This is a genomic window from Streptodolium elevatio (assembly GCF_053592165.1).
Genome location: NZ_JBSFVE010000003.1, coordinates 99,669 through 155,059, shown reverse-complemented (window position 1 = coordinate 155,059; position 55,391 = coordinate 99,669). Strand labels below are relative to the sequence as shown.

General features: G+C 71.1%; 56 protein-coding genes (2 of these 56 cut by a window edge). 27 read left to right on the top strand and 29 right to left on the bottom strand.

Annotation, left to right across the window (positions count from 1 at the left end):
- Both ACWD12_RS08265 and ACWD12_RS08260 read left to right on the top strand, forming a co-directional pair.
- Positions 1-72 carry the final stretch of an acyl-CoA dehydrogenase family protein gene (locus ACWD12_RS08265; RefSeq protein ID WP_450098867.1) on the top strand. Its footprint begins 927 nt before the window's first position, so the window shows 72 of its 999 coding nt (coding positions 928-999); the start codon falls outside the window, past its left edge; it ends in the stop codon at positions 70-72.
- A gap of 643 nt (positions 73-715) precedes the next feature.
- Positions 716-2,947: an outer membrane protein assembly factor BamB family protein gene (locus ACWD12_RS08260; RefSeq protein WP_450098866.1), complete on the top strand. Its 2,232-nt coding sequence runs from the start codon at positions 716-718 to the stop codon at positions 2,945-2,947.
- A gap of 64 nt (positions 2,948-3,011) precedes the next feature.
- On the opposite strand, the gene ACWD12_RS08255 is transcribed toward ACWD12_RS08260, so the two are convergent.
- The 6 genes from ACWD12_RS08255 to ACWD12_RS08230 form a co-directional block, all read right to left on the bottom strand.
- Positions 3,012-4,139, bottom strand: coding sequence for an acyl-CoA dehydrogenase family protein (locus ACWD12_RS08255; protein ID WP_358361507.1), 1,128 nt, complete (start codon positions 4,137-4,139; stop codon positions 3,012-3,014).
- Positions 4,140-4,163: 24 nt separating this feature from the next.
- On the bottom strand, positions 4,164-4,649 hold the full coding sequence (locus ACWD12_RS08250) for a hypothetical protein (protein WP_450098865.1): 486 nt from the start codon (positions 4,647-4,649) through the stop codon (positions 4,164-4,166).
- Positions 4,646-5,185: an FAS1-like dehydratase domain-containing protein gene (locus ACWD12_RS08245; RefSeq protein ID WP_450098864.1), complete on the bottom strand. Its 540-nt coding sequence runs from the start codon at positions 5,183-5,185 to the stop codon at positions 4,646-4,648. Before ACWD12_RS08245 ends, ACWD12_RS08250 begins: the two co-directional genes overlap by 4 nt.
- Positions 5,182-6,345 (bottom strand): CaiB/BaiF CoA transferase family protein, encoded by a 1,164-nt coding sequence (locus ACWD12_RS08240; RefSeq protein WP_358361516.1) that lies wholly within the window; start codon positions 6,343-6,345, stop codon positions 5,182-5,184. Before ACWD12_RS08240 ends, ACWD12_RS08245 begins: the two co-directional genes overlap by 4 nt.
- A gap of 8 nt (positions 6,346-6,353) precedes the next feature.
- Entirely contained in the window at positions 6,354-7,535 is a 1,182-nt protein-coding gene (locus ACWD12_RS08235; protein ID WP_358361519.1) for an acyl-CoA dehydrogenase family protein, read from the bottom strand.
- Between the two features lie 422 nt (positions 7,536-7,957).
- A complete protein-coding gene (locus tag ACWD12_RS08230; RefSeq protein WP_450098863.1) occupies positions 7,958-8,884 on the bottom strand; it encodes a cyclase family protein in 927 nt (308 codons plus the stop codon).
- A gap of 282 nt (positions 8,885-9,166) precedes the next feature.
- Here ACWD12_RS08230 and ACWD12_RS08225 point away from each other — a divergent pair, with 282 nt between their 5' ends.
- From ACWD12_RS08225 to ACWD12_RS08205, 5 genes are all read left to right on the top strand, one after another.
- Complete coding sequence (locus ACWD12_RS08225) at positions 9,167-10,087, top strand: SDR family oxidoreductase (protein WP_358365229.1); 921 nt, start codon at positions 9,167-9,169, stop codon at positions 10,085-10,087.
- 90 nt (positions 10,088-10,177) lie between these two features.
- Positions 10,178-11,362, top strand: coding sequence for an acyl-CoA dehydrogenase family protein (locus tag ACWD12_RS08220; protein ID WP_450098862.1), 1,185 nt, complete (start codon positions 10,178-10,180; stop codon positions 11,360-11,362).
- On the top strand, positions 11,359-12,150 hold the full coding sequence (locus tag ACWD12_RS08215; RefSeq protein WP_450098861.1) for an SDR family oxidoreductase: 792 nt from the start codon (positions 11,359-11,361) through the stop codon (positions 12,148-12,150). Before ACWD12_RS08220 ends, ACWD12_RS08215 begins: the two co-directional genes overlap by 4 nt.
- A 115-nt stretch (positions 12,151-12,265) precedes the next feature.
- A complete protein-coding gene (locus ACWD12_RS08210; RefSeq protein WP_450098860.1) occupies positions 12,266-12,739 on the top strand; it encodes a hypothetical protein in 474 nt (157 codons plus the stop codon).
- Between the two features lie 162 nt (positions 12,740-12,901).
- Positions 12,902-13,969 carry a Zn-dependent alcohol dehydrogenase gene (locus tag ACWD12_RS08205; protein WP_358357820.1) on the top strand — a complete coding sequence of 356 codons (1,068 nt, stop codon included), beginning with the start codon at positions 12,902-12,904 and terminating at the stop codon, positions 13,967-13,969.
- A 316-nt stretch (positions 13,970-14,285) separates the two neighbouring features.
- Here ACWD12_RS08205 and ACWD12_RS08200 read toward each other — a convergent pair whose 3' ends face one another.
- The 4 genes from ACWD12_RS08200 to ACWD12_RS08185 form a co-directional block, all read right to left on the bottom strand.
- The gene (locus ACWD12_RS08200) at positions 14,286-14,792 is read right to left on the bottom strand and encodes a flavin reductase family protein (RefSeq protein ID WP_358357822.1); all 507 of its coding nucleotides are present in this window, start codon (positions 14,790-14,792) and stop codon (positions 14,286-14,288) included.
- Between the two features lie 246 nt (positions 14,793-15,038).
- Complete coding sequence (locus ACWD12_RS08195; protein WP_358357824.1) at positions 15,039-15,899, bottom strand: enoyl-CoA hydratase/isomerase family protein; 861 nt, start codon at positions 15,897-15,899, stop codon at positions 15,039-15,041.
- 168 nt (positions 15,900-16,067) lie between these two features.
- Positions 16,068-18,269, bottom strand: a complete 2,202-nt coding sequence (locus ACWD12_RS08190) for an acetate--CoA ligase family protein (protein WP_450098859.1) — start codon at positions 18,267-18,269, stop codon at positions 16,068-16,070.
- A 253-nt stretch (positions 18,270-18,522) separates the two neighbouring features.
- The gene (locus tag ACWD12_RS08185; protein ID WP_450098858.1) at positions 18,523-20,076 is read right to left on the bottom strand and encodes a class I adenylate-forming enzyme family protein; all 1,554 of its coding nucleotides are present in this window, start codon (positions 20,074-20,076) and stop codon (positions 18,523-18,525) included.
- A 189-nt stretch (positions 20,077-20,265) separates the two neighbouring features.
- On the opposite strand from ACWD12_RS08185, the gene ACWD12_RS08180 reads away from it, so the two are divergent.
- Positions 20,266-21,423 carry an acyl-CoA dehydrogenase family protein gene (locus tag ACWD12_RS08180; protein ID WP_450098857.1) on the top strand — a complete coding sequence of 386 codons (1,158 nt, stop codon included), beginning with the start codon at positions 20,266-20,268 and terminating at the stop codon, positions 21,421-21,423.
- Between the two features lie 8 nt (positions 21,424-21,431).
- On the opposite strand, the gene ACWD12_RS08175 is transcribed toward ACWD12_RS08180, so the two are convergent.
- The gene (locus ACWD12_RS08175) at positions 21,432-22,037 is read right to left on the bottom strand and encodes a Uma2 family endonuclease (RefSeq protein ID WP_450098856.1); all 606 of its coding nucleotides are present in this window, start codon (positions 22,035-22,037) and stop codon (positions 21,432-21,434) included.
- 301 nt (positions 22,038-22,338) lie between these two features.
- Between ACWD12_RS08175 and ACWD12_RS08170 the strand changes: the two genes are divergently transcribed.
- The 3 genes from ACWD12_RS08170 (at position 22,339) to ACWD12_RS08160 (ending at position 26,526) form a co-directional block, all read left to right on the top strand.
- Entirely contained in the window at positions 22,339-23,262 is a 924-nt protein-coding gene (locus ACWD12_RS08170; protein ID WP_450098855.1) for a CAP domain-containing protein, read from the top strand.
- Between the two features lie 141 nt (positions 23,263-23,403).
- Positions 23,404-25,029: a sigma-70 family RNA polymerase sigma factor gene (locus ACWD12_RS08165; protein WP_450098854.1), complete on the top strand. Its 1,626-nt coding sequence runs from the start codon at positions 23,404-23,406 to the stop codon at positions 25,027-25,029.
- A gap of 279 nt (positions 25,030-25,308) precedes the next feature.
- Positions 25,309-26,526 (top strand): hypothetical protein, encoded by a 1,218-nt coding sequence (locus tag ACWD12_RS08160; RefSeq protein WP_450098853.1) that lies wholly within the window; start codon positions 25,309-25,311, stop codon positions 26,524-26,526.
- Between the two features lie 200 nt (positions 26,527-26,726).
- Here ACWD12_RS08160 and ACWD12_RS08155 read toward each other — a convergent pair whose 3' ends face one another.
- Both ACWD12_RS08155 and ACWD12_RS08150 read right to left on the bottom strand, forming a co-directional pair.
- Positions 26,727-27,374 (bottom strand): TetR/AcrR family transcriptional regulator, encoded by a 648-nt coding sequence (locus ACWD12_RS08155; RefSeq protein ID WP_358357842.1) that lies wholly within the window; start codon positions 27,372-27,374, stop codon positions 26,727-26,729.
- Between the two features lie 4 nt (positions 27,375-27,378).
- Positions 27,379-28,200 (bottom strand): SDR family oxidoreductase, encoded by an 822-nt coding sequence (locus ACWD12_RS08150; RefSeq protein ID WP_450098852.1) that lies wholly within the window; start codon positions 28,198-28,200, stop codon positions 27,379-27,381.
- Between the two features lie 267 nt (positions 28,201-28,467).
- Here ACWD12_RS08150 and ACWD12_RS08145 point away from each other — a divergent pair, with 267 nt between their 5' ends.
- From ACWD12_RS08145 to ACWD12_RS08130, 4 genes are read left to right on the top strand one after another with little or no spacing between them, the layout of a single operon-like run.
- On the top strand, positions 28,468-29,226 hold the full coding sequence (locus tag ACWD12_RS08145; protein WP_358357848.1) for an enoyl-CoA hydratase family protein: 759 nt from the start codon (positions 28,468-28,470) through the stop codon (positions 29,224-29,226).
- 17 nt (positions 29,227-29,243) lie between these two features.
- On the top strand, positions 29,244-30,134 hold the full coding sequence (locus ACWD12_RS08140; RefSeq protein ID WP_358357851.1) for a CoA transferase subunit A: 891 nt from the start codon (positions 29,244-29,246) through the stop codon (positions 30,132-30,134).
- A complete protein-coding gene (locus ACWD12_RS08135) occupies positions 30,131-30,910 on the top strand; it encodes a CoA-transferase subunit beta (RefSeq protein ID WP_450098851.1) in 780 nt (259 codons plus the stop codon). The genes ACWD12_RS08140 and ACWD12_RS08135 overlap by 4 nt, the downstream gene beginning before the upstream one ends.
- Entirely contained in the window at positions 30,907-31,980 is a 1,074-nt protein-coding gene (locus ACWD12_RS08130) for an NAD(P)H-dependent flavin oxidoreductase (protein WP_358357856.1), read from the top strand. The genes ACWD12_RS08135 and ACWD12_RS08130 overlap by 4 nt, the downstream gene beginning before the upstream one ends.
- Positions 31,981-32,055: 75 nt before the next feature.
- Here the strand turns inward: ACWD12_RS08130 and ACWD12_RS08125 are convergent, their stop codons facing one another.
- Complete coding sequence (locus ACWD12_RS08125) at positions 32,056-32,784, bottom strand: HhH-GPD-type base excision DNA repair protein (RefSeq protein WP_435839114.1); 729 nt, start codon at positions 32,782-32,784, stop codon at positions 32,056-32,058.
- Between the two features lie 299 nt (positions 32,785-33,083).
- On the opposite strand from ACWD12_RS08125, the gene ACWD12_RS08120 reads away from it, so the two are divergent.
- Entirely contained in the window at positions 33,084-33,491 is a 408-nt protein-coding gene (locus ACWD12_RS08120) for a RidA family protein (RefSeq protein ID WP_450098850.1), read from the top strand.
- 16 nt (positions 33,492-33,507) lie between these two features.
- Here ACWD12_RS08120 and ACWD12_RS08115 read toward each other — a convergent pair whose 3' ends face one another.
- The 4 genes from ACWD12_RS08115 to ACWD12_RS08100 all read right to left on the bottom strand — a co-directional run bounded on the left by ACWD12_RS08115 (position 33,508) and on the right by ACWD12_RS08100 (position 36,139).
- The gene (locus ACWD12_RS08115; protein WP_358357860.1) at positions 33,508-33,906 is read right to left on the bottom strand and encodes a RidA family protein; all 399 of its coding nucleotides are present in this window, start codon (positions 33,904-33,906) and stop codon (positions 33,508-33,510) included.
- 148 nt (positions 33,907-34,054) lie between these two features.
- Positions 34,055-34,945: a hypothetical protein gene (locus tag ACWD12_RS08110; protein ID WP_450098849.1), complete on the bottom strand. Its 891-nt coding sequence runs from the start codon at positions 34,943-34,945 to the stop codon at positions 34,055-34,057.
- Between the two features lie 79 nt (positions 34,946-35,024).
- The gene (locus tag ACWD12_RS08105; RefSeq protein WP_450098848.1) at positions 35,025-35,651 is read right to left on the bottom strand and encodes a hypothetical protein; all 627 of its coding nucleotides are present in this window, start codon (positions 35,649-35,651) and stop codon (positions 35,025-35,027) included.
- A gap of 74 nt (positions 35,652-35,725) precedes the next feature.
- Positions 35,726-36,139, bottom strand: coding sequence for an ATP-binding protein (locus tag ACWD12_RS08100; protein WP_450098847.1), 414 nt, complete (start codon positions 36,137-36,139; stop codon positions 35,726-35,728).
- Between the two features lie 121 nt (positions 36,140-36,260).
- Between ACWD12_RS08100 and ACWD12_RS08095 the strand changes: the two genes are divergently transcribed.
- From ACWD12_RS08095 to ACWD12_RS08075, 5 genes are all read left to right on the top strand, one after another.
- Positions 36,261-37,079, top strand: a complete 819-nt coding sequence (locus tag ACWD12_RS08095; RefSeq protein WP_450098846.1) for a helix-turn-helix domain-containing protein — start codon at positions 36,261-36,263, stop codon at positions 37,077-37,079.
- A complete protein-coding gene (locus ACWD12_RS08090; protein ID WP_450098845.1) occupies positions 36,989-37,309 on the top strand; it encodes a DUF397 domain-containing protein in 321 nt (106 codons plus the stop codon). Before ACWD12_RS08095 ends, ACWD12_RS08090 begins: the two co-directional genes overlap by 91 nt.
- Positions 37,306-38,070: an SDR family oxidoreductase gene (locus ACWD12_RS08085; RefSeq protein ID WP_450098844.1), complete on the top strand. Its 765-nt coding sequence runs from the start codon at positions 37,306-37,308 to the stop codon at positions 38,068-38,070. Before ACWD12_RS08090 ends, ACWD12_RS08085 begins: the two co-directional genes overlap by 4 nt.
- Before the next feature lie 147 nt (positions 38,071-38,217).
- Positions 38,218-38,901: a hypothetical protein gene (locus tag ACWD12_RS08080; RefSeq protein WP_450098843.1), complete on the top strand. Its 684-nt coding sequence runs from the start codon at positions 38,218-38,220 to the stop codon at positions 38,899-38,901.
- Positions 38,902-38,974: 73 nt separating this feature from the next.
- Positions 38,975-39,724, top strand: a complete 750-nt coding sequence (locus tag ACWD12_RS08075; protein WP_450098842.1) for a hypothetical protein — start codon at positions 38,975-38,977, stop codon at positions 39,722-39,724.
- Positions 39,725-39,802: 78 nt separating this feature from the next.
- Here the strand turns inward: ACWD12_RS08075 and ACWD12_RS08070 are convergent, their stop codons facing one another.
- The 3 genes from ACWD12_RS08070 to ACWD12_RS08060 all read right to left on the bottom strand — a co-directional run bounded on the left by ACWD12_RS08070 (position 39,803) and on the right by ACWD12_RS08060 (position 42,528).
- The gene (locus tag ACWD12_RS08070) at positions 39,803-40,861 is read right to left on the bottom strand and encodes a Gfo/Idh/MocA family protein (RefSeq protein ID WP_450098841.1); all 1,059 of its coding nucleotides are present in this window, start codon (positions 40,859-40,861) and stop codon (positions 39,803-39,805) included.
- 43 nt (positions 40,862-40,904) lie between these two features.
- Positions 40,905-41,744, bottom strand: a complete 840-nt coding sequence (locus ACWD12_RS08065; RefSeq protein WP_450098840.1) for a restriction endonuclease — start codon at positions 41,742-41,744, stop codon at positions 40,905-40,907.
- Between the two features lie 154 nt (positions 41,745-41,898).
- On the bottom strand, positions 41,899-42,528 hold the full coding sequence (locus ACWD12_RS08060) for a TetR family transcriptional regulator (protein ID WP_358357886.1): 630 nt from the start codon (positions 42,526-42,528) through the stop codon (positions 41,899-41,901).
- A gap of 56 nt (positions 42,529-42,584) precedes the next feature.
- On the opposite strand from ACWD12_RS08060, the gene ACWD12_RS08055 reads away from it, so the two are divergent.
- Positions 42,585-43,526, top strand: coding sequence for an oxidoreductase (locus ACWD12_RS08055; RefSeq protein WP_450098839.1), 942 nt, complete (start codon positions 42,585-42,587; stop codon positions 43,524-43,526).
- A 429-nt stretch (positions 43,527-43,955) separates the two neighbouring features.
- On the opposite strand, the gene ACWD12_RS08050 is transcribed toward ACWD12_RS08055, so the two are convergent.
- From ACWD12_RS08050 to ACWD12_RS08035, 4 genes are all read right to left on the bottom strand, one after another.
- The gene (locus ACWD12_RS08050) at positions 43,956-44,339 is read right to left on the bottom strand and encodes a hypothetical protein (RefSeq protein ID WP_358357897.1); all 384 of its coding nucleotides are present in this window, start codon (positions 44,337-44,339) and stop codon (positions 43,956-43,958) included.
- A gap of 107 nt (positions 44,340-44,446) precedes the next feature.
- Entirely contained in the window at positions 44,447-44,845 is a 399-nt protein-coding gene (locus tag ACWD12_RS08045) for a roadblock/LC7 domain-containing protein (protein WP_435839115.1), read from the bottom strand.
- Between the two features lie 67 nt (positions 44,846-44,912).
- Positions 44,913-45,731, bottom strand: a complete 819-nt coding sequence (locus ACWD12_RS08040) for a transcriptional regulator (RefSeq protein ID WP_450098838.1) — start codon at positions 45,729-45,731, stop codon at positions 44,913-44,915.
- Entirely contained in the window at positions 45,728-46,123 is a 396-nt protein-coding gene (locus tag ACWD12_RS08035; protein ID WP_358357905.1) for a hypothetical protein, read from the bottom strand. Before ACWD12_RS08035 ends, ACWD12_RS08040 begins: the two co-directional genes overlap by 4 nt.
- A gap of 382 nt (positions 46,124-46,505) precedes the next feature.
- On the opposite strand from ACWD12_RS08035, the gene ACWD12_RS08030 reads away from it, so the two are divergent.
- On the top strand, positions 46,506-47,420 hold the full coding sequence (locus ACWD12_RS08030; protein ID WP_450098837.1) for a hypothetical protein: 915 nt from the start codon (positions 46,506-46,508) through the stop codon (positions 47,418-47,420).
- Positions 47,421-47,876: 456 nt separating this feature from the next.
- Here the strand turns inward: ACWD12_RS08030 and ACWD12_RS08025 are convergent, their stop codons facing one another.
- Positions 47,877-49,043 (bottom strand): acetyl-CoA C-acetyltransferase, encoded by a 1,167-nt coding sequence (locus ACWD12_RS08025; RefSeq protein WP_358357913.1) that lies wholly within the window; start codon positions 49,041-49,043, stop codon positions 47,877-47,879.
- 143 nt (positions 49,044-49,186) lie between these two features.
- On the opposite strand from ACWD12_RS08025, the gene ACWD12_RS08020 reads away from it, so the two are divergent.
- The 3 genes from ACWD12_RS08020 to ACWD12_RS08010 all read left to right on the top strand — a co-directional run bounded on the left by ACWD12_RS08020 (position 49,187) and on the right by ACWD12_RS08010 (position 53,031).
- Positions 49,187-50,353, top strand: coding sequence for an acyl-CoA dehydrogenase family protein (locus ACWD12_RS08020; protein WP_358357916.1), 1,167 nt, complete (start codon positions 49,187-49,189; stop codon positions 50,351-50,353).
- A gap of 35 nt (positions 50,354-50,388) precedes the next feature.
- A complete protein-coding gene (locus ACWD12_RS08015; protein WP_450098836.1) occupies positions 50,389-51,435 on the top strand; it encodes an acyl-CoA dehydrogenase family protein in 1,047 nt (348 codons plus the stop codon).
- 381 nt (positions 51,436-51,816) lie between these two features.
- The gene (locus tag ACWD12_RS08010) at positions 51,817-53,031 is read left to right on the top strand and encodes an FAS1-like dehydratase domain-containing protein (RefSeq protein ID WP_450098835.1); all 1,215 of its coding nucleotides are present in this window, start codon (positions 51,817-51,819) and stop codon (positions 53,029-53,031) included.
- Between the two features lie 43 nt (positions 53,032-53,074).
- Here the strand turns inward: ACWD12_RS08010 and ACWD12_RS08005 are convergent, their stop codons facing one another.
- Positions 53,075-53,512 carry a nuclear transport factor 2 family protein gene (locus ACWD12_RS08005; RefSeq protein ID WP_450098834.1) on the bottom strand — a complete coding sequence of 146 codons (438 nt, stop codon included), beginning with the start codon at positions 53,510-53,512 and terminating at the stop codon, positions 53,075-53,077.
- Between the two features lie 191 nt (positions 53,513-53,703).
- On the opposite strand from ACWD12_RS08005, the gene ACWD12_RS08000 reads away from it, so the two are divergent.
- Positions 53,704-54,108: a hypothetical protein gene (locus ACWD12_RS08000; protein ID WP_450098833.1), complete on the top strand. Its 405-nt coding sequence runs from the start codon at positions 53,704-53,706 to the stop codon at positions 54,106-54,108.
- A 15-nt stretch (positions 54,109-54,123) separates the two neighbouring features.
- Here the strand turns inward: ACWD12_RS08000 and ACWD12_RS07995 are convergent, their stop codons facing one another.
- Positions 54,124-54,357, bottom strand: a complete 234-nt coding sequence (locus tag ACWD12_RS07995) for a hypothetical protein (RefSeq protein ID WP_450098832.1) — start codon at positions 54,355-54,357, stop codon at positions 54,124-54,126.
- 10 nt (positions 54,358-54,367) lie between these two features.
- Positions 54,368-55,391, bottom strand: the 3' portion of a protein-coding gene (locus ACWD12_RS07990; RefSeq protein ID WP_450098831.1) for an FtsX-like permease family protein. 836 nt of this gene lie beyond the right edge of the window; only the last 1,024 of its 1,860 coding nucleotides appear in the window; its start codon lies off the right edge, out of view — the gene reads right to left on this strand; its stop codon occupies positions 54,368-54,370.

Here is a 55,391-nt window from a genome sequence, read left to right as displayed (position 1 = left end):
CGGGCCTGGGTCCACGCCACCCAGTTCGGCTCCGCCGAGGACAACGAAGAGGCGCTGGCGCTCACGCTGTAGTCGGCCGCGCTTCGCGATCGTGCGGGCAGGGGTCGACGGACGATCGTCCGTCGACCCCTGTCGGCGTCTGCCCCCGTGCCGCGTCGCCAGGGGCGTTTTCCGGCCGCGCGACGCGGCGCCGGTGACGCGTTCTTGACGGTTGGTCAGGTCGGCCGCCAAGATCACCGCGGAGATCGTCGACAATGGAGGAATCGTGGCGCGTGGGAGGTCGGTGAGAGCGGGCATAGCCGCTCTCGTGGGTGTGGGAGCGGTGCTCGCGACCACAGGCTGTTCGAGGGCCGCCAAGGCGAAGAAGCCGCCGCAGGACCTGTGCGCGCTGGCGACCAGTCCCCCGCCGACGTCGTACGCTCCTACGCCGACCAGGTCCTCGCGGGCCTTGCGGCCAAGAAGTGACAAGGCCGCCGGGCACTCCGTGGACGCGCGCCCGGGCCGGGTTCGGCGAACCCGACCGAGGCCGGTCCGTGGAACCCGCGTACGGACGAGGCGTGCCGGCGCGAACCCCTGATGTGTCCGATCTTGTCCGGTGTTCGACGCCGGATCCGAGCATGAGCATCCAAACTCCGGGGTTTCCTGAGAGAATCCGGCCGTCCCGAACCACGGTGCGGCACAAGGCCGACCGTTCACAGACGGGGGCTCCACCGCCATGGATCCGCTAGCGCCCACCGATCCCGAACGCGTCGGGTCCTACGTGCTGTTGGGCCGCCTGGGCGGCGGCGGCATGGGGCAGGTGTACCTGGGCCGCTCACCCGGCGGACGCCCCGTCGCGGTCAAGCTCGTGCACAGCGCCCTCGCCGCCGACCGCGACTTCCGGCGCCGCTTCGCCCAGGAGGTCGAGGCCGCCCGCTCGGTCGGCGGCTTCTACACCGCGCCCGTCGTCGACGCCGACCCCGACGGCGATCCGCCGTGGCTGGTCACCGCGTACGTTCCCGGCCCGTCGCTGCACGACGCCGTCGTGTCCGCCGGCCCGCTGCCGCCCGGCACGGTGCGCAGCCTCGGCGCCGGACTCGCCGAGGGACTGGGCGCGATCCACGCGTGCGGGCTCGTACACCGCGACCTCAAGCCGGCCAACGTGATCCTCGCCGACGACGGGCCGCGCGTCATCGACTTCGGCATCGCGCGCGCGATGGGCGGCTCCGAGCTGACCGTCACCGGAACCATGGTGGGCACCCCCGGCTTCATGTCGCCGGAACAGGCCATGGGGGAGACGGACATCGGTCCGGCGAGCGACGTGTTCTCGCTGGGGTCGGTGCTGGCCTTCGCGGCGACCGGCGAAGGCCCGTTCGGCGGCGGGTCGATCGCCGGGATCGTCTACCGCATCGTCTCCGGGCAGCCCGACCTCACCCGTCTCCCGGACGAGTTGCGCGACGTCGTGACCGCGTGCCTGGTCCAGGAACCGTCCGGGCGCCCGAGCCTGGACCAGGTGACGGACGCGCTGGCGTACGGGCGCGAGGCCACCGAGATGTTCACGCCCGGCTGGCTGCCCGCGACCGTCCCGCACATCGCGTCCGACGCCGTACGCGCCGCGACCGTGGTGGTGCCGCCGTCGGATCCGACACGCGCCGTACCGCCGCCCCCGACGCCCGGCTCGGTCCCCGGCCCGCCGCCGACCGCGGAGACCGTCGCCGTACCGGGGCGGCTCGCCCCGCCGCGGGACGCGACCACTGGGGACGGGACCGGGGCCACCGGGTCCACCGCCGAGACGGTGGTCGGGACCGGCGGTGTCGGCGCCACACTCGCCGCTCCGGAGTCGGACGACAAGGCACCCGGGCGGTCCGGCCCGTCCCGCCGCCGCTTCATCATCGGCGCGGCGGGCGTGGCCACCGCCGCGATAGCCGGGGCGGGCGCCTGGGCCGCGCTGCGCGACGACGACAAGCCCAAGGGCGAGACCGGCGCTTCGCCGCCTCCCCAGGACGACGCGTCCCCCTCCGCCGCCAAGTCCGGCGAGCCGGTGTGGCAGTTCGCCACGTCCGGAACCGTCCTGTCCTATCCGCGCGTCGCCGGCGACACCGTCTACGGCGCGAGCAACGACGGGACGCTGTACGCCGTCAACACGGCCGACGGCAGCGAGCGCTGGAACTTCCGTACCGGCGCGGCGATCGGCTCGTCCCCGTCCGTCGTCGGGGGAGTCGTCTACCTGGGTAGCGACGACGGCAAGTTGTACGCGGTCGACGCGGTGTCCGGCACCGAACGCTGGTCGTTCCCGACCGGCGGCATCGTGCACTCGCCGGTCTTCAGCGGCGGGGTCGTCTACGTCGGCAGCGCGGACGGCTTCCTGTACGCGGTCAACGCCGACGGCAAGGAGCGCTGGCGCTTCCAGACGGGCAACGACACCCACTCCGCGACCATCGCGGGCGATGTCGTCTACGTCGGGTGCAGCGACAGCAACCTCTACGCCGTGGACGCCGTTTCGGCCGCGAAGAAGTGGACCGCCCCGACCGGCGGAGCCGTCTCCGGGTTCCCCGTCGTCGACGGCGGCGTCGTCTACTTCGGCAGCACCGACGGCAAGCTGTACGCCGTCAACACCGCCGACGGCCGCCAGCGCTGGGTCTTCGCCGGCACCGCCGCCCAGGCGGGACCGGCCGTCACCGGAGGCACCGCCTACATGGGCGGCGGCCCCAACGTCTACGCGGTCGACACCAACACCGGCAAGGAGACCGGCAGATACACCGCGGGCGGCGACGTAGGCCGCCCCACCGTCGCCGCCGGCGTCCTGTACGTCGGCAGCACGGACCAGAACCTCCACGCCGTGGACGTCCGTACGATGCAGCCGCTCTGGAAGCTCGCCGCCCCCGGCGCCGTCCAGACCCCCACCGTCGCCGGCGACCGCGTCTACGTAGGCGTCGACGACAACACCCTCCACGCCATAGCCATCTGACCGCACGCGCGAAAACGCGAACGGCGCGGTGCCCGGGTGGGGCCGCGCCGTTCGGGTGGGGTGGTTATGCGTCGAGGATTTGGGCGGCGATCAGGTTCTCCAGGTAGCGGTCGTCCCACCAGTTGAGCTGGAGGGACTTGGCGCGGCGGAAGAAGAGCTGGACGTCGCACTCGACGGTGAAGCCCATGCCGCCGTGGACGTGCACGGCGAGGTCGCTGACCTCGCGGTACGTCTTGCAGGCGAACAACTTGGCCATGGGGGCCAGCTTTTCGACGCCGCGGCCGTTGTCGCGGGCCCAGGCCGCTTCCCAGACCAGGGTCTCCGCGCCGTCGACGGCGGTGACCGCGTCGGAGAGGTCGTGGGCGATGGCCTGGAACGCGCCTAGGGGCTTGTCGAACTGCTTGCGGGTCTTGGCGTATTCGACGGTGATCTCCAGGACCCGGCGGGCGCCGCCGACCGCGAGGGCGGCCAGCAGGATGATGCCGTCGTGGAGCACCTCGGACCACACCGGCCACGCGCCGTTGACGTTGCCGACGACCGCGTCCGCGCCGACCCGGACCGAGGTGAGGTCGAGGCGGTGCTGCGTGTCGGAGGCGACGGTGGGCTGCGCGGTGCGGGTGACCCCTTCCGCGGACGGGTCGACGAGGAAGAGGGTGATGTCTTCCGCGGCCGTGCCGGTGCGGGCGAGGACGAGGACGCGGTCGGCCGAATTGGCGTACGGGACGTGCCGCTTGACGCCGGTCAGCAGCCAGTCGTCGCCGTCGCGGGTGGCGGCCAGGGCGACGCCCTTGGGGCCGTAGCCGCGGTCCGGTTCGACCCACGCGGTGGTGACGACCGCGTCGCCGGAAGCGATCTTCGGCAGCCACTCCTGGCGCTGCTCGTCGGTGCCGGCCGCGGTCAGCACGCCGCCCGCGACGACCGAGCTGACGAAGTGCGGGGAGGGGGAGAGCGCGCGGCCGAGTTCGTCGTAGACGACGACCGCGTCCAGCATCGACATCTGCGACCCGCCCCACTTCTCGGGGATGGTCAGGCCGGTCAGACCGCTCTCGCCGAGCTTGGCCCAGAAGGCGGGCGGGTAGCCCTTCTCGTCCTCCTCCATCGCGCGCACCACGCCGAGGTCGGCGTGCCGGGCGGCGAGCCCGCGCACGGTCTCGCGGAGGACTTCCTGCTCATCGCTGAATGTCAGGTCCATCGGAGCTCCTTCCGTGTCACGGGGTCACGGGGTCCAGCGCTCGGCGCGCCGGTCCCAGGGGTTGTCGTCGTCGGAGACCGGGAGTGCCACGCGCGCCTCGCAGGTGGTCTTCGGCTTGCCGTCGACGGTGAGGGAGACGTCGAGTGTGACCCAGCCGCAGCCGGTGTCGTCGGTCGAGACGTCCTTCACGGTCGCGTTGTAGACCATCGTGTCGCCCGGGAAGACCGGCGAGGTCATCCGGAACACGACCCGGCCGATGCGGCCCTTGGGGCCCGTCCAGTCGGTCAGGTAGCGCTCGAACCACGCGCCCTGGTTGGGGGTGTTCAGGAAGATGTCCTGCACGCCCTGCCGCTCCACGGCGAACTTGTAGTCGTGGTGCATCGGCCGCCAGTCACGCGACGCCATCGCGCCGAGGATCACCGTCGTCGCGGTGACCTCGTGGGACAGCTCCGGCAGCGTGTCGCCGGGCTTGACCCGGTCGAGGGTCAGCTGTGCGGTGGTGTTCGTCATGCCGAAGCCTCCCGGCGGTAGCCGTAGCCGGTGTACGACTCGGTGCCCAGCAGGTCGCCGTTCTGGTTGTGGTACTCGACGTCGATCACCCAGAAGCGCCCGATGCCGAGCTTGGTGCGCTTCTCGCCGCTGACCGACTTCAGGACCTGACGCGACGTCACGAAGTCGCCGGGGCGCAGCGGTTCGTAGAAGACGTTGGTGTTGTCGGTCATGATCGCCTCGGGCAGGCCGAAGCGCTTCTTGAGGTCGAAGTGCACCTGGAGCGACAGTTGCTCGCCCTCGGCGCCGGGCGCCCAGTAGTGCGGGCGGGCGTACGCCGAGATCAGGCTCGGGGGCGAGATCGGCCCGCCGGTGACCTCCTCAGCGACCTTCGGGTCCCAGTAGAGCGGGTTGCCGTTGAACACCGAGGCGCAGGAGGTCCACACGTACCCCTGCTCGACCGGGAAGTCCGCGGTCTTCTCGTACTGCGTGGCACCGATCAGCGCGGCGACGTCCTCGGGGAGGGTGTCGTCCAACGGTGTGGGGTTGTTGCTCACGCCACCACTCCTTCGTCGCGTAGTGCGGTGATCTTGTCGGCGGACAGGCCCGCCGCGGCGAGCAGTTCGTCGGTGTCGGTGACGTCCGACTCGCGGACCAGGTACGGGTCCTCGGACGGCACCATGCCCGCCAGCACCGCCCCGATCTGCCGGAACGTGCCGTGCTTGGGGTGCTTGGCGGTGGCGAACGCGCCCCGTGCCGCGAACTGCTCGTCCTCGACCAGTTCGGGGACCGACAGCACCGCCGACACGCAGGTGTCGGCCGGGGCCAGTTCGGCGACCCACGCGTCGCGCGACTTGGTGCGCAGCACCTCGGCGATGTCGCGGCGGATCTCGTCCTGGACCGCGTCGTCGTTCTGGTGCGCCGTCCACTTGTCGAGGCCGAGGAGGCGGCACAGGTTGCCCCAGAAGCGCGGTTCGATGGCCGCGACCGAGAGCCACTTGCCGTCGCCGGCCTGGTAGGTGTCGTAGCAGGCGTAGCGGCCGAGCAGCAGGTTGGAGCCGACCTCGACGTTCTCGCCGGTCGCGAGGTACTCGTCGACCGACAGGGCCATCAGGGCCAGGACACCGTCCGCGACGGACACGTCCAGGTGCCGCCCCTGCCCGGTCGAGGCGCGGTTCAGCAGCGCCGCGAGGATCGCGATGACGGCGTGCATGCCGCCGCCCGCGCTGTCCGCGACGGTCGCCCCCGGGATCGGCGGCCTGCCGTCCGCGTCCTTGCCGGTCAGGTGCAGGAAGCCGCCGGTGCCCAGATAGTTCAGGTCGTGCCCGGCCTGCTGGGACTTCGGTCCGGACTGCCCGAACCCGGATGTCGAGCAGTAGACGATGCCCGGGTTGAGTGCGGACACCGCCGCGTGCCCGATGCCGAGGCGGTCCACGACGCCGGGGCGGAAGCTCTCGATGACGACGTCGGCCTTGGCCGCCAGCGCGAGGAACGCGTCGCGGCCTTCCGGCGCCTTGATGTCGAGCAGGACCCGCTTCATGCGCCGGTGCGCGCTGTACGAGAAGAAGGGAGGGGCGATCTGCACGCCGCTCTTGGCGGGGACGGGGCCGACCTTGACCACGTCCGCGCCGTAGTCGGCGAGCCAGCGCGAGGCGCGGGCCGCGGGGCCCACGCTCGCGAGATCCAGTACGGTGACGCCTTCCAGGAGCTCGGTCATGTCGCCCGTCAGAAGTTCTTGGGGAGACCGAGCTTGCGCCGGGAGAGGATGTTCTTCTGCACCTCGGAGGTGCCGCCGCCGATGGTGTCGAGCACGGTGTAGCGGTACGTCGACTCGGCGCGGCCCTTCATCGGGGCCTCCTCCGTGCCGACCTTGAGCTGCGTGCCCGGCCCGCCGAGGTCCATCGTCGCGTTGGCGAGGCGCTTGGACAGCTCGGTGGCGTACAGCTTGTACTCGGACGCCTCGGTGGTGGGCGGCGCGCCGCCCTTCTCCGCGGCGGCGACCACGCGCAGCCCGAGCAGGCGCGCGACCTCGGCCTCGGTGGCGAGGGTGGCCATCTTCTGGCGTACGACCGGGTCCGCGCTCAGCGGCTCGTCGTCGACCGTCGCGGTCCTGACGTAGTCGGTGAGCAGGTCGAGCCGCTGCGAGATCGGCGCGAACGAGAACATGGTGAAGCGTTCGAGGTCGAGCGCCTGGGATATGTACTGGAAGCCCTTGTTGACCTCGCCCACCACGTAGTCGTCGGGCACGAACACGTCGTCGAAGAAGACGTCGTTGGTGCGCTCGTCGCCCATCGTCCAGATGCCGCGGACGGTGATCTGCGGGTGGTCGAGCGGGACCAGGAACAGCGTGATCCCGTGGTGCTTGGGCTCGGCGGTACGCGCGCCGACCCAGTACCACTCCGCGAAGTGCGCGGAGGTGGTCCAGGTCTTCTGCCCGTTGAGGACCCAACCGCCGCGGACGTCGTCGCGGATCGCGCGCAGCTTCATGGACGCGGCGTCGGAGCCCGCCTCCGGCTCGCTGTAGCCGACCGCGAACTCGACCTCGTTGCGCAGGATCTTGGGCAGGAACTCGGCCTTGAGCTTCTCGCTGCCCACCGCGAGGAGCGTCTTGCCGATGATGCCGACGCCCTTGCCGATCTGCGGCCCGCCGCGGCCGGCCAGCGCCTCGTTGAGGATGTACTCGTAGATGCCGTCGCCGTCCTGGCCACCCCACTCCTCGGGCCAGGTGATACCCAGCCAGCCCTGGTCGGCGATCTTGCGCATGAACGCGCGGCGCGCGGGAGTGTCGACGATCTGGGCCATGTTCTCCCGGGTGACGTCGAAGACCTCGGGATCGTCGTTCTCGTTGAGGAAGCGCTCCACAGTTTCGGCGAAAGAGCGCTGGTCGGGGGTCAGTTCAAAGTCCACGGCACCTCCTGGGGGCGCGCGTGCAGAGACCGACGGGAGGTACAAGACGCCGGTCACCACGGAAACCTGACGGACAGTCAGATCAACGTAGCACCGGCCCAAGATCAAAAACAGCGGCAACTCCGCGATCTTGGTGGAAGATCACCCGGGCCGAGGTGTTGACCAGCGGTGAAACGGTGATCACCCTGGGTGTGGCGGCCTCCGAGCGAGGGGACGACGAGGCGCCCCGGACGCTCGGAGGGTCCGGGGGCACCTCGACGAAACGAGGCCGCCCGAACGCCGGACGCCGGCGTCTCGGCCGGGCCGGGGCCCGCCCGGACGCCGCCGTCCGGCGCTTGTGCCTCGCACTGAACCGCTCAACGGCGCTACCGGCGAACCGGACCGCGGCGCAGCCGTTCGCGCGGCCCGGGCGGCGCGTACCGCTACTTGATCGCCACCGGGTTCACCGGCGTGCCGACGCCGCCGACGAACGGCTGCGGCGACGCGTCGAGCAGGAACTCGTACACCCCGTCCGCCGCGCAGTCCGCGGCCAACTCCTCCAGGAACCAGTTCTGGCCCTGCAGCATGCCCATCTCGACCAGGTGCAGCGCGTGCACCGCCATGAAGCCGTCCTCCAGCTCCGGCGGGAAGACCTCGAAGACCACGGTGTCGTTGGCGACCGCGGCCACGTCGCGCGTGTGGAACCACTCCGGGCAGCGGACGGACAGGCCCGGGCCGTAGAAGTAGCCGTCCTTGTCGCCGCCCAGGTACTTGGTGATCTGGCCGGTACGCACCAGCACGACGTCGCCGGAGCGGACCTTGACGTTCCCGAGCTCCTCGGCGGCCTCCAGGTCGGCCGGGGTCACCGCGTACTCCGGCTCCAGGACGTCCACGCCCTTGGCCCGCGCGACGTCGAGCAGTACGCCACGTGTCACCAGCGTCTTGATCTTCTCGATGCCCAGGTTGACGGCACCCGCCTCGGCGGTCACCGACTCCTTGGCGGAGAAGCCGTTGTAGAGGCGGTCCTCGTACGTCGCGTGCGTGAAGCCGTCCCAGTGGGTGCCGGCCTGAATGCCCATGACGACCGAATCGTCGCTGGTCGCGACCGTGCCGGGGCCGAAGACCTCGTGGTTGACGAGGAAGGTGGTGCGCTTGGGGTTGTCGCGGCCCGGGATCATCCCGTTCTGGATGCCGTCCTCGCGCAGTTCCACGGCGAGCGAGAAGCGCTTGCCGGTCCTGACGCACGCGGCGGCGGCCTTGACGACGTCCTCGGTGATCAGGTTCATGGTCCCGATCTGGTCGTCCTTGCCCCAGCGACCCCAGTTGTTGACGCGCTTGGCCAGTTCGTAGAACTCGGCGGGCATGGGCATGGCGGGACCTCCTGGCAAGCCTTGAACGGACTCAGGCGAGTAGTACACACCTGTACTCGTCCGAGGCCACTCAACTGTGGGGTGCGGCACTCTACCCTCAGAAACTAACGTACCGTCAGATACTGTCGGGCGAGGCAGTTCTCACATGGCGTCGACAGTGCATCGGCAGCGCATCGGTGGTGCAGTCGATGGTCGCTACGGCGACCATGCCAGGGACCAATGGGGCCGTGGGACAGAGCCGATCCGAGGCTCTTTCGCCAGGCCGATCCGAAGGGGCAGAACATGGGTGACTTCCTGACCGGCAAGGTCATCGCGGTGACCGGCGCGGGCCGGGGCATCGGCCGCGCGGTGGCGCTGGCCGCCGCCGCCCACGGCGCGAAGGTCGTCGTGAACGACTACGGCGTCGCGATGGACGGCTCCGAGCCGACCAGCGAGGTCGCCGACGCCGTCGTCAAGGAGATCGAGGCGCTGGGCGGCGAGGCCATCGCGGTCGCCGACTCGGTCGCCACGATGGAGGGCGGCGCGCGCATCGTCAACGCGGGCGTCGAGAAGTGGGGACGCATCGACGGTGTCGTCACCGTCGCGGGCAACCTGCGCGAGCGCATGCTGTTCAACATGTCCGAGGACGAGTGGGACAGCGTCATCGCGACCCACCTCAAGGGCACCTTCACCGTCGTGCAGGCGGCCTCCAAGGTCATGAAGACGCAGGGCTTCGGCTCGATCGTCGGCTTCACCTCGGGCGTGTACGCGCTGGGCTCGGTCGCGCAGGCCAACTACGCCGCGGCCAAGGGCGGCATCGTGTCGTTCGTCCGCTCCGCCGCGCTGGGCCTCAACAAGTACGGCGTCAACGCGAACTGCGTCGCGCCCGTCGCGCGCACCCGCATGTCGGCCAACGTGCCGATGACGCTCAAGGAGATCGGGGACCCGGAGGACGTCGCGGAGCTGGTCGTCTTCCTGCTCTCCGACCACGCCAAGGACATCACCGGCCAGGTGTACACGACCGCCGGCCCGAAGATCGCGCTGTGGGACCAGCCGCACGAGATCAAGGCGATGTACAACGAGGAGAAGTGGACCGCGGAGTCCATCGCGGCCACGCTGCCCACCGCGATCGGCCAGGACCCGATGCCGGTCCTCGCGCAGCTGAAGGAGTACGCCGCCGCTGCCGCCGCGAAGAAGGCCGCCGAGGCCGCGGCGCAGGGCTGACCTCCCCCCGCATACCGCTGGAGGCCGCGGGCCGGAGCCCTCGGGGCACCGGCCCGCGGCCCGCGCAACCGCATCCCAGAAGGTGACACCGTGGACTTTCGCTACAGCGACGAGGACGAGGAGTTCCGGGCGGAAGTCCGCGACTGGCTCCGCGAGAACCTGTCCGGCGAGTTCGCCTCGGCCGTCGGCACCGGCGGCCCCGGCAGCGAGCACGAGCACTTCGAGATCCGCCGCGAGTGGGAGCGCCGCCTCGGCGAGGGCGGCTGGATCGGCCTCGACTGGCCGAAGGAGTACGGGGGCCGCGAGGCGACCCTCATGCAGCAGGTGATCTTCGGCGAGGAGTACGCCCGCGCGAAGGCCCCCGGCCGCGTCAACCACATGGGCGAGAACCTGCTCGGCCCGACCGTCCTCGCGTTCGGCACCGAGGAGCAGAAGGCCCGCTTCCTGCCGCCCATCGCCCGTGGCGAGGAGCTGTGGTGCCAGGGCTACTCAGAGCCCGGCGCGGGTTCCGACCTCGCGTCGCTGCGCACCACCGCGACGCAGGACCCGGAGACCGGCGACTGGCTGATCAGCGGCCAGAAGGTGTGGACCTCGCTCGCCCACGAGGCCGACTGGATCTTCGTGCTGGCCCGTACCGAGGCCGGCTCGACCAAGCACAAGGGCATCTCGTTCTTCCTCGCGCCCATGGACCAGCCGGGCATCGAGGTGCGCCCGATCGTCCAGCTCACCGGCACCAGCGAGTTCAACGAGGTGTTCTTCGACGGCGCCCGCGCCAAGAGCGAGCACGTCGTGGGACAGCTCGGCCAGGGCTGGGGCGTCGCGATGGGCCTGCTGGCCTTCGAGCGCGGCGTCTCGACCCTCGCGCAGCAGATCGGCTTCGAACTCGAACTCCAGGCCGTCATCGACACCGCCAAGGACAACGGCGCGATCGACGACCCCATCCTGCGCGAACGCCTGCTCCAGGCCTGGATCGACCTGAAGGTGCTGCGCTGCAACGCGCTGCGCACCCTCGGCTCGCCGGACCCGGGGGCGCCTTCCGTCGCCAAGCTCGTCTGGGCCACGTGGCACCAGCGGCTGGGCACGCTCGCGATGGACGTCGGCGGTGCCGCGTCCACGCTGGCCGCCGAGCTGCCGTACGAACTCACCGAGCAGCAGCGTCTGTTCCTGTTCACCAAGTCCGACACCATCTACGGCGGGTCGAACGAGGTGCAGCGCAACATCATCGCCGAGCGCGTCCTCGGCATGCCCCGCGAACCCCGAGGAGAAGCCAAGTGACCGCGCCCGCTTCGAACGCACCCGAGTACGTGGGCGGCCACGGCCTGCTGGCCGGCAAGACGGTGCTGGTCACCGCCGCCGCCGGGACCGGCATCGGCTTCGCCGCCGCCAAGAAGGCCGCCGAAGAAGGCGCCACCATCGCGATCAGCGACAAGCACGAGCGCCGCCTCGGCGAGGCCGCCGACGAGCTCGCCAAGGTCGCCGGCGCGCGCCCGCTCGCGGTGCCCTGCGACGTCACCGTCGAGGCCGACGTGCAGAACCTCGTCGACACCGCGGCCGGCGAGCTCGGCGGCATCGACATCCTCATCAACAACGCGGGCCTGGGCGGTCAGGTCGACCTCGTCGACATGACGGACGACCAGTGGAACCTGGTCCTCGACGTCACGCTCAACGGCACCTTCCGCATGACGCGCGCGGCGCTGCGGCACATGCAGCCGCGCGGCAAGGGCGTCATCGTCAACAACGCCTCCGTGCTGGGCTGGCGTGCGCAGAAGGGCCAGGCGCACTACGCGGCGGCGAAGGCCGGCGTGATGGCGCTGACCCGCTGCTCGGCCGTCGAGGCGGCGGAGTTCGGGGTACGCGTCAACGCGGTCGCGCCGAGCATCGCGATGCACGCGTTCCTGGCCAAGGCGTCCTCCGAGGAACTGCTCTCGGCGCTCAGCAGCGCGGAGGCCTTCGGCCGCGCCGCCGAGCCGTGGGAGATCGCCAACGTCATGGTGTTCCTGGCGTCGGACTACTCGTCGTACATGACCGGCGAGGTCGTGTCGGTCAGCAGCCAGCGCGCGTGACCCGCCCGTCTCCGGCGGGCCGCGCGGCCCGCCGGAGACGGCACAGGCGTTCGAGGCACCGGCGGCCCTCGGTCAACTCGGCGCCTTGCCGCGCGTCCTGCGCCAAGATGTGGCCATGACCGACCCACATGTCGACCCGCTCGTGGCCCTGTGGCGGGGCATCTCCCTCGACGCGCGGGCCACCGAGACGACGACCCAACTGGCCTTCCTGGCCAACGGCATGGGGTGGACCGAGTGGACCACCGCCGCCGGAGGCATCGAGGTGGTCGGCTTCCGCTGGCGCCCGACGGGGCCATGCGGCGTCGAAGTCCTGGACATATGGTGCGCGTTCGGCCTCACCGCCGAACGCGACGCGATCGAATGGGACGACCTGGAGTGGCGTGACGACCCGCCCTTCACGCTCGACATCGCGGTCAGCCCGCGCTCGCTCGTGCTGTCCGGCAGCCTGGGCGGTGCCACCGAGTTCCGGCTGCTGCGCCGGGAGGTCACGTACGCCGACTGTCCGGCCCGCGGCATCGCCCCGGACCTCGGCAGCGGCATCGTCGACGAGGTGAACCACCTGCCCCCGGAGCCCGGCCGCCGCTCCTGAGGTGCGGACGCCGTCCCGCACCACCCGGATCTGCACCATGAGCACTGTCACAACAGGCTGACTCATCGTCAGATGACCGCTAGGTTTGAGACCGACACTCGCCGGACCGCCGTCGAAACCGGTCCGTACGACGGTGATCAGCCACCCACGGAGGAGAAGCCTGTGAAAGGCGTTCTGTTCGACGGCAAAGAGGCCCTGGTGGTCGACGACCTCGAGGTCCGGGACCCGGGGCCCAACGAGGTCCTGGTGAAGATCGGCGCCGCCGGTCTGTGCCACAGCGACATCAGTGTCATCAACGGCACCATCCCGTTCCCGCCGCCGGTCGTGCTGGGCCACGAGGGGGCCGGCACCGTCGAGGCGGTCGGCGAACTCGTCACACACGTCAAGCCCGGCGACCACGTCGCGCTGTCGACGCTGGCCGCGTGTGGCACCTGCCGCGAGTGCGACCGCGGCCGCCCGACCATGTGCGCCAAGAGCTTCGGCCAGCTCAACCAGCCCTTCACGCGCGACGGCAAGCCCGTCTACAACTTCGCCGGCCTGTCGGTCTTCGCCGAGAAGATCGTGGTCAAGGGCGTGCAGGCGGTCAAGATCCCCGAGTCGATCCCGCTGGCCTCGGCCGCGCTCATCGGCTGCGGCGTGCTGACCGGCGTCGGCGCGGTCCTCAACCGGGCGAAGGTGCAGCCGGGCGACACCGTCGCGGTCATCGGCACCGGCGGCATCGGCCTGAACGTGATCCAGGCCGCCAAGCTCGCCGGCGCGGTCCGCATCGTCGCGGTGGACGCCAATCCGGCCAAGGAGGCCGTCGCCCGCGAGTTCGGCGCGACCGACTTCGTGGACGCCAAGGCCGTCGAGAACTCCGTCGCCGCGGTCAAGGAGATCGTGCCCGACGGCGTCGACCACGCGTTCGAGTGCGTGGGCCACGTCGCGGTGATCCGGAACGCCATCGACATGCTGGGCCGCGCCGGCCAGGCGGTCATCCTGGGCGTCGCGCCGTCCGACGCGGAGGCGTCGTTCCATGTGTCGTCGATGTTCCTGGACAAGTCGATCATGGGCTGCCGGTACGGCTCGTCGCGTCCGCAGTACGACATCGCGCGCTACGCGGACCTGTACGGCACCGGTGCCCTCAAGCTCGACGAGCTGGTGACCCAGACGTACGCGCTCGACGACTTCCACCACGCGGTGGAGGACGCCGAGGCGGGCAAGGTCGCCCGCGGCGTCTTCGTCTTCTGAGCGCCCTCGACTTACGAGCGCACAGGCGTTCTGACGCCCTTTCAGGAGCCGCGGTGACCAGCCCGCGCCCCTGAGCCCGGAGACACCCGGAGAGGCCGGTACGCGCCCCACAGGCGCCCGTACCGGCCTCTCCGCATGTTTGCCGCCGTCGTCCGGCCCGCATCCGCCGTTGCGCCTGCCGCCGTCGCCTGCCGCCGCGTCGCGAGGCCGTCGGGTGCGCGGGCTCCCGGGCAGGCGTGCCGCAAATACGCATAGGCCCCGGAGCGTCGTGCGCGTCCGGGGCCTACGGGTTCGGGGAGAGCCTATCGGCCCCTTTTCAGGCGTTCTGGGCGGGGTGCCCGAACTTGCCGCGGTAGAAAAGCAGCGGCCCGGCGTCCTCGCGGGCCACGTCGAGGGCCTGCACGCGGCCGATCACGATCTCGTGGTCGCCGCCGTCCACAACCTGCTCCAGCGTGCAGTCGATGTACGCCAGCGTGCCCTCCAGCAGCGGCGACCCGGTCACCGGAGCGGGCTTGTGGTCGACACCCGCGAACTTGTCGGCGCCGCTCACCGCGAACCCGCGGCACAGCTGCTCCTGGTCGTCGGCCAGCACGTTGACGCAGAACTTCGCGCCCGGCTGGATGCGCGGCCAGGTGGTCGACGTCTTCGCGACGAAGAAGGTCACCAGCGGCGGGTCGATCGACAGGGACGCGAAGGACTGGCACGCGAACCCGACCGGCGTCTCGCCGTCCAGTGCGGTGATGATGGTGACGCCGCTGCAGAAGTGGCCGAGCACGTGCCGGAATGCGGCGGGGTCGACGGCGGGAGCGTCGAGCTGGCCCATTTGGTCCTCGCAGAAGTCGTCGGGTGCGGCAGAAGCCGACGGGGTTTGTCTGCCGACGGGTTTTGTCTGGCGGCGCCTGCGACGCTATGGCAGCGAAAAACCTTGCGTCAATCAAAAGCAGACAGGGCGTGCGTCACATCTGACGCAGAGTCAGTTGGCTTGTCGAGCAAGGGAATACCGCGTCGCCGAAGGGCCGCCAAAGCTTCCGGCAGCACCTCGGCGACACCTCGGCGACGCGGTCGGCCGTCACCAGCCGTAGTACTCGGGCTTGCGGCGCTCCATCAGGCTCGCCACACCCTCGTTGGCGTCCCGGGTCGTCATGTTCAGCTCGACGGAGTCCGCCTCCTCCCCGAACGACGTCGCCCGGTCGCTGTCCAGCGAGCGGTTGACCAGGCGCTTGGTGATGGCCAGGGCCCGCGTCGGACCGGTGGCGAGCCGCTCGGCCCACTCCCGGACGGTGGCCTCCAGCTCGTCGGCCGCGACGACCTTGTTGACCACGCCGATGCGCAGCGCCTCGGCGGCCGGCAGGTCGTCCCCGAAGAACATCAGCTCCTTGGCCTTCTGCGGGCCGACCAGGCGCGGCAGCAGGTACGCGCTGCCGCCGTCCGGGATCAGCCCGCGGCGCGTGAAGATCTGGATGAACCGCGCGGTGTCCGCCGCGATCACCAGGTCGCACGCGAGCGCGAGGCTCATGCCGTAGCCCGCGGTCGTGCCGTTGATCGCCGCGATCACCGGCTTCTCGCACTCCAGGACGGCCGTGGTCAGCCGCAGGACGCCGTTCTTCATCATGCGCGAGGCGTACCCGGTCGGTCGGGCGGGCGGCTTCGGCGCGCCGTCCTCGGCCGGGGCCGCCTCGGCCAGCAGCGACTTGGTCCCCGGCGAGCTGCGCAGGTCCATGCCGGTGCAGAAGTGCTTTTCGCCCGCCGCGCCGAGCACGACCGCGCGTACCGCCTCGTTCGCCGACGCCTCGCCCAGCAGCGTGATGATCAGCTCGCGCTGGTCCCAGGTGATGGCGTTGCTCGCCTTGGGGCGGTTGAGCGTGATCCACAGGACGCCGTTCTCGACGCGGTGGAGCAGCTCGGGCTCGGTCTCAGGAGTGGTGCTCATGCCTGGCGGGGTTCCTCTCGGGTACTTCGGTGGTCGCTGTTCTGCGGGCGGATCAGCGCGGTCGGATCGGCTCGGTCGGGCCGACGCCGTCGGGTCGGCCCGGTCGGTCGGGTGACCGGTCGGCGGGACCGGCGGAACGCCGGTCCCGGGAACGATCATCGGGGGATGTCATCGCGGGATGGCGAGGGCGTCGAGCGCCACCGTGCCACCGCCGCGCGGCATCACCATGAGCGGGTTGATGTCGAGTTCGGCGAGGTCGTCGCCCAGTTCGAGGGCCATGCGCTGGACCCGCATGACCACGTCGACCAGGGCGTCCAGGTCGGCCGGCGGTTGGCCGCGCATGCCCTGGAGGCACTTGAGGCCCCGCAGTTCGCCGAGCATGCGGCGTACCTCGACCGGGCCGAACGGCGGTACGCCGATGGCGATGTCGTCGAACACCTCGACGAAGATGCCGCCGAGGCCGACGGTGACGGTGGGCCCGAAGAGCTCGTCGTGGGATATGCCCACGACCATCTCGACGCCCTTGTCGACCTGCTGGCACACCAGCACGCCTTCGAGCCGTCCGGCGCCGTTGTCGCGGGCGGCGTCCACGATCTCGCGGTACGCGTCGCGCACCTGGCTGGCCGAGCGCAGTCCCAGCTTGACCAGCCCGAGGTCGCTCTTGTGCGGCAGTTGCGGCGCGCACGCCTTCATCACCACGGGGTAGCCGATGAGCCCGGCCGCGCGTACCGCCGCCGCGGCGGACGTGACCAGCTGCTCGCGCGGCACGCGTATGCCGTACGTGCGCAGCAGCTGCTTCGCGGAGTGCTCCGACAGCGGCTTGCCGGGGGTCAGCAGGCGCCGCGCCTTGCCCGCCGCCGGGGAGGCGGTCCGGGCGACGTCCTCGAAGGGCGAGTCGTAGTTGTCGCGGAAGCGGTGGTAGTCGAAGTAGGCACGCAGGGCGGTCACGCAGTTGCCGAACGTGCGGAAGACGACGATCCGGTTGGATTTGAGCAGGATGTCGCGGTACGCCGACTCGTCGCCCACCGGCGAGCCCCAGACCACACACACGACCTTGTCCGTCGCCTCCGCCGCGTCGACCAGGTCCTGCGCGAGCTTGTCGCTCATGGGCGGGAAGGCGCCGGTGATCGGACAGACGAGCACGCCGACGTCGGGGTCGGCGAGAATCGCGTCGATGATCTTCCGGCCGCGTTCGTCGCCGGCAGGGTGCCCGCCGTTGTCGACGGGATTGGAGATGGTGAGGTAGCCGGGGATCCACTCGCGCAGCGACTGCTGTGTCCCGGCTGTGAGTTGCGGCAGGTTCAGGCCCTGCGCGGAGGCCAGGTCGGCCATGTGCGCGCCGGTGCCGCCCGAGATGGAGTACACGCACACACCGTCCGCCTTGGGGCGCGAGGCCCGTGCGAACAGCTGTGAGGTGTCGATGAGTTCGTCGAGTCCGTCGACCCGGGTGACGCCGAACTGGCGGAACACCGCGGAGGCGACGCGGTCCTGACCGGTCAGCTTGCCGGTGTGCGACGCGGCCATCTTGGCGCCGGTCTCCGTACGCCCGACCTTGACCATGACGATCGGCTTGCGCTGCTGGGCCGCGTAGTCGGCGGCCAGCGCGAAGGTGCGCCCGTCCTTGAAGCCCTCGATGTAGGCGGCGATCACGCCGACTTCGGGCTGATCGGCGAAGTACCGGATGAAGTCGGCGGTCTCCAGGTCGGCTTCGTTGCCCACCGGTGCCCAGTGCGAGACCCGGATGCCGATGTCCTGCGCGGCGAACACCGGGCGGCCCTGGTGCCCGCTCTGGGTGATGAGGGCGATCGACTGGCCTTCGAGGTCCTCGCGGAACTCCTCGAAGGCGTTGAGGTTGGTGTTCGGTCCCAGGAGGCGCAGCGGGCCTCCGTCGGTGAGTTCGGCGAGCCGGCGCTGCGCCTCGGCACCGGCCTCGCCCTGCTCGGCGAACCCGGCCGCGAAGACGACGGCGAAGGAGACCCCGGCCGCGGCGAGGTCGGCCAGCACCTCCTGCGGATCGCCCACCAGGATCACCGCGAGGTCGACGACCTCGGGGACCGACGCGATGTCGGGGTGGCACACCTGTCCGCCGATCTCGGCGTGCTTGGGGTTGACCGGGAACATCCGCGCGCCCACGCGGTCGGACCACGCCCGCAGTTGCGCGGTGATGCGGGCTCCGGGCCGTCCCTCGGTGTCCGAGGCGCCGATGACGGCGACGGTGCGCGGCCGGAAGAACCGGTCGAGTTCTGCGGGCCGCAGTTGCAGCGGCCTGCCGGTGACGTCGACCGGGAGGGGCTGGTCGACTGGGCTGGAGCCCACGGAACCGGTACGGGCGTGTCCCGGAGCGTGCTGTTCCCTGCTGTCACGAAGCATCTGGCCCGTCCCTCGTCTTTCGATCCATCAGTGAATCACTTGACCTGACGGTCAGTCAGTTAGCTTGCTGATGGGACGTCAGGACTGTCTACCGTCTCATCACCCCGTGGTCGCGCATATCTGTCCGATCATGGGGATTTCTGGTGACTTGGTCAATATTTTTCGATGAAGCCGCCGGTCAATGGGGGTCTCCCCTGAGTAGCGGTTGTTTCGTCGAACGGTCACGCAGCGTGTTCGGCCGTCCCCACGGCACTCAAACGGCTGTTTCAGGTACGGAGTACCGCCGACCCCCGGCCCGGTCCGACCGCTCCCGGTCGGCGAGCGCCTTGCGGTCCACTTTGTCCATTCCGGTGAGCGGCAGCTCGTCCACGATCCGCAGCGCCTCGGGGAGCTTGTACGCCGCCAGTCTCGGCGCCGCGAACGCGCGGAGCTCCTCGAGCGTCGGGGTCGGGGCGTCCGCCCTCGGCACCACGACCGCCACCCCGATCTCGCCCATCACGTCGCTCGGCCGCGGGGTGACCGCGACGGAGGCGACGCCGGGATGGGCGAGCAGGACGGACTCGACTTCCAGGGGGAAGACGTTGTAGCCGCCGCGGATGTACATGTCCGAGATGCGGCCGGTGATCCGGAGGCATCCCCGGTCGTCGATCAGGCCCAGGTCACCGGTGCGCAGCCAGCCCTGGGCGTCCAGCGCCTTCACGGTGTCCTCGGGGTTCCGCCAGTACCCGGCCATCACGGACGCCGCCCGCAGGCAGATCTGGCCGGCCTCGCCCCGCTCCAGCGCCTTGCCGGTCTCCGGATCGCGGATCTCCAGCTCGGTACCGGGCCGCGGCCTCCCGACCGTGTGCAGGGCCTCCTCGTCCGGTGCGTCGAACGAGGTCAGCGTGCCCAGGCCGCCCGACTCGGTCATGGAGTACCGGATCGAGTAGCCGGCCCCGAAGCGCTCGCGCGCCTCGCGCACGACGGGCGCGGGGGACGGCCCCGCCCCGACGATCAGGCCCTTGACGCAGGAGAAGTCGTACGAATCGAACTCCGGGCGGCGCAGCAGCAGCGACACCTGCGCCGCGACGCCGCCGATGTAGGGGATCCGCTCGCGCGCGACGATGCGCAGCGCGTCCTCGGCCCGCCAGCGGCCGAGCACGTGCATGGTCGCGCCGAGCTTGAGGTATCCGGCGAGCTTCGCCATGAACCCGACGTGCGGCAGACCGGTCGCGACGAGCTGCGGTCCGCCCTCGCCCCACCGGCCGCCGGTGTCCATCTCGGTGATCGCGGCGATCTGCCGCGACGTGAACAGCGCGCCCTTGGGCGTGCCGGTGGTGCCCGACGTGAAGACGACCGTCTCGGGCAGGTCCGGGTCGTCGGCGCCGCTGACGCGCGGCGTCGGCGGGATCGCGTCGACGCGCAGGTCCGCGAGCACGTCGTACGCGCGCTTGGCGGGCTCGCAGAGCAGCACCTCGGGCCCCGACGGGACGCCTTCGGCCAGTTCTTCGGTCGCGACGACCAGCTCCGGCTTCGCCTGCGCGAGCACGCGGGCCCGTTCGTCGGCGGTGTAGCGGGGGCCGACCCCCGTCGTCACCGCGCCGAGGCGCGCCAGAGCCAGGTACGCCACCACGTACTCCGGTCCCGAGGGCAGCACCAACGCGGCGAGGTCCCCCGACCGTACGCCGCGCTCGGCGAGCCCGGCCGCGACCTGATCGGTCAGCGCGTCCAGGCCCGCATAAGTGAAGGCGATATCGCCCTGGACCAGGGCCCTGCGCTCGGGAAAGCGTCGGGCGGCGTCCCGCAGCACTGCGGCGACAACGGTCATCAGGACTCCTCCTGCCAGGCTTCCCCTTCGAGGACAGCATGGAAATGGGTTCGCGCACCACGGGTCCGAGGTGTGATGAAGGCGATGTTCGCATGATATGACGGTGTGTCAGATACTGGAGGGCGGGCCGCAGCACCGGCAATGGGGCCGGTCGCATCACGTAGTCCGGAATCGTCAGGGAGCAGGGCAATGGACGTCGAGTTCAGCGAGGAGCAGCAGGAGATCCGCAGGGCTCTCCGAGACGCACTCGACAAGCAGAGCGACTCCCCGGCGGTCCGTGCCGCGATGGTCACCGAACACGGCTTCGACCCCAAGGTGTGGCGCCGCCTTTGCGGGCAGACCGGCTTGGCCGGCCTCGGCATCCCCGAGGAGTACGGCGGCGTCGGGCTCACCTTCGCCGAGGTCGTCATCGCCCTGGAGGAGATGGGCCGCACGCTCTTCCCGTCGCCGTTCCTGGCGTCGAGCGTCATGGCCGCGTCGGCCGTACTGCACAGCGGCGACGAGGCCGCGTGCGCCGAGATCCTGCCGGGCATCGCCGAGGGCACGACCCTGGCGACCCTCGCCGTGGCCGAGCCGGGCAGCCGCGACGTCTCCGAGGTCTCCCTCACCGCGACCGCGACCCCGTCCGGCGAACACCGCCTCGACGGCGTCAAGACCCATGTCCTCGACGGCGTGGCCGCCGACCTCGTCCTGGTCGCGGCCCGGCTCGACGGCCAGGTGGCCCTGTTCGCCGTGGCCGGCGACGCGGCCGGCCTGACGCGCACTCAGCTCCCGGTGCTCGACCAGACCCGCCACCAGGCCCGCCTGGACTTCGACAACACCCCCGCGCGCCTGCTCGGCACCCCGGGCGCCGACACCGCGGCCGTCCTGGAGCGGGTACGCCAACTCACCGAGATCGCGGTCGCCGCGGAGTCGGTCGGCGGGGCGGGCCGGTGCCTCGACATGACCGTCGAATACTCCAAGATCCGCGTGCAGTTCGGCCGCGCGATCGGATCCTTCCAGGCCCTGAAGCACCGCTGCGCGGACATGTACGTGCAGTTGGAGACGTCCCGTTCGGCGCTGTACTACGCCGCGTGGGCCGCCACCGAGGCGGAGGCCGCGGGCCTGGACGTCGACCCCGACGCCCCTGGCGCGGGCGAACTCCCGGTGATGGCACCGCTCGCCATGACCACGGCCACGGCCGCGTACCGCGCGATCGCGGAGGAGACCATCCAGCTCCACGGCGGCGTCGGGTTCACGTGGGAGCACGACGCGCACCTCTACCTCAAGCGCGCCACCACATCCGCCCTGCTCTTCGGCGACCGCACCCACCAGCGGGAACGCATCGCCGCCCTCGCGGGGATCTGACCGCAGGACTACCAGTCGAAGATCGCGGTGTCGAGGACGCCCTTGAACGGCTCGGGAAACGAGATCTCGTCACCGTATTTGACCTTGGTCGACGTCTGGTACGCGTTGTTCTTCGGATCGGAGAACAACGTGACCTCCCGGCGGAGCGGGTCGATGAGCAGGTACAGCGGGACGGGCCCCGAAGCGTAGCCACCCGGCTTGACGAGACGGTCGTTGACCTGGCTCTCCCGGCCGGCGGAGACCACCTCGACCACGAGGTGCACCACATCGGCTGGGAACTTCCACTCCGAGTGGGTGTCCACAGCCGCACGGTCGATTACGCACATGTCCGGCACGTAGCTTTCCTTGTCCGGTGCGTTCGGCAGGAGGATGGTCACCGGCGAGAACGGCACCCGGGTGTCCTGCGGCCGGTTCTCGCGCAGGAAAGCCTCGTAGAGGTCTTGCAGCAGACCTCCGTGCGAGCCCACTGGCGTCGGTGACATGACGATCGCTCCCCCGATCAGCTCCACCCGGAAACCCTCGGGCGGATCGATGCTGTCGAAGACCGCCTGCATGTCGGGGCGCTCCATGTCGGTGTCGGCCGCCACGGCCGCCTCCTCCGCAACCAGAGTCATGTCACTCCCCTCAGAGTATGCGGGGATACCTTTCGCGCACGAGAATGGCCGAACGGCCATGCCGGTGTGGCGGATCACCAAGGGTTCACCCGAATGGCCCAGTAGCAAGTAGTCCGGACCGTCGCTCCCGACGTTGCTGCGCTCGTTCCTCGCGCCACCCGTGGGGGTCCGCGCGGGTCGGGGGGACCGGGTTGCCGGGGGTGGACGGGGCCGGTCAGATTCCTGTTATCCCGGTGGCTTGAATGCGTCTCCTTTAGTGTCGGCCCCGCTGCGGGGTGTACGGATCGGGAGAGGGCGGCGCGTGGGCAACAGGTCTGGGGCTGCGGGGTCTTCGCGGGGAGGGCGGCACAAGGCCGGTGGCTCGCGGCACAGTCGGCGGCGGGCCGGGGGACACCGCCGCAAGCCACGCCGCAGCGGACCTTTCGCGCTCGTCGCCGCGCTCGTGGTGGCCGCCGCCGTGGTCGTCGGCGTGCTGAACGGGTCGGGCGGCGGGGGAGCCGGGCGCGACACCGCGGGCGACACCCCGACCTCTCCGCGAATATCCGCGACCGACGCTTCCGGGGACCCGGCCGCCGATCCCGGCAGGTTCGCCGCCGGCGAGGACGGCGCGCGCCCGGTCCCCGGTCCTGACGCGGGGTCCGGCTCCGCCGGGCCGGGCCCCGCGTCCACTTCCTCGTCCGGGCCCCCGGCGGCGTCCCCGCCGCCGTCCTCCGCCCCGTCGAGTCCGTCCCCCTCGGCGTCGAAGCCGCCGACGAGTGCGAAGCCCTCGACCACCGCGCCCTCGCGTCCGCCGTCGTCGACGCGTCCGCCGAGCACCGCGGCGCCGAGCGGCAGCAAGGCCGACCAGTACGCGAGCGAGGTCGTACGCCTCGCCAACGTCGAGCGTGCGAAGAACGGCTGCGGCCCGCTGTCCGAGGACCCGGAGCTCAAGGCCGCCGCCCTCGGCCACAGCCAGGACATGGCGGCGCGCGACTACTTCTCGCACACCGGGCAGGACGGCCGCAGCGCCGGCGACCGCATCACCGCCGCCGGGTACTCGTGGAGCACCTGGGGCGAGAACATCGCCCGCGGCCAGCAGACCCCCGAGTCGGTCATGGAAGCGTGGATGAACAGCCCCGGCCACCGCGCGAACATCCTGAACTGCAGCTTCAAGGACCTCGGCGTCGGCGTGCACATCGCGTCGGGCGGTCCGTGGTGGACGCAGAACTTCGCGGCATCGCGCTGACCCCGGCCCGGGTCGCCGGGCGTCCCCTACGGGAGACCGGCGGCCGCGCGAGATGACGGGGCTCCCGAATTGCTGTTGGCTGGGCTGCCTCCGGGGACCCCGGAGCCGCGGCGGCGCCGGAAAGGACAGGTAGGAAGGCAGATGCGCGCGCAGATACCCGACGTGACGGCGCTGGCCGCCGCCGCCCGGGCGGGCGACATCGAAGCCCGCGACGCACTGATCACCGCGTGCCTTCCCCTCGTCTACAACGTGGTCGGACGCGCACTCGACGGCCACGCCGACGTCGACGACGTCGTGCAGGAGACGCTGCTGCGCGTCGTCGACGGGCTCGGCGACCTGCGCGACCCCGCGCGCTTCCGCTCCTGGCTCGTGGCCATCGCGATGAACCAGGTGCGCGACCGCGCCGCCGCGCGCGAGAAGCAGGCCGTCGCGGATCTGGACGCGGCCCGCGAGGTCCCGGACCCGCACGCCGACTTCGTGGGCGTGACCATCCTGCGCCTCGGTCTGTCCGGGCAGCGGCGCGAGGTCGCGGAGGCGACCCGGTGGCTCGACGAGGACGACCGGTCGCTCCTGGCCCTGTGGTGGCTGGAGGCGGCGGGCGACCTCACCCGCGCCGAACTCGCCGAGTCCCTGGGCCTGAGCGCGCAGCACGCGGCCGTACGCGTGCAGCGGATGAAGGCGCAGCTGGAGATCGCGCGTGGGGTCGTACGCGCGCTCGCGGCGGACCCGCGCTGCGCCGAACTGGAGGATGTGCTGACGGCCTGGGACGGCAAGCCGTCCGGCCTGTGGCGCAAGCGGATCGCCCGGCATGTGCGCGAGTGCGACACCTGCGCCGCGTACGGGAAGGGCCTGGTGCCCGCCGAACGCCTGCTGGCGGGCGTGCCGTTGGTGGTGCCGATGCCGTACGGGCACGCCGCCGCGGGGGACGCGCCGCCCCTCGACCCCGCGAGTGCGAGTGCGAATGAGAGTGCGAACGCCGTGGACGGCACCGGCGTCCCGCAGAACGATCCGGGCTCGGCAGCGGTCGACCCGGCGGCGGATCCGTCCGCAGCCGGTGACGCGGCGCAGGCGCATGTCCCGGGGGCCGGGAGCGAGCCCACCGGGACAACGCCGCCGGATGCCTCCGGTCCCTCCGCCCTCACTTCCCACCTCGGGCCGCTGACCCTCGGCACCGCGGTGGTCGCGGTGCTGGCCGTCCTCGCCGTGCTGTTGCTGCGTCCTGACGGAGGGTCACCCGGCGCCGCCGCCCCGGCGTCCGTCCCGGCTCCGCCCGCCTCCGTCCCCGCACCGGCCCCCACACCGCCGCCGTCGGCGGAGCCGAGTGCGGCCGCGCCGCCGCCGGCGACGTCCGCCCCGCCGCCGCCGAGTCCGACGCGTTCCGCGCCCAGCCTCGAACAGCAGGTCCTCGACCTGGTGAACGTCGAGCGCGCGAAGGCCGGTTGCGGTCCGGTGCGGCTCGACCCCAAGCTGCACAGCGCGGCCCAGAAGCACGCCCAGGACATGGCCGCCCGCCGCTACTTCGACCACCAGGCACCCGACGGCACGGGCCCGGGCGACCGCATCACCGCCGCCGGATACCGCTGGTCGGCGTGGGCGGAGAACCTGCACCAGGGCCCGACCGCCGCCCCTTCTGCCGTCACGACCTGGATGGACAGCAGTGTCCACCGGAAGAACATGCTCGACTGCGACCTGACCCAGATGGGTGTGGGCACCGCCTCCGGACCGCGCGGCATGCTCTGGACCCAGGTTCTCGCCGCCCCCATGTGATCAAGCCAAGGGAGCCGTGAACCCGTACGCGCTGCTCGTCGACTCCGCCCCCGCCGACGTCCAGCCGCCGGCCCGGTCGCTCGACACCGACACCGACACCGACACTGGGGCGTGGGCCGTCGCGCGTCCCTCCTCCGCGACTTCACCGGCACCGTTCCCGAACTCCTCGCCTCCGCCCGTACGATCACTTCTCCCTGACCGGGCGAACCGGTGGTTCCATAAGGGCGTGACCTCCTTCGGCCTCCCGCGCGACGCGGCCCCCGATGGCGGGGCGATGCCGTGAGCCTCACGAACCCGCATGCGCTGCTGCTGGCTTCGGCCCCGGCCGAGCTGCACCTGCCGATCCTCACGCGGCTGACCGCCGAGGTACGCGACGACCTGCTCGACGACGGAGCCGCCCCCGGGCTCGTCGCGTACGCCCTCGCGCACGGCACCGCCGAGGACCGCGCGGTGCTGGCCGAGAATCCCGCCGTCTCCCCGGACGACCTCGCGGCGCTCGCCGCGACGCCGGACGAACCCCAGTTGGCCGCCGGGCTGTTCGGCAACCCGTCCGCACCCCGCGAGGCGATGCTGCGCGTCCTGCCGTTCGTCCCGGACGCCGACGTACTGCCCGGCGGCTTCGCCCGCAACGACGCCATGCGGCTGGACATGGTCCGGCGTGCTTCGGTCGCGGTCGAGTCGGAGGACCCGAAGGTCCTCTCCGCGGTGTTGCGCATGGTCGACAGCGAGTTCCTGCCGCTCTGCCCGGCGGTCGTGCTGCGCGGGTGCCTGGGCCTGCTGTGGACCGTCGGGCGCGAACCGGCGTGGCGGGCGCTGCGCGACGTCCGCGACCTGGTGCGCGGCGACCTGTCGGCGCCGGTGCGCGACGCGCTGGCCGACCCGTTCGCCCCGGCGAGCCTGGGCCGCGCACTGGCGTACGAGAGCAGTCTTCCGGTGCTCCTGGAACGCCTGCGCCGGTGCCGGTCGGTGGACGAGGCGGTCGCCCAACTGCACGCCCCGCGCGACCCGGTCGACTGGGAGTTCGTCCTCGATGTCCAGCGCCGCGAACCGCTGCCGGATTTCGTCCGGGCCGCGCTCGCCCGCCAGATCGGGTGCCCGGAGGTGCTCCCTCCGCTCGGATCGGCCGGCGCTCTCGCGTCCACCGCGGGGCCCGCACACGCGGTGCGCGACGGAGGGCCGGACGGGCTCGACCGCCTGGCCGACGACTCCGCCGCCGCCCGGGTGGGCCGCGACTACACGGCGGGCCGGCTGAACGTCCGCACGCTCCTGCGCGAAGGCGACCCCGTGGCGGTCGCGCTCAGCCTCCTTGAGGCGCGGGCCTACGACGACGAGCCCGACATCGGACTCGACCGCGGCGTGGTGCTCGCGGTCGCGGAGCTGACCCGGCCCGCACTCGGCGGCAGCGCCGACGCGTGGGTGGTCGCACTCAACCTGCTCGGCGACTTCGCGGGCACCCTGCCGGAACTCGTACGCACGGCGTCGGCGGTCGCGGCGTGACCCCGGGGGAGTGAGCCGGGGCGAGTGAACCGGCACCGCTGTGCCGGTTCGCGGGCGCGCGCAAGTAGCGGACGTACCTGTGCGTACGTCCGCTCGAAGAACTCTGCCGAACCGCTGCGCCGAACTCTCGGGCCGGGGGCTGTGGCTTCGCCCCGGTCGGAGGGTGCTCCCTTTGGAGGGGAGCCGACCGGGGCGGGGCGTCAGCGCGGCGGCTTCTTGCCGGTGATACCCATGAAGACGAGCGTGGACAGTGCGGGACGCACGTCCTTCATCTTGATCTTCCAGGTCTCGAAGCCCTTCTGGTGGCCGGAGACGGCCGCCAGCATGGCGACGAGCGTGCCGGCCATGGCGTTCGGAGCGACCTCGTCGCCCGTCTTGCCCTTGGCCTGGACCTCTTCGATGGCCTCGGTGAGGCCGGTGGTCACCGCGGTGAGGATGGACTGCCGGACCTTGTAGAACCGCTTGTCGCCCTCGGCGGACGCCAGGTCCACGACGCGGAGGATCGGCTCGTACTCCCGCCAGAACTCCAGGAAGCCGTCGACCAGGGCCTCGGCGGCGGCGTACCCGCCCTTGCCGGTCCAGCCCTGGTCCTCGGTCAGCGCCTTGAGGCGCTGGCCGTCCTTGGCCATGTCGTTCGCGATCTCGAGGATCGCGCTCTCGACGTCCTGGAAGTACTGGTAGAAGGTGGCCGGCGAGGTGCCTGCCATCCGGGCGACGTCGATGACCTTGACGTCCCGGTACGGCGACGTGTCGAGCATCTCGCGCAGGCAGTCCAGCAATTTCTGCCGGGTCGCCTGGCCGCGTCGCCCGGCGACGCGGCCGTCGACGGTGCGAACTTGTCCTGTCATGCCGTCAGTTTACGGGCGCATGATCGGACTCGCTGTTCGCGGCGCGGAGGTAGGCGGGCATTTCTCCGCCGCCGTGCAGCAGGATTTCTGCTCCGCTGACGTATCCGGCCATCGGCGACGCGAGGAAAAGACAGGCATCTGCCACGTCGTCAGGTTCAGCCATTCGGCCGAGCGGAATCGTCGCACCGACCGCCGCGATGCCCTCGTCGTCGCCGTAGTGCAGGTGGGCCTGCTCGGTCCTGACCAGGCCGACGATGATCGAGTTCATCCGGATCTTCGGGGCCCATTCGACCGCGAGCGTTTTGGTCAGCGAGTTCATGCCCGCTTTGGCCGCGCCATAGGCGGCGGTTCCGGGGGAGGGGCGCACGCCGCTCACACTGCTGATATTGACGATCGAGCCGCCGCCCGGCGCACCGTTCAATCCGGCCTGAGTCACCATCAGGCGGTGTGCCGCCTGGGCGAAATAGAGCGGGCCGAGCAGGTTCAGCTCGATGATCGCCTTCGAGAAGCGCGGCGAGGCGGTGGCGGCGTCCGTGAAGGGCGCGCCGCCCGCGTTGTTGACGAGCACGTCGAGGCGGCCGAACCGCTCCTCGATGAACGCGACGGTCGCGAACGCGGTGTCGGGGTCGCGCACGTCGGCCGGGTGGTACACCGCGGTACGCCCGCCCGCGCTCGGCAGTTCCTCCGGCTCGGACCGCGAGCAGACCACCACGTCGGCGCCCGCCGTCAGGAAGCGCTCGGTGATGGCCTTCCCGATGCCTTTGCCGCCCCCGGTCACGAGGACGACACGACCGGTGAGGTCCAGGGGGTTGGCGGCTGATGTCATGGCGGTCTCCCACAACGGAATGAGGCGGAATGAAGGTGGAGCGGGGTGTCGTCGGCCACGGCCGCCCCGTCTGGCGCGGTCCGTCGAGAGTCAACTATGGTGGCAGAAATCTGACGATCAGTCAGATCGGATGGTGATGTACCACACTCTGGGTAGTCGGACTCCCCGGCGAACCAGGACAGACCGGACATGATGCCTCGTCAGGGGCAGCCGGTACAGGTGCCGTCACCTCCGGTCGGACAACGCGGCCGAATGGATCCGATTGCCATGGCTATCCGCTACGAGGTGCGCGAAGGCATCGCCGAGGTGGTGCTCGACGCACCCCCGGTCAACGCCCTCGACGTCGCCGGCTGGTTCGAGCTCGCCGACAAGATGCGCGCCGCGAGCCGCGACCCGCAGGTGCGGGCCGTCGTGCTCCGCGCCGAAGGACGCGGCTTCAACGCCGGCGTCGACATCAAGGAGATGCAGAACACCACCGGCCACGATGCGCTCGTCGGCGCCAACAAGGGCTGCTACGAGGCGTTCGCCGCGGTCTACGACTGCGAGGTCCCGGTCATCGCGGCCGTGCACGGCTTCTGCGTCGGCGGCGGCATCGGCCTGGTCGGCAACGCGGACATCATCGTCGCGAGCCACGACGCGTTCTTCGGCCTCCCCGAGGTCGACCGCGGCGCGCTCGGTGCGGCCACCCACCTGGCCCGCCTGGTGCCGCAGCACCGCATGCGGCAGATGGTGTACACGAGCGAGAACGCCCCGGCGTCCGAGCTGCACGCGTACGGCTCGGTCTACAAGCTGGTCGACCGCGACAAGCTCGTGGAGACCGCCTTCGAGGTGGCGCGCAACATCGCCGCGAAGTCCCCGACGGTCATCCGCGCCGCGAAGGCCTCGCTCAACGGCATCGACCCGGTCGACGTGAAGCGCTCGTACCGCTACGAGCAGGGCTTCACCTTCGAACTGAACCTGACCGGCGTCTCCGACGAACTGCGCGACGCGTTCGTCGAGGGCCGCGACGCGGACACCACGAAGTAGGGGAGAGGAAAACCCACGTGGCTGACAAGCGCATGACGCCCGACGAGGTCGTCGCCCAGCTCTCCGACGGCATGACCGTCGGCATCGGCGGCTGGGGCTCGCGGCGCAAGCCGATGGCCCTGGTCCGCGCCATCCTGCGGTCCGACCTCAAGGACCTCACGATCGTCTCGTACGGCGGTCCGGACGTCGGCCTGCTCGCGCGCGCCGGCAAGGCCAAGAAGCTCGTGTACGCCTTCGTGTCGCTCGACTCGATCCCGCTGGAGCCCAACTTCCGCCACGTGCGCGAGAACGGGCTCGTGGAGGCCGTCGAGTACGACGAGGGCATGTTCCTCAGCGGCCTGCGCGCCGCCGCGTACCGCCTGCCGTTCCTGCCCACCCGCGCGGGCCTGGGTTCGGACATCCTCAAGGTCTCGCCGCACCTGAAGACCGTCGCGTCCCCCTACGAGGACGGCGAGGAACTGGTCGCGATGCCCGCCCTGAACCTCGACGTCGCGCTCGTGCACGCCAACGTCGCGGACGAGAAGGGCAACGCCGCGCTGACCGGGCCGGACCAGTTCATGGACGACCTGTTCTGCCTGGCCGCCGAGAAGGCGTACGTCTCCGCCGAGCGCGTCGTCCCCAGCGAGGACCTGCTCAAGGAGGCCGGCTGCTTCCACACGCTGGTCCTGCACCGCTACATGACCGCCGGCGTCGTCGAGACCCCCAACGGCGCGCACTTCACCGAGTGCCCGCCGGAGTACGGCCGCGACGAGGCGTTCCAGAAGGCGTACGTCACCGCGGCGGGCGACCCCGAGCAGTGGGCCGCGTTCGAGGAGCGCTTCCTCAAGGTCGCCGACGAGGCCGCGTACCAGGCCGAGGTCGCGAAGTTCCGTGAGGCTGCGTTGATTGCGAAAGAGGGTGCGAAGTGACGGACACGCTGACCGACATCACGCGCGCGGACATCTGCGTCGTCGCGGTCGCCGAGTGCTTCCGCGGCGACGGCGAGATCATCGGCTCGCCGATGGGCACCGTCCCGACGATCGGCGCCCGCCTCGCCCGCGCGACCTTCGAGCCCGACCTCGTGCTCTCCAACGGCGAGTCGCTGTTCTTCGAGGGCACCCACCGACTCGGCGCCAGGCCCGACGAGTTCGCGGCCGTCGGCTGGATCCCGTACCGCCAGGTCCTCGACGTGCTCGCCTCCGGGCGCCGCCACGTCATGATGGGCCCGGTGCAGATCGACGCGCACGGCAACGCCAACATCTCGGCGATCGGCGACTGGTCCAAGCCCAAGCGCCAGGTGCTGGGTTCGCGCGGCGGGCCGGGCAACACGATCAACCACACCACGAGCTACTGGATCCCCAAGCACTCCGCACGCGTGCTGACGGCGGCCGTCGACATGGTGTCGTGCATCGGGTACGACCGGGCCGCCCAGGTCGGCAAGGCCGCGCGCTTCCACGAGGTGCGGCGCGTCGTCACCAACCTCGGCGTCCTCGACTTCGAGTCGGTGGACGGCGCCCCGGCCACCATGCGCCTCGCGTCGGTGCACCCGGGGGCCACGGTCGACGAGATCGTCGCCAACACCGGCTTCGAGCTGATCGTCCCGGCCGACGTCCCCGAGACGCGCCTGCCGAGCGACGACGAACTGCGCCTGATCCGCGAGGTCATCGACCCGCGCGGCATGCGCCTGCGCGAGGTCCCGGCATGACCGCGCTGCACCCCGCGCTGAAGAACGGGTTCACCGAGAAGTTCGGCGTCCGCTACCCGATCGTGCAGACGGGCATGGGGTACGTGTCGTACCCCAAGCTCGTCGCGGCCACCGCCGAGGCGGGCGGACTGGGCATCCTGGCGTCGGCGACGATGACGTACGACGAACTCGTCGCCGCCATCGCGCAGGTCAAGAAGGCCACGGACAAGCCGTTCGCGGTCAACCTGCGGGCCGACTCGCCGGATGCCGCCGACCGCATCGAACTGATGGGCCGCGAGGGCATCAAGGTCGCGTCGTTCGCGCAGGCGCCCAAGAAGGACCTCATCAAGCGCGCGCACGACCTCGGCATGCTGGTGGTGCCGTCGATCGGTGCCAAGCGGCACGCGCAGAAGGTCGCCGAGTGGGGCGTCGACGGCGTCATCGTGCAGGGCGGCGAGGGTGGCGGCCACACCGGCTCCATCCCGACCACGCTGCTGCTGCCGCAGGTCACCGACGTGCTCAAGGGCACCGACGTCACCGTCATCGCGGCCGGCGGCTTCTTCGACGGACGGGGCCTGGTCGCGGCCCTGGCCTACGGCGCGGACGCCATCGCCATGGGTACGCGCTTCCTGCTGACCAGCGACAGCCCGGTGGGCCTCGCGGTCAAGGAGGTCTACCTCGCGACGGACGTCAACGGGACGGTCGTGTCGAAGGAGGTCGACGGCGTACCGCACCGCGTGCTGGCGACCGACTTCGTGAAGCGGCTGGAACAGCGCTCGGTCGTCGCCCGCTACCCGCGGGCGATCTCCAACGCGCTGAAGTTCCAGAAGCTTTCGCGCACGCCGCTGAAGGACATGGTCCGCGAGGGCCTGGCCATGAAGAAGTCCCAGGGCCTGTCGTGGCCGCAGGTGCTCATGGCCGCCAACACCCCGATGCTGCTCAAGGCGGCGATGGTGGACGGGCGTCCCGACCTCGGCGTCATGGCCTCCGGCCAGGTCGTCGGCGTCATCGAGGACCTGCCGAGCTGCCAGGAGCTCATCGAGCGCATCACCGTGCAGGCGAGCGAGATCCTGCGCGAGCTGGAGGGCTGAACGCGCACAACTTTGCGCGCATGACGAGGGCCCGTACCGACCCCGGTACGGGCCCTCGCCGCTGCGCGCGCTACGTCACTTCTTCTTGGCCGCGGTCTTGGTCGCAGTCTTGGCCGCGGTTTTGGCGGTCGCGGTCTTCTTCGCCGACGCCTTCTCGGTCGCGGTCTTCTTCGTCGCGGCCGTCTTGGTCCCCGTCTTCTTCGGGGCCGCCGCCCCCTTGGCCCCCGCGGCCTCCTTGGCGGCTTTCTTCGCCTCCTGCTTGGTCGCGCGTACCTTCTCCAGCGACTCGGGCCCGGTGATGTCCGCGACCGAGCGGAAGGAGCCCTGCTCTCCGTAGGCGCCGGCCGCCTCGCGCCAGCCCTTCGGCGCCACGCCGTACTGCTTGCCGAGCAGCGCCGTGAAGATCTGCGCCTTCTGCTTTCCGTAGCCCGGCAGTTCGCTCAGCCGCGTGAACAGCTCGGCACCGCTCTTGACGTCCTTCCACACCGCCGCCGCGTCGCCGTCGTAGTGGTCCACCAGGTATTGGCAGAGCTGCTGCACGCGCTTGGCCATCGACCCGGGATAGCGGTGCACGGCCGGCTTCTCCGACATCAGCGCCGCGAACGCCTCCGGCTCGTACGCCGCGATGTCGTGCGCGTCCAGGTCGTCCGCATTCATCCGCCGCGCGAGCGTATACGGCCCGGCGAAGGCCCACTCCATCGGGATCTGCTGGTCGAGCAGCATCCCCACCAACGCGGCCAGCGGACTGCGCGCCAGCAACGCGTCGGCCTCGGGCTCCTGGGCAAGACGGATCGTCGTGGTCATCCCCCCATTTTCCCGACACCCCCTGTTCCCCGCTACGCGACGCGCTGCCTCCCGCGTCCGGGGTCGGCACCGCGGCGGTGAGCCCTGACGGCGGTCGCCCTCGCCGCGGGGCGACCGTCGTCAGGGGCCGGGAGACTCAGGAGATCGGACGGACCCAGGTCTGAGTCCCGGTGCACCAACTTCGGGGCGATCGGCGGGCGCTGGCCCGTGTCGGGAGCAAACCGGGCGAGATATGGCGAGAGCTTTGAGAGGGTCGCAGGGATCACACGAGTCCGTCGAACGCTGCGAAAGGGAACCCCGTGCCCCGTGCCGTGACCTTGATCCGTTCCGCGTCCCTGTCCGGAGTCGCCGAGTACGCCTACGCCGCCACCGCCCCGGCCGGGGCCCGCCTGATCTTCCTGGCCGGCTCGTGTCCGCTGAACGAGGACGGGTCGACGGCGGCGGTCGGCGATTTCGCCGGGCAGGCCGCCAAGTGCATCGAGAACCTGCACACCGCGCTGGGCGACGCGGCGGCGGTGCTCGAAGACGTCATCAGCACGCGCGTACTGGTGGCCTCTTCACGCCAGGAGGACTTGGTGGCGGCCTGGGAGGTCGTCCGGGACGCCTTCGGCGACCACGACGTCCCGAGCACGCTCATGGGCGTCACCGTGCTCGGCTATCAGGACCAGTTGGTGGAGGTCGAGGCCGTGGCCGCCGTGCTCGACTGACCGTCGCCGCGGGTCGTCAGGGTCGTACGGCGACCGCGTCGACCTCGAAGAGCATGTCGGGAAGGGCGAGGGCGGCGACGCCGAGGAGGGTCTGCGTCGGGGGAGTGTCGCCCCAGATGCGGGAGATGACCTCCAGGAGTGCGGTCAGCTTGGACTCGTCGTGGCCGACGATGTACGTCCGCAACTGCACGACATGGCTGAAGTCGAGCCCTTCCGATGCGAGCGCGCGCCCGATGTTGTCGAAGGACTGGGCGACCTGCGCGGCGAAGTCGTCCGACACGACGTGCCCTTCGACGTCGGACGCGTACTGCCCGGCGACGAAGACCAGGTCCGCGGCGGGCGCGCTCGCGACGTGGCTGTAGCCGTAGCCGACCGGGTTGTGGAGGCTGCTCGGGTTGCTGATGGTGTGGGTCACTTCGGGCTCCTGGGTTCGGGATCAGCGGTTCGGGAACTTGATCACTTTTCTATTCTGGATATTAGACATCCAGAATAAGAAAGTGCAAGCACGCAAAAGCCCCCGCCGGGGCGGGGGCGTGACGTGTTGTTCGGGGTGGCGGCGGTGTTCAGCTGCAACTGCTTCCGCCACCGCAGCTACTGCTGCTGCATGAGCTTCCGCAGCTGGAACTGCCTACGTCGACGGCGGTGGAGCTGCACGAGCTGCCGGACCCGCTCGATCGGGTGGGGGAGTACGCCGGGGCCTTCGTCCGGTATACGCCTGCCGACCTGCGCTCCTCCTCGAACCCGAGCGTCGCGAACCGGGTTGCGAGCAAACGCTCGCAGTGCTCGTCGAGTCGGCGGTGGATGCCGAGTCCCCGGTAGCGGGGGAACATTCGGGAGGCGGTGATCGGCAGGGCGATCAGGCCGGCGATCGTCGCGGCCGTCCAGTAGAAGACCGCCTCGGCCCGGTAGTCGGCGGCGGTGCCGGTCGCGTGGACGACGGCGCTGACGGCCGCCGCGATCGGGATCAGGTACGCGGCGGTCATCGCCGGGCCGCGCACGCCACCGCGGGTGACCGCCTTCAGTTCCGGGAACGACTCCCTGAGGTCCGGGCGCAGTTCGCGGACGCCGCTGCACGTCGGGTCGTCCATGATCTCGTGCAGTTTTCGGCCTGACGGGTGCCGCCGCAGGAAGTCGAGGATCGCGGCCTGCGCGGGATCGTCGACTTCAGGGCGCTGCCGGGTGATCGACGCCACCGTCGCGCGGATGCGTCCGTCGCGCGCGACGTCCACGTAGCCGGCTTCGAGCAGCAGCCACACCGCGACCTCGGTGCCGTTGGTCCGCGTGAACTCCGTGGCCTGGTACAGCGAGATGTCGTGGGTGAGCACCCGGTCGACGATCTCGGAATCGCGTGCGTCGCGCTTGCGCCGGGTGTGGAACAGCGCGGCGGCGACGGCGACCGTGACCGCCGTCCACGCAGCCGTTCCGATGAGGATCTGCTCGGTCCACCAGGGCATGGTGCCCCTCCCTTGCGGTCGTCCTTGCCGCACGCTTCCTTGTCTCTGAAGCCAAGGATCCCAAGGGACTTGCTCCTCGTCAGAGGGAGGTCCCTCGACCCAGGCGGACGGCGAGGACGGCAACCCAGACGAGCAGCAGCGGCAGGGAGAGCATGGCGGCCGCGCCGAGCGACGGGGCGAGCAGCAGGTAGCCGACGCCGGAGGCCGTGATGGTCGCGGCAGTGGCGTACGCGACCCAGCGCTGCCAGGTCTTGGCCAGGAGCGGCGCGGTCAGCGTCGCGACGGCGGCGAACGCGAACATCTTCACGCCGTCGACACGGAGCGCGAGGTTGAACAGGCCGCCCGCGCGCTCGGGGTCGCTCGCGGCTGTCGCGGCCTGCTCAAGGACGAGTTGGCCGAACGCGAGGGCGGCGGCGGTTGCGGCGGTCCACCCGGCGAGGCGGCGGCCGTGGGCAAGAAGGGCCATCGCGACGACGGCGACAGCGGCGGCGGCGATGCCGTGGGTGAGGACGGACTGCGCGATTGCGACGGGGCCGTTGTCGGCGTACGCGGCGGCGACCGCGGCGTTGTCGTCGCCCAACTCGGGGGTCTTGCCCCAGCTGACGGCGAGGGCGGCGACCCAGGCAGCGGCGTGGGTGTATCCGGCCGTGACGGTCGGCAGGGCGATGCGCGAACGACGGCTGACGGCGGCGGTGTTGGTGGCCATGGTCGATCCTCTGCGGCTTGGCGGCTAACGGCGTTAGCTTGATGTCACAAGCATGAGGCTAACGCCGTTAGCCGTCAAGTGGTGGCGAGTGGAAACTCGACCCATGCCGTCTTCGTACGCAGGGTCGTGGTCCAGCCGGAGGCGACGCCCAGCGCCGCGATGAGCAGGAGTCCGCGGCCGCCTTCGTCGTCGGGGGCGGGGGAGGGAATGCGGTTGGGCGGCGGGTTTGCCGGCTCGTCGTCGGTGACCTCGATGCGGAGGCGGTCCCCGTGGAGCGTGAGGGTGACGTTGACGAGGACGGCGTACGCGTGGGTGACCGCATTGGTGACGAGTTCGCTGACGCAGAGGCAGGCGTCCTCGCGGAGGTGGGGGAGTGCCCAGGTGTCGAGCGTGTGTGCGACGAACTTCCGTGCGGCGGGTACGGATTCGGCCACGGGGAGGAAGTGGGCCCGGTCGAGCAGGGGTGGCGTGGGCTGGCGCTGGGGCACGACGGGTCCTCCGGTGCGATCACTGAATGTGTCCGAATCGCTACCAAGGTTGGAGGGGCGGACCTAGGCTCGGGCAGGGGGCTGCCCTTGACACCTGGTTAGTGGGGAGGGGTGGTCGGACATGCCACCTAAGGAACTGGACGGGTCGGCCTCGGCGCTGGCGTTCTTCGGCGCGGAGCTGCGCTACTGGCGCGAGCGGGCAGGGCTGTCGCAGGACGCGCTGGCGGCGAAGTTGTATTGCTCGCCGTCTCTGGTGGCCTACATCGAGCAGGCACTGCGTGCGCCGAGCTTGGAGCTTGCGACGCGCGCCGACGAAATTCTGGGGACCAGCGGCGAGTTCGCGCGAATGTGGCCGCTTGTGCGGCGCAGCGGGTTCGCAGCCTTCTTCGAGGAGATCGCACGGCTGGAACGGATGGCGAAGGAACTGAGTTACTTCGCGACCATGGTGGTCCCCGGTCTTTTGCAGACGCCCGAATACGCGCGTGCGGTGGTCCGCGCAGGTCAGCCGGACAGGGAGGAGGACTTCGTCGAAGCGGCGGTAGAGGCCCGAATGGCGCGGCAGACGGTCCTGCGTGCCGAAGTCAGACCCGCTGTCTGGTTCGTCATCGACGAAGCGGTGTTGCTGCGTGGCTTCGCGGGTCGCGAGGTGATGATGGAGCAGCTCCGACACATCCTCGACGTGTCGCGGCTTCCAAAGGTCTGCGTCCAGATCCTGCGACTGCGTGGTGAACCGAGCCCTGGTGTCGACGGCTTCAGCCAGCTGATGCGGTTCGAGGACGGTCCAGACATCTCGTACGTCGAAGGTATGGCGGGCGGGCACGCCATCGTTGATCCTGAGCGCGTGGCACAGTGCGTGCGGAAGTTCGAGCTCTTGCGCGCGGTAGCGGCGTCACCGGAAGAATCGCGCAAGATCATTCGAGACGTGTTGGAGGCCATGTGAGTCCGGTTTGGCGGAAGTCCTCGTACAGCAGCAGCGATGGTGGGGAGTGTGTCGAGGTGGCTACCTGGCGTAAGTCGAGCTACAGCAACAACGAAGGCGGCATGTGTGTCGAGGTCGCCCCGATTGCCGACACCCTCACCGGGGTTCGCGACAGCAAGGTCCCCGACTCGCCGCACCTCGAATTCCCGGCGGCGCGGTGGGCCGCGTTCGTTTCCGCGAGCAGCCGATGACGACGTTCTTCCGCGAAGACCTCCTCGCCGACCGCGTCGCCCTCGTCACCGGTGGGGCCACCGGGCTCGGCCTCGAAATCGCCCGTACGCTCGGCCGCCACGGAGCCAAGGTCGCCATCTGCTCCCGCAAGGAGGACAACCTCCGCCCGGCCGTCAAGGAACTGCTCTCCCAGGGCATCGACGCGCGCTACGGCGTCTGCGACGTCCGCGACATGACCCAGGTGCAGCGCGTCGTCGCCGAAACCCTCGACGCCTACGGCCGCCTGGACATCGTCGTCAACAACGCCGCGGGCAACTTCCCGGCCCCGCTCACCGGCCTCAGCCCCAACGGCTTCAAGGCAGTCGTCGACATCGACCTGCTCGGCACCTTCAACGTCTCGCGCGCGTGCTACGACGCGTACCTCGCCGACCACGGCGGCACCATCGTCAACATTTCCGCCACCATCCAGTACACCGGCATGGCGATGCAGGCCCATGTCGCCTCCGCGAAGGCCGGCGTCGACGCCCTCTCCCGTACCTGCGCCATCGAGTGGGGCAAGGACGGCGTACGCGTCAACGTCGTCGCCCCCGGCAGCATGACCGGGACCGAGGGCTACAGCCGCGTCACCGCCGTGACCGGCACCCGGACCCACAGCCCCCTCGGCCGGCCCGGCACCCGACACGAAGTCGCCGACGCGGTCCTCTTCCTCGCCTCCGACGCCGCCTCCTACATCACCGGCGCCACCCTCGCGGTCGACGGCGGTTCTTACCTGTCCCGGTAGCGTCCGGCGGGGCCCGCGCCGCAGGACACGCTTGCGTGAACTTCGGCCTGAACCTGTCCACTTCTGCTACTCGCTCGCCTACGATGCGGCGGCATAGGCTTGCCGGTAGAACGTTGTTCGCACAGCGTTGGCCATGGACGGTGGATCATGCCCGCCCCCGTACGACACCTCACCGCACGAATCCTGCCCCGCTGGCGGCTGCCCGCCGTCGACCACCACACTCTCGCCTTGCGCGCCGTGTTTTTCCTCGGCGTGTGCGTGCTGTGCTGGCCGGTGCAGGCGTACGGCCTCAACAGCACGTTCCTCGAAGGCGGGATGGCCGAGGGAGTCCTCGTCGCCGCGCCGCTGCTGTTCCAACTCGCGCTGCTGCGCTACTACGTCCTGCGGCACCTGCACCCGCGCCCGTGGCGCGTTTTGGTGCCCGGGGCGCTCGGCGGCGTGCTCCTGCTTGCGTCGGCACTCCAGGCGTACGACCTCTACATGTACGCCTTCGGCAAGGACGGCACCGTGACCGTCGTCGAGGAGCGCACGCGCGAAGTGACGCGCGGGGCCGACCCCAAGACCACCTGTCTGGTCGAACTCCCGGACGGGGAACGCGAGGAGCTTCGCGGCTCCGACCCGTGCCCCGGCCCGCCGGGTGAGCGCTTCCTCGCCGTCTACGACCCCGCCAACCGCGTGGCGCCGAGCCTGGGCACCGTCGCGGCACTCGACCCCGGTGCCGCGATGGGCCTCGGCGCGGGCGGCATGGCGGTCATGGCCGTGACCGTCGCGGTGGTCGTACGCCGCACCGAGGACGAGGAGCCCGCCGGCCTGGAGCGCGCCTCGTCCTGACGGCGGCGTGCCGCGTTGAATGCCGTCCGAGGCCATTCCGGCGTGTCCGGACCGGGCCGTACGATCACCGGCCATGGCACAGGCTGAGCACGGCGGATATCGGAAGTTCCTCGGCGGATTCGCCCGAGCGCTGATCGCGGAGGACGACATCTGGCAGGTCCGGACGTCGGCGGACGGGCGCTGGCTGGTAGGCCGCGCCGACGACGGGCGCAGTGCGGTGGTGGCCCTCGTCGACGCGGGTTCGCTGGACGCGACGGTCACGGTCGAGGACGTCGAGCAGACGGCCGCCTTGGCCGCCCGGGTGGGAGCGACCGCCGACGACGGGCAGCCCGCGACGTTCCTCTGCTCACGCCGCAAGCCCGCCGGAGCCGCCGTTCAGGCGGCGTACCTGCGGAACATCCGTATCCTGAACGTTCGTTCCACCGGCGCGGACAGTTGGGGGCACGACGTGGCCATCGTGTCCCGACAGGAGTTTCGGCAGGCGCCTGACGCTCCCGTCCTCGATGAGGGGCAGTGGCAGGCCATCCACGACGGCAGCCACAGCGTGGTCTTTCTCGACAGCCGACAGAATCCGATCGCCACCCTCCCCGGCTTGCGCGCCGAACTCGCCTGGCATGAGGAGGCGGAGACATCGTCCCGGGGGAGTGCCTGGGGAATCGGGCGTTTCACGATGCCTCCGGGAACGCTGATGACCGTCGCGGACCAGCCGGCAATACCCGTCACCGGTGTGATCTTCAACTTCCACAAGGAGATGCGTCTGCTGCGGGCGGCGAGCGAGGAAGCCGCCTTCGCCGCCCTCGCGGCCAACTGGCTCTGGGCCTGACCGCAGCCCCACCTGCCGCACTTGCGCACCTGATCCAGCACCTGACGGAGGCTCGGGGCGGGGCCGGGTGCGTTGCGCTCAGCCCTGCCCCGAGAAGTCCGGCACCGCCACCGGCCGCGAACCGGCCGCCAGGGACTCGGCGCCCGCGACGCCGACGAGCGACGCGGCGACGGCCGGGCGTACCGGCACCAGCGGCGCAGCGCCGTCCTCGACGGTGGCGCGGAACCCCTGGAGCAGGCGTACGGTCCCCTCGGCCTTGCGTTCGATCTCGGCACCGCCCACCAGCAGGCGCGGCGGGACGAGTTCGGCGTCGTGGACGGCGGCGTCGGGGGAGGCCCAGGGCTCGCGGCGGACGCGTACCGACCAGGCGCGGTCGCCCCCGGCGCGGACCGACTCGGCGAGTGCGCGGGTGCCGCGTACCGACACCCAGCTCCAGTGGCTGTCGGGTTCGCCTTGCAGGAAGCCGTGCCGGGTGATCGCGAGGGCGCCGGTGGACAGGCGTACGGCCATCACCACGGCCGCGCGCGGGTCCGCGTCGTCCGCATGGAAGGCGGTCACCTCGACCGGCCACGCCTCGGTGAGCGCGAGGACCGGCGACAGGGTGTGCGTGCAGTACGCGGTCGGCGCGATCCGGCCGCGCCAGTGCCCGGGGTCGCCGATCAGCGCGGCGACTGTCTCCGGAGCCATGGCATGCAGGTAGTCGGCCTCGATGAGGCTGATGCGGCCGAGGTGCCCCGCGCGGATCGTCTCGTGCAGCAGGCGGACGTGCGGGTGCACCACGTAGTTCTCGGCGAACGAGTAGGTGGCGGACGACTGTTCGGCTGCTTCGACGAGGTCCTTGGCCTCCTGGGCGCTCGTGCACGCGGCCGACTCGGACAGCACGTGCACGCCGCGCGCGAGGAATTCGACGGCGAGCGGCGCGTGCGCGTCGAAGTCGTTGGCCAGCACCACGCCGTCGAGCCCTTGGCCGAGCAGGTCGCGCCAGTCGGTGGTCAGTGCCGCGGCCGGGAGCGCGTCGGCCGCCGCCGCGAGGGCCGTCGGGTCGCGGTCGCACGCCGCGGCCACGTCCATTCCGAGCCTTCGGCACCATTCGCCGAGGTGGAGACCCATTCGCAAGCCGATGATCCCGATGCGCATCGCCTCAGGCTGCACCACGGCGGCGGCGCGGGCCAAACGGAATTCAGGCCGGGACCCAGCCCTCGGCGGCGAAGTCCGCTTCGGCCCCGTCGATGATCGCGGTCAGCGGCGTACCGTCCATCCACTGCGCGAGGAGGTCGCGGTCGACGACCACGATGCCCTGGGAGAGCGCGAGTTCGAGCGCCGGTTCGGTGAAGCGGGTGGACGCGGCGAAGAGGGCGACGTCCGCCCCGTGGACAGGGCGTGCGGTGCCGACGAAGCGCTGCATGTCGGGGCTGCCGACGCCGCGGTCGGCCGCGTAGCGCTTGCACTGGACCACGAGCAGCCGGCCGTCGGGCAGGTGGGCGGTGACGTCGGCGCCGAGATCGCCGGCGCCGCCGTCGATGCGTACCTCGATGCAGCCGTCGCGCAGGCACAGTGCCCCGACGTGGCGCTCGAACTCGGGGCCGTCCATGAGGTCCACGTCCGTCAGCGAAGGGGGCACGACGGCTGGTTCCGGCGCCGCTTCCAGGATGGGGTCCACCGCCGGGTCCAGCTCCGGGTCCAGCGCGGGGTCCAGAGCGGGGTCGGAGAGCAGGCCCCGGCGTACGGTGCGACGTATCGACGAGACGCCCACCGCCAGCACGACCACCGCACCCGTGATGGCGGCGACTCCGGCCAGCACCCGCCAGGCGCGGAAGTAGGTGGCGGCACTTGCCGCGATGAGGAAGGCGACGGTGAGTTGCCCGTACAGCCGGGCGAGTCGGGGGCTCGGCAGCGACGATCCGCGCGCCCGCCTCGCCTGCCTTGCTTGTCGCGTGTGGCTCGCCTGCCCTGACCGCCTCGTCCGCCTGGCGCGCCGCCAACCCGCCGAACCACCCTGCACATGATGTGTGTTGCTCATGCCCACCCACCCCCTGCACGCGATCCGCCGCCACCTGGCGCTGTTGCGCACATTGCCCGGCAAGATCGACTTCAAGCGCGGGAGTGGTGGAAGTGAGCGGAGTGACGGGCGTGATGGACGTCAGGAATGTCGTTGTCGGGCGGCGACGCTCGGCTCAGACGGCGTCGAGCGCGGGGGCGATGACGGCGAACGCCCGGTCGGTCAACGCGCGGGCGTCGTCCGCGCCGTCGCTGTCGCTCCAGCGGTGCAGAACGGCGTCGAAGGCGGTGACGGCCATGCCCGCGGCCAGGCGCGGGTAGAGGTCGGTGTCCGCGTCGAGGCCCAGGCGGTGGGCCAGTTCGGCGGTCAGTTCCTCGCGCCACTGCGCCTGGCGTTCCAGGAACCGTGCGTGCAGTGCGGGCGTACGCAGAATCAACTGCACCACGGCCAGCGCCCGGTCGGACTGCTCGCCGCAGGCCGCGACGGGAACCAGCACCGCGTGCCGCAGCGCGACCGACGGCGGCTCGTCGGCCGGCCTCGCCGCCAGTTCGTCGCGGATCCCGGCGCCCAGGTCGGCGAGGAACTGTACGACCACGTCCTCCTTCGACGCGAAGTAGCGGAAGAACGTCCGCTTCGACACGCCCGCCGCGGCCACGATCTCGTCGACCGTGACCGCGTCGAACCCCTTGCCTGCCAGTAGTTGCAGTGCGGCCTCGGTCAGTTCGTCGGAGACGAGTCGGCGCTTGCGTTCGGCCATGGTCACTTCGGGGCGGGAACTCACTCCGGCATGGTACCGCAATGCCATGGATGGCACTCAGATGCAGATTGACACCGAGTGACATGCGAGGCATCTTGTGTCGCATGCCGAATGAACGCTGGACCTCCGATCACATCCCGGACCAGACCGGCCGGGTGTTCGTCGTCACCGGGGCCAACAGCGGCCTGGGGCTCGCGAGTGCCAGGGCGCTGGCCCGCAAGGGCGGGCACGTCGTCCTCGCCGTCCGGGACGAGGCCAAGGGCCGTGCCGCGGCGGCCGACATCACCGCGGAACACCCGCACGCCTCCGTCGAGGTCCGCCCCCTCGACCTCGCCGATCTCGACTCGGTCCGCGCCTTCGCCGACCGGCTCCGCGCCGAGCGTCGGGCGGTAGACGTGCTCCTCAACAACGCGGGTGTCATGGCGCCGCCGCGTACGCTCAGCGCCCAGGGCCACGAACTCCAGTTCGCCGCAAACCACCTCGGGCACTTCGCGCTGACCGGTCTGCTGCTCGGACTGATGGCCGGTGCGGCGGATCCGCGCGTGGTGACGGTGAGTTCGGTCAACCACCGCAAGGCCCGCATGTACTTCGACGACATAGCCGGCGAGCGGAGCTACTCGCCCATGGGGTTCTACAACCAGTCGAAGCTGGCCAACGCCGTATTCGGTCGAGAGCTTCATCTGCGGCTGGCCGCGGCCGGGAGCCCGGTGCGGAGCGTCCTCGCCCACCCGGGCTACACCGCCACGAACCTCCAGATGAACGGCACGGTCGGTCTGTGGCGCGTGCTCCTCGGCCGCATCGGCAATCCGCTGCTGGCCCAGAGCCCTGCCCGAGGTGCCCTGCCGCAGCTCTACGCGGCCACCGAACCGAACGTCGCGAGCGGTGACTTCATCGGACCCGACGGCCCGGCCGAACTGCGCGGCGCGCCGAAGCGGGTGGAACTGTCCCGCGACGCGGCCGACCCCGACACCGCGCGGCGCCTGTGGGAGCTGTCCGAGCACGCCACCGGCGTACGCTTCGCCCTCCCCGCTCCCGTCGCCCCGTAGCGCTTGCCCGCCCGCTCTCGGCACCGCCCGTCGCCTCATGGGACAGCCCACTGCCTCTTAGCGCCGCGCGACCCAACCTGATCATGGTCAACCTGGTCATCGACCGGTCCCGCCGGGCGGCGCGCTGGCACCGGGCGTTGCCGCGGCTGGTGACGGCGTCCGACGTACGCGACGCCTCGGGTGAGGTGTGTGAGCGCGTGACCCTCGCCGCGTCACTTGCGCTGCTGCGGCCTCGGCAGCGGGCCTGCGTCGTCATGCACTACAACGGCAACCGGCACAGCCCGAATCTCGAGCTCGGGCCCGTACGCGCGGGTGGTCGCGGCCGCGTGGGAGGCGTGCCGGGGCGGTGGGCGTGTGGCCCTGTCCGCCCCGGCGCTTCCCTTCCCCCCGGTCTCGTTCCCCGTTCCCCCGCCCCCCGCGAGCTGCGGCTCAGACCTCCAAGTCGTTCTCGATGGAGCGCAGTTGGTGGCGTGCCATGGCGAGGTTCGCGCGGTTCTTGTCGAGCGCGAGGTAGAGGAACAGCCCGACCTTGCCGCGGCCCTTGAGAAGGCGGATCAGGTGGTACTGGGTGCCGAGGGTGATCAGGATGTCCTCGATCTCGTCCTTCAGGCCCAGCATTTCCATGGTCCTGGCCTTGGCCCGTACGACGTCGGTGTTGCCGGCCGCGGCGACCGACAGGTCGAGGTCCTTGCCGCCGCCCAGCGTGCCCAGTGCCATGCCGCTGTTGTAGTCGACGAGGGCGACGCCGATGGTGCCCTCGATCGTGGTCATCGCTTCCTTGAGTGCGCTTTCGGTGTTCGCGTTCGCAGCCATCGTGTTCGGCTTCCCTCTCCTGGACGGTGTCGATCGTGGTGACGTCATGTGTGGTGGCTCCTGGTTTTGCCGGTACCGCCGTCTCGGGCGGGGCCGCGGCGGGGGAGTCATCCGCCGGGTTCCCGGGCGGCCCACGCCTCCGCGACGAGTTCGGCGATCCGGGCTCCGGAGATCCGGGATTCGAGGTGCAGGCGGCCCACGTTGGTACGCGGCTCCGCCAGCACGGTCAGCACCGCGGACGGACCCGCCGCGTACGTCGCGACGTAGCCGTCCTCGCCGCGCACCAGCAGTTCGCGGAAACCGCCGCGCCCGGTGGCGTCGGCCAGACGGATCGCCACCGCCAGCGACGCCGCGGTGAGCGCGGCGACCCCCTCCGCCTCGGGGCCCGCCGCGTCCTGGGCGATGACGAACCCGTCCGTGCTGGCCGCCACCGCCCCGGTCACCTGCGGCAGTCGGGCGCGCAACCGCCGGATCTCTTCGAGGACTTCGGCTTCCGCCGCCGGCACTTTCGTCTTCCTCCTCCCGGCGCGCTGCCACAGCGCGCGCCTCATGACGGTGTGGTGGGGGCCGAGTTCACAGTCGGGCCTCCAGCGCGTCGCGGAGCCTGCGCAGCAGCTCGACGTCCGGTTCCCGGGCCGCGGCGGCGTGGTCGAGCCAGGACGGCGGGACGCAGGCCTCGACCGACGGCTCGGGACGCGGCGGATCCACCAGTCCGGCCGCCGCCAGCCGCCGTACGTCGACCAGCACGTGGAATGCGGGACGGCCCAGCAGGCGGGCGATGGCGCACGGGGTGCGTACGCCGTCGGCCAGATCCAGCAGGGCCTGTTGACGGCGCGTCACATGCCGGGTGGCCCGGTGCGGCGTCACCGGCGCGGTGTCGAGCCGCGGGTCGGGGCACACGTCGTCGAGCAGTTGGCGCCGCCGCCGCGACTCCCGTTCCACCACGCGCGCCGGCACCGGCCGTATCGGGCCCAGCCAGTGCGACGCGCCGGGCCGGAACCGCACCGGCCCCGAGTCCGGCGCGAGCGCGAAGTACGCCGCGTCGAACAGCGCGCCGAGGTGGCAGATCTCCAACTCGCCCTCCGCGAGCCGTCCTTGGTCGACCAGGTAGCGGCCGACCCGGTGGTGGCTCCCGGCATGGTCCATCGCGTCCCGCCAGGCGCCCTCCGACAGGCGCCCGGTGGCGGCGAGCAGTACGTCGAGCGTCGGCGCCTCGGGGCTCTCCGCGTGCACCACGTCGCCGTCCAGCAGATAGACCGCCCCGGAGCCGCCGAAGAGCACCCCGGTCGCGTGCTGCTCCGCCAGGTGCGCGAGAGCGCTCACGCGGGGCAGCGTCGCCGAACCGCCGCCACCGAGCGTCGATCCGACCGCCGATTCGACCGCAACTGTCATGACAGGGCCAGCCGTTCCGCGAGGTCCTGGAGGCGCAGCCGGGACAGCGCGAGGTTCGCCGTCGACCGGTCGAGCCAGAGGTGAACGAACACGCTGCTGTCGAACTGCGTCTCGACGAACCGCAGCAGGTGGAACCCGGTACGCGTGGTGACGATGATGTCCTCCACCGGCGTTTCCGCCGTGATGTACCGCGCCTCCGGCGTCGAGAACGCCGCGTACTCCGCGGCCAGCCGCGCCAGCTCGGCGGTCTCCGCGGCCGTCGCCTCGTGGTCCCCGTTGGGCGACTGGCCCACCGTGCCCAGCGCGAGCCCACTCACCCACTCGACCACCGAGGCGCCGAGAGCACCGGGCAACTCCATCGCCTCATGCAGGCATTCGTCGATCCCTGGCACGCCGGGCTCCCCTTCCTGCGTGACAACAGTGGCCGTGAGGCTACGCAGAGTCCCCGCGCGAACGAGTGAATTCCTCCATAACCCAGCGGCCCCCCACCCCCGGCGAGGTACAGTTCCCGGTTCGTCGGCGTACGGCAGCGCGGCGACGCGACGACCGCGAGGCCGACGACGCCGCCGTCGCGGCAGCCCGGCCACACCTCCTTCGGCCGACGCCCTATCCCCCGAACGCGGCGACCGCGAGCAGGCTCGCCCGCCGTTGACGGGCCCTAACGTGCGCCCACTTGCCGACGCGGTCAGATTCCATGCCCACGCGAAACGGATGATCAATGACCTTGATCATCCGTGCCCGTAATGTGGCGCAAAAGGATGTCTGGGAGGGCCGATGGCCGAGAATGAGGGGTCGCGCAGGTCCGTCAAGGACTGGGCCGTCGACACCCTGCTCTCGGGTGCCCGCCTCGCGGGGCGGGTGTTCCGCCGCAATGCACAGGCGCTCTCCCAGGGCGAGACGCTCGCCCGTGAGGCTTTCGGTGGGGCGCCCAAGCCCGAGCACGTCGTCATTCCGGCCGCGTCGCGTGACGTGGCCAAGCCCACCGAGGTTGCGTCACCGGCCCCCCGCCGCCGGACCATGGCAGAGCGCTGGCAGGACCGACGTACCGAGACGGTGCAGGCGGAACGAGACGACCAGGCCCTCGAGTTGTGGCACGGACTCGCCGAGTCGCAGCGTCAGGCCGCGGAGGACCGGCGCCACAACCTGGCCCAGGACTGGGCCAGGCGTTGGGAGTTCAAGCGGGGGATGCTGGACGTTCGCCCGCAGAACGAGGCGCGTACCCCGGCTCTGGGCGAGACCGGAACGGTCATGGTCACGGTACGCGCCCGGCCCACGGGCATCCGGCGCTTCTTCAGCAGGGGGCGCCCCGTCGACGTGGTCGTCCCGCCGGCCGGCCCCGTCGACAAGGGCCCCGACCGATCGTCGCCGACCAGGGCCGCCAAACTCACCGCCGAGGCCGGGGGGATCACCAACCCGACCCCCGCACCGGACGCCGAGGTCGAGGTCGAGGCCGTGTTGGCGCTGGCGGGAAAGGGGCTCGACAAGGGCCCTTCCTGGCACGGCGTGAAGGCCGCCGCCGAACAGAGCATGTATCCCCAGGGCGGAGCGGGCCGATCCGCGTCCGCCGACCGCCAGTCGGGTCAGCCGCGCCAACACCCGGGACTCGCCTCGGCATCCCAGCCCCCTCCCGAACTCCCGCCGGCCCCGCAGCCGTCGATGTCCCTGGAAAAGTCCTCAGAGGTTTTCTAGCACCGAGCGGCAGTTCGACGACGGCGCCGAACTGCAAGTCCCCGTCGTCCGAAGCCGCGTCAATCGCCGAGCCGTGCCAGGTAGGCGGCCACCGCGTCGGCGGGGTAGTCCGGGTGGGCCGACCAATTACGCGCCAGGTGGACCAGGAGACCCCGACGCCCATCACGTGATCAACATTGTGCACGAGTCGGTGGTCGCGCAGGTCGGAAGTTGGTGGCGCAGCTTGTGACCCTTGCCGATCTCGGTGTTGACATCACCGACCTGGGACACGGGCCTGACGGAGGTGCCCCGGGCGGCCTGCGCCGGGTCGACTTGCCGTCGGGTTGTTGGTTTCTCGCGCTGCCTGTCCCCCGCGCGTTTCTGATCGTGGTCCCGCTGGTCATGCCACCGCTGCATCTTGCATGAGTAGGGCGGCCGTCCCCCGGTGGGGAGGGCCGCCCTCTCTTGGGGCCTCGGTCAGCCGAGGCGCTCGATGATGGTGACGTTGGCGAGGCCGCCGCCTTCGCACATCGTCTGGAGGCCGTAGCGGCCGCCGGTGCGCTCCAGGCGGTGCAGGAGCGTGGTCATCAGGCGCGCGCCGGTGGCGCCGAGGGGGTGGCCGAGGGCGATCGCGCCGCCGTCGGGGTTGACCTTGGCGTGGTCGGCCTTGATGTCCTTCATCCAGGACAGGACGACCGGGGCGAACGCCTCGTTGATCTCGACGCTGTCGATGTCGTCGATGGTCAGGCCGGTCTTGGCGAAGGCGTACTGGGTGGCCGGGATCGGTGCGGAGAGCATCTCGATCGGGGAGCCGCCGCGGACGCTGATGTGGTGGATGCGGGCGCGCGGGGTCAGGCCGTACCGCTCGAGCGCGCGCTCGGAGACGATCAGGAGGGCGGCCGAGCCGTCCGAGATCTGCGAGGCGACGGCGGCGGTCATGCTGCCGTCCTCCATGAGCACCTTGAGCTCGGCCATCTTCTCCAGCGTGGTGCCCCGGCGCGGCGGCTCGTCGGTGTCGACGAGGGTGCCGTCGACGTCGATCGGGGCGATCTCCTTGGTGAAGTGGCCGTTGTCGATCGCGTGCAGCGCGCGCTCGTGCGAGGCGAGGGCGAACTCCTCCATCTCGCGGCGCGTGATGCCCCAGCGCTTGGCGATCAGCTCCGCGCCGTAGAACTGGTCGACCGGCTCGTCGCCGTAGCGGTCGACCCAGCCCTTCGAGCCCGAGAACGGGTCGGTGAAGCCGAACTGCGCCGCCGAGGTCATGGCCGCCGAGATCGGGATCTGGTTCATGTTCTGCACGCCGCCGGCGATGACCACGTCGTTCGTGCCCGACATGACCGCCTGCGCGGCGAAGTGGATGGCCTGCTGCGACGAGCCGCACTGGCGGTCGATCGTGACGCCCGGCACGTCCTCGGAGTAGCCGGCCGCGAGCCACGCGGTACGGGCTATGTTGCCCGCCTGCGGGCCGATGGCGTCGACGCAGCCGAGCATGACGTCCTCGACCGTGTCCGGGTCGATGCCGCTGCGCTCCACGACGGCCTTGAGGGTGTGCGCCCCCAGGTCCGCCGGGTGGACGCCCGCGAGGGAGCCCTTCTTGCGGCCGACCGGCGTACGGACCGCCTCGACGATGTATGCCTCGGGCATCGGCTCTCCCAAGCTCTCCCGGAGTGATGTACCGGAGTGACGTAACGGACACCGCCTGAACGACTGACCTGACGGTCCGTCAGTTATATGCTACCCGCGCCCGGCGAAACGCCGAAGACGCGAGCAGTGTGAGGAGTGTCCCGGTGGATCTCGAGTTCTCACCGAAGGAGCAGGAGTTCCGGCAGGAGGTCCGCTCCTGGCTGGAGGCCAACGTTCCGGCCACCCCCCTGCCCTCGATGGACACGGAGGAGGGCTTCCGGCTTCACCAGGAGTGGGAGAAGAAGCTCTTCGACGCCCGCTGGGCGGTCGTCTCGTGGCCCCAGGAGTACGGCGGTCGCGAGGCCGGCCTCACCGAGTGGCTGATCTTCGAGGAGGAGTACTACCGCGCGGGCGCGCCCGGCCGGGTGAGCCAGAACGGCATCTTCCTCTTCGCCCCGACCGTGTTCGAGTTCGGGTCCAAGGAGCAGCAGGACCGTTACCTGCCCAAGATGGCCTCCGGCGAGGAGATCTGGGTGCAGGGCTGGTCCGAGCCCGAGGCCGGGTCCGACCTCGCCAACGTACGCTCGCGCGCCGACCGCGACGAGGAGCGCGGCGGGTGGGTGCTGAACGGGCAGAAGATCTGGAGCTCGCGCGGTACGTACGGGCACCGCCTCTTCGGGCTCTTCCGCACCGACCCGGAGTCGCGGCGGCACCACGGCCTGACCTACTTCATGGTCGACCTCGCCTCGCCCGGTGTGACGGTACGCCCGATCCCGCAGCTCGACGGCGAGCCCGGCTTCGCCGAGGTCTTCCTCGACGACGTCTTCGTCCCGGACGCCGACGTGCTCGGCGGCGCGGGCGAGGGCTGGAAGATCATGATCGCCACGACCGGCAGCGAGCGCGGCCTCAACCTGCGCAGCCCGGGCCGCTTCCTGGCCCCCGCGAACCGCCTCCTGGACCTCTACAAGGAGCGCGGCGGCGGCGACCAGGTGCTGCGCGACGCGGCGGTGCAGGCGTGGATGGACGCGGAGGCGTACCGCCTGTTCACCTTCGGCACCGTCACCAAGCTGCTGGACGGCGGCCAGATCGGCGCCGACTCGTCGATCAACAAGGTCTTCTGGTCGCAGATGGACGTCGAACTGCACGCCACCGCCCTGCGGCTGCTCGGCGGGTACGGCGAACTCGACGAGGGCTCGCCCGACGCCGTCGACGGCTCGCGCTGGCTGGACGGCTTCCTCTTCGCCCTCGGCGGTCCGATCTACGCGGGCACCAACGAGATCCAGCGCAACACGATCGCGGAACGCATCCTCGGCCTCCCTCGGGCCAAGTAGGCAGTCCCGGGCCAAGCGAGCAAAGGAATCTGACGATGCGTCTGGCATTCACTGAGGACCAGCAGCTGTTCCGGGAGACCGTGCGGGACTTCCTGGCCGCGAGCTGCACCACCGAGCACCTGCGCGCCGCGTGGGCGGCGGACACCGCCGTGTCGTCGCGTTGGGCCGAGCTGGCCAAGATCGGCGTGACCGGGTTGGTCGTCCCCGAGGAGCAGGACGGCCTGGGCCTGACCGACGAGGAACTGTCGGCGGTCCTGGAGCAGGCGGGGTACGCGGCGCTGCCCGAACCCCTGCTCGAATCCGCGGTCGCCGCCGGGCTGCTGGCCGAGTTCGCCCCCGACGCCGGGTGGCTGGAGAAGATCTCGGCGGGTGAGGCGACGGCGTCGGTGCTGCTGCCCGGGCAGCCGTTCGCGATCGAGGCCGCGACCGCGGACGTGCTGGTGGTGGGTTTGGTCAACGCGTCGGGCGAGGCCGAGGTGCACGTCGCCAACCCGGCCGACTACGACCTGGTCGCGCAGCGCTCGGTCGACCGCAGCCGCAAGCTCTTCCGCGTCGGCTTCGCGCCGGAGCCGGAAAGCCTCGTGGCGTCCGGCCCGGCCGCCGCCGCGGCGCTCGCCCGCGCGGCGGACCGGGGCGCGCTGGGTGCCTCGGCGCTGCTGCTCGGGCTCGCGAAGCGCATGCTGGACATGGGTGTCGAGTACGCCAAGCAGCGCGTGCAGCGCGGCGTCCTGATCGGCACGCACCAGTCGGTGCAGCACCACCTGGCGAACGTCCTCATCAAGATCGAGTTCGCCCGTCCCGTGGTGATGCGCGCCGCGTACTCGCTGGCCCGCGACCTGCCGTCGGCCGCCCGCGACGTGTCGATGGCCAAGATCTACGCGGCGGAGGCGGCCGACCTAGCGGCCCGCAACTCGCTCCAGGTGCACGGGGCGATCGGTTACACAGAGGAGCACGACCTCCAGCTCTTCATGAAGCGCGCGTGGGCGCTGGGGGCGGCCTGGGGCGACTCGGGCCACCACCGCGCGCGCGTGGCGGCCGACCTGCTCTCGGAGGCTCCGGCGCCGCTCACGCCCGGTTTCTGAGGGGCAATCACTTCTGACTGACGGTCACCGTCGGTCCGCAGTCACGTGCTGACACACCGTCACGCGGGCGCTGCACGCCGGCAACTGACGTACCGTCACCACGCGGCTCCGTAGCGGGGAACCTCAGGGCAGCGCCCCGCCACGGCCCGAAGAGCGGCTCACCGACCCGGACACGCACCCGGGTCCGTGAGCCGCTCTTTGCCGTGCCGTGCCAGGTTGGCAGCGTCCGAGGTGACGCGGCCCCAACTTGGGAGGTCGGCCGACGGCGGTACGAGGTCACGAGGCCGATCGTCGATTTAGCTTGTCTTCGTCAAGTAAATCGGTAGGGTGTGCGGGCGGCAGCCGACTACCGGTGATCGCCAGGAGGGCGAGGGGGCGGGCATGACGATCGACACCGACACCGACACCGACACCGACACCGACACCGACACCGACACCGACACCACAGTGCTGGAAGCACAGCTCCAGGAGTGCGTCGCGCGGGGCACGAAGTCCGTCGTACGCGCGCGGCACGCGGTCAACGCGCCCATGCTCGACATCTGGGCCGACGCCCTCGGCGACCCCAATCCCGTCTACCGCGACGTGGCGGCGGCCGCCGCGACCGGACGGACCGGGATCATCGCCCCGCCGACCATGATCCAGGCGTGGACGATGCCGCAACTGTCGGCACTGGCAGGCACGTTGCCTCAGGTTCCCGGGTACGCGCCGTACCGGGGAGGCCGTTCGGCGGCCGACGTCGCGGCCGACAAGGCAGCCTCCGACGCGGGGGACAACCCGGCCGCGGCCGTGCACCGGCTCCTCACCGCGCACGGGTACACCGCACGTGCGGCGACGCGCTGCCGGCAGGTGTACCACCGGGAGGCGCAGGTCGGCGACCACCTCTCGTGCGAGTCGGTGCTCACCACGGTCTCCGAGCGCAAGAACACCGCCATCGGCGCGGGGTACTTCGTCACCACGCGGATGAGCTTCCGTGACCAGGACGACGCGGACGTCGCGACGGTCGACTGGACGGTGCTGTGCTTCCGTACGCCGGACGCGCCTGACACATCATCTGCTGGACCTGCCGCGGAGCCCGCCGCCGAGACCGCCGCACGAGCCGAGACCGCCGCCGAAGCTGCCGCCGAAGCCGCTGCGGAGCCCGTCGCACCCGCCGTGGCGACCGGCCGTACCTGCCTGCCGCTCAAGGCCGTTCCGAGTGTCGGGGACACCCTTCCCACCACCGTCATCCCGATCACCCCCACCTTCGTGATCGCGACCGCGTTCGCCACGCAGGACTTCTACGCCGCGCACCACGACGCGGACTGGACGCGCGAATCGCTGCGCAGGCCGGGCATCTTCACCAACATCCTCGCCACCACGGGCCTCGTCGGCGGAGTCGTGACCGACTGGGGCGGTCCCGCCACCCGGCTCCTGGAGGTGGACCTCAAGCTCCTCGCCCCGAACCACACCGGCGACACGCTGAAGCTCGACGGCGAGGTCACCGAAGTCGGCGGCGAGGACGGCGACAGCAGCGGCGAGGTGCTGCTGCGGGTGGCCGGATGGAACTCCCTGGGCCCACACGTACTGGCCACCGTACGGGCCCACCTCCCTGCGTAACAGGTTGCGCGGCCCCGTCCCGCGCCGCCGGCTACTCGAAGGCCTACTCGAAGGCCTGCGCAACCGCGAGGCTGTCCTCGTAGACGTGGTGGCGGGTGATCAGCCCGGCCTCGACCGTAAGGTGCAGCGCGAAGCGGGAGCGGTACGCCCGACGTGTCGGCCGCGCCGTCTGCCGGATCTCGCCGAACACGACGGCGTGCGCACCGTCGACGAGGACGCGCTCGACGACGGTGGCCGCCTCCTCGGGTACGTGGTACTCGCCGAGTCGGCGGAAGTGTTCGGCAGCGTCCGCACGTGAGGAACGGTGCCGGATCCATGGGGTGGCGGGCCGACCGTGCTCGCTCTCGGGCCAGTCGAGTTTCCAGTCGGCACCGTCGGCGTACAGCCCGGCGATGTGGTCGGGGTCTCCGGCGGCGATGCGCCGCAGGAGGTCGTCGACGACGATGCGGGTGGTTGCGGCTGTGGGGTCGTTCCGGTCCATATCCACGTACTCTCCGTGATGTGCGCGACCGCCTGTCGGCCGAACGCGGTTGTGCAGGAACGTACGGGCCGGGGCAGCAGGGGCGAATCAGTCACCCATAAGTCGTCGCCGGTTCCGGCGACGGGCTCCCGGGCGGTGCCGGCCGGTGCCGGTCGGCACGTCCCGCGGGACCGGCCCGTAGGGTCGTACGCATGAAGATCGTGAGGTCGGGGTGGTGTGCCGGGGCGGCCGCGGGAGACGCCGTGCCCGTCGGCGGGCTGCTGGTGAGCGTCACCGATTTCACCGCCGACCGGGCGACGGACCTGCCGGGCATCGCCCGGGCGGGGTTCCGGCTGCGGCGTGCGTGGCCCACGCTGGACGGGGCCGTGGGGGTCTGGCTGTGGACGATCCCGACACGGCGCCGCGCGGGATCCGTCGCGGTGTGGCGCGACGCCGACGCCATGCGCGGCTTCGTCGGCCTGCCCGAGCACGTGGCGATCATGCGGCACTACCGGACGCGGGGTACGACGCGTACCGGCACCTGGGCCGTCGACCACGCGGACCCCGGCCGCATCTGGCCGGACGCCGACGCGTTCCTGCGCCGCGCGGGCGCGTAGCGTCCGGGTCGGCGGTCAGTGACCGCGTGCCGCGCTCTTGCGTGCGCCGGCGGCGGTCAGTCGGGCGGACCTCGGGGCCGACAGGTGTCGCGGAATCGGCATAGGCCCCGGGTTCGGACGACGCGACCGCTTGCGTGCGGCGCGTACCGAGGCCCGCATTTCCAGCGCCCACAGCGCGACCAGCACCACGACGACGTGCCACACGCCGGCCTGGCCGATCAGGTTGCCGAGCTCGTCCATGAGTTCCACGTCCCTCCGCTCACATTTCCGCGCGTACGCCGCGACCCGCGGACACCGACAGCAGCGCCGCCGGGACCGCGATCGCCGCGCATGCGGCAACGACCAGGCTTGCCGGGCCCCAGGGGAGTGCCACCGTGCCGGGGCCGATCAACAAGGTGACGGCGGTCCACAGCGGTACGAGCGTCGCCGCCGCGGCCAACACGCCCAGCAGCACGCCGAGTCCGACCATCAGTGCCGCTTCGAGCGCCGCGATGCGCGCCACTTGCGCACGCGTTGCGCCCGCCATCCGCAACGCCCGCCACACCGGGGCCTGGTCGGCCGTCGACATGGCCGTGGTGTTGGCGATCGCGACGCCCGCGTACAGCACCGCGACGCCGAGCACGAAGTAGACCGCCAGGCGCCTGCGGTCCTCCGAATCACCGTGTACGTCCGCGCGCGCCCACTCGGCGTCGGTACGCACCACGGCGCCGGTACTTGCGGCGACCGCGCGTACGGCCGCGGCCGCCGTGACGCCCGCCTCCCCGTCCGGCACGTCCACGAACGTCAACGGCACGGCGCCGGAGGGCGCATGACGTGGCGTCAGCAGGACGGGCGTTCCGCCGGTGCCCGCCTCGACCACCGCGGCGATGCGCAACGACCGCTGCGTGCCGTCGGCCATTCGCACCGGGACTACGGCCCCGACGGTCGTCTGCGCCCAGTCGTCGGGCACCACGATCGCGTCGTCCGTCAGATCGGCGAGCGAACCGGCGGTGACCTTCAGGTCCATGACGTCTCCGACCGCGACGGGATCGACCGCGAGTGCGTCGAGTTCCACCCACACCGAGGCGGCCGCGTTGAGCGAGACGTGCGTGGCGACGGGGGCCACCACGGTCGACCCCGGGGCCGCGGCGCGCAGCTCGTCGGCGGACACCGGTCCCTCGACCACGAGTTCGGCGGTGATGCGCTGCTCGGCGTCGCGTACGTTTGCCGCGTCGACGGTGTCCGTGGCGCCCAATAGCGACACCGACAGCGCGACGGTCATGAGCACCGGCGCGACGGTGGCG

What these genes read in the sequence shown, in the direction of transcription:
- ACWD12_RS08040 (WP_450098838.1), bottom strand. Translation starts at nt 45,731, where the DNA reads ATGACAGTTGCGGTCGAATCGGCGGTCGGATCGACGCTCGGTGGCGGC.
- ACWD12_RS08255 (WP_358361507.1), bottom strand. Translation starts at nt 4,139, where the DNA reads ATGGACCTGACATTCAGCGATGAGCAGGAAGTCCTCCGCGAGACCGTG.
- ACWD12_RS08165 (WP_450098854.1), top strand. Translation starts at nt 23,404, where the DNA reads ATGCGCGCGCAGATACCCGACGTGACGGCGCTGGCCGCCGCCGCCCGG.
- ACWD12_RS08080 (WP_450098843.1), top strand. Translation starts at nt 38,218, where the DNA reads ATGCCCGCCCCCGTACGACACCTCACCGCACGAATCCTGCCCCGCTGG.
- ACWD12_RS08095 (WP_450098846.1), top strand. Translation starts at nt 36,261, where the DNA reads ATGCCACCTAAGGAACTGGACGGGTCGGCCTCGGCGCTGGCGTTCTTC.
- ACWD12_RS08050 (WP_358357897.1), bottom strand. Translation starts at nt 44,339, where the DNA reads ATGGCTGCGAACGCGAACACCGAAAGCGCACTCAAGGAAGCGATGACC.
- ACWD12_RS08015 (WP_450098836.1), top strand. Translation starts at nt 50,389, where the DNA reads ATGCGTCTGGCATTCACTGAGGACCAGCAGCTGTTCCGGGAGACCGTG.
- ACWD12_RS08085 (WP_450098844.1), top strand. Translation starts at nt 37,306, where the DNA reads ATGACGACGTTCTTCCGCGAAGACCTCCTCGCCGACCGCGTCGCCCTC.
- ACWD12_RS08195 (WP_358357824.1), bottom strand. Translation starts at nt 15,899, where the DNA reads ATGAGCACCACTCCTGAGACCGAGCCCGAGCTGCTCCACCGCGTCGAG.
- ACWD12_RS08200 (WP_358357822.1), bottom strand. Translation starts at nt 14,792, where the DNA reads ATGGGCCAGCTCGACGCTCCCGCCGTCGACCCCGCCGCATTCCGGCAC.
- ACWD12_RS08070 (WP_450098841.1), bottom strand. Translation starts at nt 40,861, where the DNA reads ATGCGCATCGGGATCATCGGCTTGCGAATGGGTCTCCACCTCGGCGAA.
- ACWD12_RS08145 (WP_358357848.1), top strand. Translation starts at nt 28,468, where the DNA reads ATGGCTATCCGCTACGAGGTGCGCGAAGGCATCGCCGAGGTGGTGCTC.
- ACWD12_RS08065 (WP_450098840.1), bottom strand. Translation starts at nt 41,744, where the DNA reads ATGAGCAACACACATCATGTGCAGGGTGGTTCGGCGGGTTGGCGGCGC.
- ACWD12_RS08075 (WP_450098842.1), top strand. Translation starts at nt 38,975, where the DNA reads ATGGCACAGGCTGAGCACGGCGGATATCGGAAGTTCCTCGGCGGATTC.
- ACWD12_RS08225 (WP_358365229.1), top strand. Translation starts at nt 9,167, where the DNA reads ATGGGTGACTTCCTGACCGGCAAGGTCATCGCGGTGACCGGCGCGGGC.
- ACWD12_RS08185 (WP_450098858.1), bottom strand. Translation starts at nt 20,076, where the DNA reads ATGACCGTTGTCGCCGCAGTGCTGCGGGACGCCGCCCGACGCTTTCCC.
- ACWD12_RS08180 (WP_450098857.1), top strand. Translation starts at nt 20,266, where the DNA reads ATGGACGTCGAGTTCAGCGAGGAGCAGCAGGAGATCCGCAGGGCTCTC.
- ACWD12_RS08000 (WP_450098833.1), top strand. Translation starts at nt 53,704, where the DNA reads ATGAAGATCGTGAGGTCGGGGTGGTGTGCCGGGGCGGCCGCGGGAGAC.
- ACWD12_RS08190 (WP_450098859.1), bottom strand. Translation starts at nt 18,269, where the DNA reads ATGCTTCGTGACAGCAGGGAACAGCACGCTCCGGGACACGCCCGTACC.
- ACWD12_RS08105 (WP_450098848.1), bottom strand. Translation starts at nt 35,651, where the DNA reads ATGGCCACCAACACCGCCGCCGTCAGCCGTCGTTCGCGCATCGCCCTG.
- ACWD12_RS08175 (WP_450098856.1), bottom strand. Translation starts at nt 22,037, where the DNA reads ATGACTCTGGTTGCGGAGGAGGCGGCCGTGGCGGCCGACACCGACATG.
- ACWD12_RS08060 (WP_358357886.1), bottom strand. Translation starts at nt 42,528, where the DNA reads ATGGCATTGCGGTACCATGCCGGAGTGAGTTCCCGCCCCGAAGTGACC.
- ACWD12_RS08250 (WP_450098865.1), bottom strand. Translation starts at nt 4,649, where the DNA reads ATGACGAACACCACCGCACAGCTGACCCTCGACCGGGTCAAGCCCGGC.
- ACWD12_RS08125 (WP_435839114.1), bottom strand. Translation starts at nt 32,784, where the DNA reads ATGACCACGACGATCCGTCTTGCCCAGGAGCCCGAGGCCGACGCGTTG.
- ACWD12_RS08055 (WP_450098839.1), top strand. Translation starts at nt 42,585, where the DNA reads ATGCCGAATGAACGCTGGACCTCCGATCACATCCCGGACCAGACCGGC.
- ACWD12_RS08010 (WP_450098835.1), top strand. Translation starts at nt 51,817, where the DNA reads ATGACGATCGACACCGACACCGACACCGACACCGACACCGACACCGAC.
- ACWD12_RS08130 (WP_358357856.1), top strand. Translation starts at nt 30,907, where the DNA reads ATGACCGCGCTGCACCCCGCGCTGAAGAACGGGTTCACCGAGAAGTTC.
- ACWD12_RS08150 (WP_450098852.1), bottom strand. Translation starts at nt 28,200, where the DNA reads ATGACATCAGCCGCCAACCCCCTGGACCTCACCGGTCGTGTCGTCCTC.
- ACWD12_RS08260 (WP_450098866.1), top strand. Translation starts at nt 716, where the DNA reads ATGGATCCGCTAGCGCCCACCGATCCCGAACGCGTCGGGTCCTACGTG.
- ACWD12_RS08230 (WP_450098863.1), bottom strand. Translation starts at nt 8,884, where the DNA reads ATGCCCATGCCCGCCGAGTTCTACGAACTGGCCAAGCGCGTCAACAAC.
- ACWD12_RS08210 (WP_450098860.1), top strand. Translation starts at nt 12,266, where the DNA reads ATGACCGACCCACATGTCGACCCGCTCGTGGCCCTGTGGCGGGGCATC.
- ACWD12_RS08025 (WP_358357913.1), bottom strand. Translation starts at nt 49,043, where the DNA reads ATGCCCGAGGCATACATCGTCGAGGCGGTCCGTACGCCGGTCGGCCGC.
- ACWD12_RS08110 (WP_450098849.1), bottom strand. Translation starts at nt 34,945, where the DNA reads ATGCCCTGGTGGACCGAGCAGATCCTCATCGGAACGGCTGCGTGGACG.
- ACWD12_RS08155 (WP_358357842.1), bottom strand. Translation starts at nt 27,374, where the DNA reads ATGACAGGACAAGTTCGCACCGTCGACGGCCGCGTCGCCGGGCGACGC.
- ACWD12_RS08030 (WP_450098837.1), top strand. Translation starts at nt 46,506, where the DNA reads ATGGCCGAGAATGAGGGGTCGCGCAGGTCCGTCAAGGACTGGGCCGTC.
- ACWD12_RS08240 (WP_358361516.1), bottom strand. Translation starts at nt 6,345, where the DNA reads ATGACCGAGCTCCTGGAAGGCGTCACCGTACTGGATCTCGCGAGCGTG.
- ACWD12_RS08005 (WP_450098834.1), bottom strand. Translation starts at nt 53,512, where the DNA reads ATGGACCGGAACGACCCCACAGCCGCAACCACCCGCATCGTCGTCGAC.